We start from the raw sequence: 56,192 nt of genomic DNA on the forward strand, positions 1-56,192 counted from the left end.
GGGTCGGAGAGATCGGCCTTGTTGTGTTCGGCGCCCTGCGGGGACACCCCGACACACACCCGACCCCGACCCAACCGGCCCGGCTGCTACCCCAGCCCCTGCGACCTTGCCGCACCATCCAGCCTCGCCGCACCCTATTCAGCCTCCGCCGCACTACTACAGCCCCTCCGGCGTTTGAGGAGCGGGGTCCGGGGCGGAGCCCCGGTCTTTGGGCCGCACCGTTCGGCCTTGCCGCACCACGGCCTCCGCTACTCCTTCCGGCTTCGCCGCACAAATTCAGCCCCGCCGGCGTTTGAGGCGCGGGGTGCGGGGCGGAGCCCCGGTCTTTGGGCCGCACCGTTCGGCCTTGCCGCACCACGGCCTCCGCTACTCCTTCCAGCCTCGCCGGACTACTTCAGCCCCGCCGGCGTTTGAGGCGCGGGGTCCGGGGCGGAGTCCCGGCAGCGGCGCCGTGGGCGCGTCACGGCCGGGCGAGGCTGAGGGTCACGACGTACTGTTCCTCGACGGTGCCGTCCGGGCAGAGCGGGGTCAGCAGCTCCCGTTCCGCCGCGAAGTACTCCCGGGTGCCGGCTTCGCCGAGGACCAGGAACGCGGAGTGGCTGGCGAGGTTGGCGAGGTGGGCGTCGAGCGTGATGCGGCGGGACCAGCGCAGGGTGCGGGTGGTGAACTCGCCCAGTCCCTGCGGCAGGGTGCGGAAGCCGTTCACCCCCTCGGCGGTCCGGAAGAAGACGCGCAGCCGCTCCTCCTGCGCGGCGATCCACGGCACGCCGGAGTCCGTGTCGTTCCACCAGACGGCGAGCGACCCGCCCGGCCGCAGCGCCCGGCGGGCCTCGGGGACGGAGCGGGCCGGGTCGGTCCAGTGCCAGGCCTGGGCGTAGGTGAGGAGGTCGAACGCGCCGCTCGCCAGCGGCAGCCTGTCGCCGTCCCCGCGCACGAGCGGGATCGAGGGGTTCGCCCGCCGGAACTCGGCGGCCATCCCGTCCCCGGGCTCCACGGCGACGACCTCGGCCCCGCGCTCGTGCAGCAGCGCGGTGGCGATCCCGGTCCCCGCCCCCACGTCGGCCACGCGGGCCCCGGCGAGCGGCCGCCCGGCGAGCTCCTCCAGGGCGTCGAACAGGGCCGGCGGGTAGCCCGGCCGGTTCGCGGCGTACAGAGCTGCTGCGGAATCGAAGGAACGGGCGCGTGTCGTCATGCGTCCATTGTTTTCGATCACGCAAACGAGCAACAAGATCGAGGTACGGAAACATGCGAAGGACGAAGACCGCGATGTCCGCGATGACGCTGTGCGCGGCGGCGGCCCTCCTCACGGGCTGCGGCAGCGACGACCCGAAGCCGGCCGTCGACAGCGGCAAGCCCGCTGCCGCCTCCCCGGCCCCCGCGTCGTCCGCGCCGCCGGCCAAGTCCGGCGGCGCGACGCACGAGGTGACGTTGGAGGTCGGGGGCACCGGCAAGACGGCGGTCATGTACAGCGGCATCGGAAGCGGTTTCGAGCAGCAGACCCTGCCGTGGTCGAAGTCGGGCACCGCCGAACTCACCGCCGCGGAGCGGAAGGTGGGCTACCTGGTGAACGTCGTACCGGGCACGATCACGGGCGCCGACGGCAAGCTCCAGCAGGCCCCGTGCACCATCAAGGTCGACGGCAAGCAGGTCGCGGAGAGCGACGGCGTCAAGAACACGAAGGGCTGCTCCTACACCATCAAGGACTAGGTCGTCCCTTTCGGGTGCGGCGGCAGTTCCCAATCGCACGTACGTGGTCTGCGTTAGTCTCTCGGGGCGCAGAAGCGGAACGCGAATGTAGACGGGGGCCGTGCATTCGGATGTGCTGGCAGGAGCTGTTCGGACCGACCGAAGGCGGGCCCGCGATGAGGCTCGCCTCGGCGGCCCCCGACCGGCCTCACTCACAGCAACGGCCCTTGGACCAGTGCCTCCGGCGCCGCCGGCGACCTGCGCACCGGCACGGAGATGAGCCGGTCGGCGCTCGGCCCCGGCCACGTCTCTCGACGTCACCGAAGCCACGCTGAAGGACGTCTTCCGGGACGCCTCCGCCGTCCGCTCCACCGTCGGCATGTACCTCGGCGAAGGCGTCCCGGAGGACAAGAGCCCCGCCGAGCGCAAGAAATGGTGGGACGGTCTGAGCGACGAGCAGCGCCAGGAGTATCTGGAGATCGCACCGGACCTGATCGGCGGCCTGGACGGCATTCCGGCGGTCTCCCGTGACGAGGCGAACCGCAACCATCTGCCGGTCCTCATCGACGACCTGACGCGCCGGGGCGGCGACGACGCGGAGACGAAGCTCAGCGCCCTCCGCGGGATCCAGGACAAACTGAACGAGCCGAGTCGCCCGCCCGGGCAACGGACGCGCGATCGTCTCGTACGGCAACCCCGACACCTCCAGGAACGTCTCGGCGTACGTCCCCGGTCTGAGTACCAGGCTCAACGACGAGTTCGTCAAGGACACGATGAAGCGGGCCCAGGACACGGGCAAGGGTGCCCAGCGCGTGGACCCGTCCAGTGCCTCGATCGTCTGGCTGGGCTACGACGCCCCGCAGAACGTGGACGTGATGACGAGGGGCGACGCGCAGCGGGGCGCCCCGGCGTACAACCAGTTCTTGGCGGGCCTCTCGGCGACAAACGAGAACCCGGACCCGCACATGACGGCGATCGGGCATTCCTACGGCTCACTCACCGTGGGCACGGCCGCCAAGCAGTCCGGCGGGATCCCGGGCGTCGACGATGTGATCCTGCTCGGCAGCCCCGGCGTGGACGCGCAGAAGGCGACGGAGCTCGGCGTGGGCCAGGACCACGTGTTCGTCGGCGCCGCCGACAACGACCCGGTCACCCACCTCCCCTCGAAGGACGAGGCGGCGCTCGGCTGGGTGCTGGGAGGCCCGGTGGTGGGGGTTGCGGTCGGACGTGACCTCTTCGACATCGGCAACGACGACGTGTACTTCGGATCAAGACGGTGAATCCTGACAAGGACATGCCTGAGATCATCGCCACGTCCCCGGACGGCTTCGGCATCATGGTCATGTTCGGCCACGAGGGGCAGGCCTTCTTCTAAGTCACCAGTCCCTGCGTGAAGGAGTCGAAAGTGGCAGCGCCCACGAAGGTGGCGAACGGCCCCACGTACGAAGGCGACATCCCCACCCCCAACGTCCGCTCCGACTTCTGGTCCGCCGAGATGTGAACACAGGGCCCGGGACCGGCTTGCCGGTCGGGCCGGTTCAGGTGCGGGGGCGGCGCAGGCACAGCACGCCGAGGGTGACGCTCTGGAGCAGGAGCAGCGCCGCGGTGCCGGCCGCCTGCCAGAGGGGGCGGCCGGGGCGCCCGCCGAGGGACCAGGACGGGCCGTCCGGGTCCGTCGTCACGGTCAGGCGGGCCCCGACCCGCAGGTCCAGGGCCACCGGTCCGGGCAGGTCGCGGCCCGCCTCCGTACGCAGCCGCAGGGACGGGGCGTAGCCGGAGCCGTCCTCCACCATCGTGCGCGAGGCGACGACCGCCGTCTCCTCCCGGCCGCGCTCGTGGAGGGTGTGCCGGTCCCAGGTGATCCCGGCGAGCACCACGGTCCCCACGGCGAAGAGGGCGACCGCGGTGCGGGCGACGAACTCCGCGCCGGTGCCGTGGGGGACGGCCGCGCCGAGGACGAAGACGGCCAGCAGGACCGGGACCCAGGCCCACTCGGGACCCCGCAACAGCCAGACCGCACCGAACTCCGCTGCCAGGAGGAGGCCGTTGCGCAGGACCGCCCCGACCAGCCGCCGTATCAGTTCAGCCATGGACACATCATGCCCCGGGAAACTCCGGTGCACTGCGCCCCCGCCCGACCGTAGGATCCGGGGCAAGGCGGGGTCGTAGCACAGAGGTAGTGCGCCTACACAGCATGGAGGAGGACGCCGGTTCGAATCCGGCCGCCCCGCCCCCTGTTCCCCTTGCCGCGTGGTGGCCGCCAGCCAGGCCACCGCCCCCGCGAGGGCGTCCCGCGCGGCCGGCAGCGGCAGCCCCAGGAACCCGTGGAAGACGCCGGGATGGAGCTGGATCGTGCAGTCGACACCGGCCGCCGCGAGCCGGCGGGCGTAGGCGAGGCCCTCGTCGCGCAGCACGTCGCAGTCCGCGAGGACGATCAGCGCGGGCGGGAGCCCCGAGAGGTCGGGGGCGCACAGCGGCGAGACGTGCGGATGCCCCGGGTCTGCGCCGTACTCGTCCCAGTACCAGGCCATGTGGGCGGCGGTGTGGAAGTAGCCCTCCGCGTACGTCTCCACCGAGGCGCGGCCCATCGAGGCGTCCAGGGGCGGATAGAACAGCAGCTGTCCCGCGAGGAGTTCGGGCGCGCGCAGGGCGGTCACCGCGGCGAGGTTGCCGCCGCTGGAGTCCCCCGCCACCACCACCCCGCCCGGATCGCAGCCGAGCGCGGTCGCCTCCTCGCGGGCCCACAGCAGGACGGTGAGCGCGTCGTCCACGGCCGCCGGCCACGGGTGCTCCGGAGCGAGCCGGTAGTCCGCGGAGACGACCACCGCGCCCGAGGCCACCGCGAGCGAGCGGCAGGTCGCGTCGTGGGTGTCCAGGCCGCACATCACCCAGCCGCCGCCGTGGAGGAAGACGACCAGGGGGCGCTCGCGTGCGCCCGGCGCGGGATCGTAGATCCGGACCGGTACGCCGCCCGCGACCGTGTCGGACACCGAGGCCACGGCCGGGCCCTGGCGGTTGGACGCCGCCGCCGCCCGCAGGGCCGCCGTGTCGCCCGGCCCCGGGAAGCCCGCCGTCATCGCGTCGCACAGCAGCCGGGCCGCCGGCGACAGCGGATCGCCCGCGCCGTCGTGACCCGTACCGTCGTGGTGCGCGGGGGAGTCGCTCATGCCGTCGTCATCCCGCCGTCCACGGTGAACTCCGCGCCCGTCACGTACGAGGACGCGTCCGAGCAGAGGAAGAGGACGAGCTCCCCGACCTCCTCCGGGCGGCCCATCCGCCCCAGCGGCAGGTGCGACCAGTCCCGGCCCGCGACCGCCCCGGCCACCATCGGGGTGTCGATGGCCCCCGGGTGCACCGAGTTGACCCGGATCCGGTCCCCGGCCAGGTCGAGCGCCGCCGACCGGGTCAGCCCGCGCAGTCCGAACTTGGTCGACCCGTAGGCCGCGTGGCCCGGTATCCCGACCAGTCCGGCGGTGGAGGAGACGTTGACGACGGAGCCGCCCCCGCCCGCCCGCAGCACCGGGGCCACGGCCTGGATGCCGAGGAACGGCCCCAGCAGGTTGACCCGCAGCAGGGCCTCGAAGTCGTCGAGCCGCTGCCGCTCCACGTGGGCCGTGCGCCACAGGGCCGCGTTGTTGACCAGGGCCGATACGGTACCGAAGGCGCGTACCGCCTCCCTCACCACCGTCGCCCAGCTCGCCGCGTCGGCCACGTCGTGGCGGACGTACAGACCCTGGTCTCCGAGTTCCGCGGCCACCGCCCGCCCCTCGTCCTCCCGTACGTCCGTGACGACCACCCGCGCCCCGGCCTCCGCGAACAGCCGGGCCCCGGCGGCGCCCTGGCCGCGCCCGGCGCCGGTGACCACGACGACCTTCCCTCCGAGGGAGACACCCACGGCTCAGCCCTCCAGCGCGCGGAAGTGCGGGATGACCTTCTCGCCCCGCTGGCGGACGGTCTCCATGCACGCCTCCTGGGGGACCGTGCCCATCTGGATCAGGCACATCACCTCGTCGACTCCGATCTCGCGCAGCTGCTCGACGTAGGCGATGGCGGTCTCGGCGCTGCCGTACGCGTGGTCCGCGTTGTACGTGCCCGTGTCCACCGGGCGGGCCGGGATGTTCGCCTCGTGCAGCCGGGCGACGAGCTCCTCGCGGCCCTTGGCCAGCGCGCCGGCGTCGTCGTCCTCCTCCGCGTACCCGGTGGGCGCGGGGCCGTTGCCGTACCAGTGCGCGATGGACTCGGCGAAGAAGCGCCGGCCGCGGGTGCCGAGCCGCAGGGCCCGCTCGGCGTCGTCGAGGACGATGGTCGGACAGAGGGCGGACAGGTGGTCGTTGACCTCGGACGACACCAGGCGCTCGCCGGTGCGCGTGGCGATGGCCTCGTCGTAGACCTTGCGCATGGCGCGTACGTCGTCGGCTCCGGCAAAGCCCATCAGCAGGGCGCCGATGCCGAGTTCGGCGGCCAGCTTGAGCGTGTCGTGCCGGGAGCAGGCCGTGAAGAGCGGCGGGTGCGGGTCCTGGACCGGGCGGGGCAGGATCGCGCCCGGTCCGATGTCGAGGGAGCCGTGCCATTCGAACTCCGGCTCCCGCCAGGCGGCGGAGAAGATCCGCAGCGCCTCCTCCATCTGCGGGGAGGTGTCCTCGGGCCGGACCCCGTACATGGACATCTCCTGGCGGGTGGCCCCGCGGCCGGCGCCGATGTCGACGCGGCCGCGGAGAGCACGTCGAGCATGGCGGCGCGCTCGGCGACGCGCACCGGGTGCTGGTAGCCGAAGGGCAGGGTGACGACGCCGTGGCCGATGCGGATCCGCCGGGTGCGGGCGGCCACCCAGGTCAGGAAGATCTCGGAGGCGCTCATGTGCGCGTACTGGGTGAGGGAGTGGTGCTCGACCGCCCAGACGCGGTCGAATCCCATCTCCTCGGCGAAGACGGCCTGTTCGACGCAGTCGTGGATGACCTGGCGTTCGCGCTCCGGGGTCGGGTCGACGAGCTGCGCCTCGAAGATCATCGAGAACTTCACGGGGCCTCCGTAGGTTCGGGGGCACGCTGCATTTCTAATAGGAATACTTCTAGCAGTCATGTCTCGTAGGGGGAAGGGCGCCGCAGGACCGGTCGTAGACTGCGCTGCGTGGCAGACGAGACGAACAGGCGCGCGCTCCCCGCGACCAGCTGGGCGGTGCTCGGGCTGCTCTCCTTCGGAGAGGAGCTCTCCGGCTACGACCTGAAGAAGTGGTCGGACTGGTCGCTGCGGTTCTTCTACTGGAGCCCGTCGTTCAGCCAGATCTACAGCGAGCTCAAGCGCCTGGAGAAGGCCGGCTACGCCTCCTCGCGGATGGTCGCCCAGGACACCGGGACCCGCGACAAGCGGGTGTACCGGATCACCGGCGAGGGCATGACGGCCGTACGGGAATGGGCCCGCGAGGCCCCGGTCGACCCGCCCGTCCTCAAGCACGGGCCGATGCTGCGGCTGTGGCTGGGCCACCTGCTGGAGCCGGAGCAGATGCGCGAAGTCCTCGTACGGCAGCAGGAGTTCGCGGAGCAGATGCGCCGGCGCGCGGTGGCCGACGTGGAGGGCGCCAAGGACGAGGCGGCGTGGGCGTACCCGACGCTCACTCTCAAGTGGGCGGAGCGGTACTACGCCTCCGAGCGCGACCTCGCGGCGAAGATGCTCGAGGACATCGACGGGCTCGGCGAGCCCGGCAAGCCCGGCAAGCCCGGCAAGCCCGGCAAGCTGCCGTAGGAGCGCCGGAAGTACAGCAGCGGCGGTGGTGGGCGCGTCGGCCTGGGCCGAGGGCCCTGCGGGCAGCACGGCCGGGAGAACCGGGCCCGGCTCCGTCGCGGGCTCCGGGCCCGCACCCCGGCGGGGCCCCCGAGGCGGCACCCCATGCGGCCTCCGGGCCCCGAGGCAGGCAGCGCGCGACGCGGGCCCCGATGCGGGCCCCGGGGGCGGACCCGGTGCGGCGCCGGGCGCGGGCCCCGACCGTGCGGGGTGCGCCCGGGCGCCGGGCACGGGGGGCGGGAGGCCGCCCATACGGCCACGCGGGCGGTGCCGGACGGCGAGGGCTGGCTGCTCACCGGTGGCAAGCGGTACGTGCTGGCGGGCCCGGCCGAGCCGGCACTCGTCCTGGTCTTCGCCGTCATCGGCACCGACCCCGCGCCCGGCCCCGCGCCCGGCCAGGGCACGGGCCGGCTCGGCCCGTTCGAACTCACCGCCCCGCCCGCGGCCTTCACCGTACGGTCCACCCTGGACCGCACCACTGCACGGCGGCATCGGCATCACCTGGGAGCACCCGGCGCACGCGTTCTTCAAGCGCGCCCACGGCTCCGTCCTCCTCTTCGGCTCACCGGCCGCGCACCGGGCCCGGCTTGCGGCGGATCTGGGTTTCGGCGGACCTGGGTTTCGGCGGGGCGCCCTGACATACCCTCGCCCCATGACGGGCAGTGCGATCAACCTCCGCAAGGTCGAGGAGACGGCTCCCGCCCTCGTGAGCCTCTACAAGAGCGCCGGGGTCTCCCTGCGCAAGTACGGCCTGGAGGGTGGGCGCGCCGCGGTCTACCTGGTGCTGGACTACTCCGGGTCGATGCGCCCGTACTACGCGGACGGCAGCGTGCAGGCCCTCGCCGACCGGGTGCTGGGGCTCTCCGCGCACCTGGACGACGACGGCCGCGTACCGGTGGTCTTCTTCTCCACGGAGGTCGACGCGGTGGAGGAGATCTCCCTGGCCGGGCACGAGGGGAAGGTCACCGAGATCGCCTCCCGTCTCGGCCACATGGGCAAGACCGCCTACGACGCGGCGATGGAAGCGGTGATCGACCACTACCTGGACTCGGGGGCGACGGATCCGGCCTTGGTCGTCTTCCAGACGGACGGCGGTCCGCTCAGCAAGCTCGCGGCGGAGAGGTACCTGTGCAAGGCGGCCCGGCTGCCGCTGTTCTGGCAGTTCGTCGGCTTCGGCAACACGCGCAGCGGCCAGTTCGACTTCTTGCGCCGGCTGGACGAACTGCCCGTCCCGTCCCGGCGCGTGGTGGACAACGCCGGCTACTTCCACGCGGGCCCGGATCCTCGCGCCGTCCCGGACGCGGACCTGTACGACCGCCTGGTCGGGGAGTTCCCGGCCTGGCTGGCGGCGGCGCGCGGCGCGGGCATCGTGCGCGCCTGACCCCGGACCGCCCCGGCCACGCGCTTTCATGGACGTATGACGCACACCAGCTGGGCAGTCTTCGAGAAGGCGGAGCCGGAGTTCGCGGCGGCCGTCCGGGCGCGCTTCGCGCAGTACCCGCACCATGTCCTCGCCACCCTCCGCAAGGACGGCTCCCCCCGGGTGTCCGGGCTGAACGTCGACATCCGCGGCGGTGAGCTGTGGCTCGGCATGATGGCGGGCTCGATGAAGGCCAGGGACCTCCAGCACGACCCGCGCTTCGCCCTGCACACCAATCCGGGCGCGGGCGAGGAGATGCCCGACGGGGACGTACGGATCTCCGGGCGGGCCGTGGAGCTCGTGGACCCGCCCGAGCTGCACCGGTACGCGGAGGAGACCGAGACCCCGCACCCGTTCCACCTCTTCTACGCCGACTTGGCGGAGGTCGTCCACATCGGCGTGGAGGGCGATGACCTGGTGCTGCGGTCGTGGACCCTGGCGCGCGGCGTGCACACCGTACGCCGGGGCAACGACGACGAGCCGCCGCGCGAGGACCCGGAGCCGGGCGGGCCGGAGACCGGCGAGCCGGCGCCGGGCGGCTCGGCCGGCTGAGCGGTTCGGCTAGCTGAGCGGGGGCAGGCCGCCGATCGGGCCGAGGGCGGCCGGGTCCACGTCCACCCAGTTGCGGTCGATGTTGATGGTGACCCCGCCGTAGGTGGCGTTGTGGTCGCCGCGGAACTGGTGGGCCCGGCGCGGGCCGGCCCAGTGGGCCGTGCCCGCCGGCAGGCCCATGTCGGCGTCGCCGACGGAGGCCGAGAGGTTCCAGCGGGCGGCCCACAGCACGTCCGGCATGGCCTGCGGGGCCTGGTGGTAGTGGGCGCTCAGCGCCTTGACCCCGGAGCTCACCGAGACGTAGGCGGCGGAGCGGAAGCCCAGCTCGTGCAGCCGCTCCGTCCAGGCGGTCAGGTAGGCGACGACCGGGGCGTCCCAGGTGGCGCGGTCCGTGTAGTTCTCCAGGTCGTTGTAGAGCACGGTGCCCTCGGGCATTCCGAGGGACCGGGCGGCGTCCACCGCGCCCTCGGCGGCCTCCCTGCCCTGCCCGTCGGCCTCGGAGGGGTCGGTGGACAGGCCGGTGCTGGAGCTGTTCCAGGGCTGCGGTCCGACCCAGATCGGCATCAGGTGCCAGCCCGCGGCGGCCTGCCGCTCGACCCAGCGGGCCGTCAGCCGCGGCTGGGCGCAGGCCCGGGCGCGGCCGCCGATGTAGATGCCGATCGCACGGAAGGGGGAATCGGCCCGCCAGGTGTCCATGGCCTTCTGCGTCGGGGCGGTGCAGGCGTCGAAGCCCTCGCCCTTGAAGGCCTCCTGGACCCCGTGGCGCTCGCCGCCGCCGGGGGCCACGGCGGGCGTCGCGGGACGCGGGGCGGGGGTGGGCGCGCTCAGGGCACGGGCCCGCGTGAGGACCCTGCGTACGGCGTCGGGCGCGGCCCCGTACGAGACGGTGGCCATGACCCCCGGCCGGAGCAGGGCGTAGCGCAGCTCGTTGCTGGCGGAGCGGTGGGGGGCTTCGGGCAGCGCGGTCGCGGTCTCGACGGTGACGGTGGGGACGTCGGCGCGTTCGGCAGCCCCGTCGAGGGGTTCGAGGTGCAGGGTGTCGGCGCGGCTGACGACGGCCCGGCCGGCGCATTCGCCCTGGGTACCGGCGTGGCCGAGGTACAGGGTGGGCAGGTCGAGCCGGACGCAGGCGCCGGGATCGCGGTCGAGGTCGACGACCCGCCAGTCGGCGGGGACGGTGAGGCGCAGCCCGTGGTAGTCGACGGTCTGCCGGTCGGCGGCTACGGAGGACTGGACGGACAGCAGCAGGGCAGCGCCGAGCAGCCCGCTCAGCAGGGTTCGGGTGGGGGCCATGATCCGCATGGTTACCAGACGGCGCGCCCCCCGACTGCTCGGCGGATCCCCCGGATGGTCCGTCCGGCCCAGGCCGGATCGGGCCGGCCCTCGGGGTCGTGCCGGGTCGCCCGCGCGGGCGTCACCCGCACGAGCGAATCGACCTCGGCCCCGTCGTCCGGTACCCCCGTCATCCGATGCGCCGGCCGGACGTCGCCTGTCCGGCCGACACCAACTCCTGGAGCACCTGGTCCAGTTCGGTGGCGCGTACGCCGAGCAGGCGCTCGGTGTCGGAGGCGTCGAGGCGCAGCTCGTCGTCGTACTGGTAGGCCATCTCCGGGATCTCGGCCATCACGGGGTCCGCCGCGGCCGCCGCGGCGAGCTCCTCCCGGGTCGCGGTCCGGAGCCTCGGGCTCGGCGCGCCGGCGGCTTCGGCCAGCCGCACCATCAGTTCCCTCGGGGACAGTTCGGAGGCGGAGGGCACGTGCCAGGCGCGGCCCCAGCCGTCGTCCCGCCCGCCGACGGCGATCAGGGTCCGCGCGACGTCGTCCACGTAGGACCAGGCGTGTGGCGCGTCGAGGCCGACGGGCAGCACGGCCTCCTCACCGGCCAGTACGGCGGGCACGGCCACGAGGGGGAAGAGCCCCAGGACGTTCGCCCCGAGGAAGTCGCCGGCGCGCACCTCGGCGGACCGGACCCGTCCGGCCCGGTGCGCGGCGAGCGCCTCCTCCCACATGGCGGCGCGTACCCGCCCCTTGTCGGAGTTGGGCTTCATGGGCAGGTCCGGCGTGAGGGGCCCTTCGACGGGCCCGTACCCGTACACGTTGCCCAGCATCACGCAGTCGGTGCCGGTCCGCTCGGCGGCGGCGAGCAGGGAGGCCGCGAGGGGCGGGAACGCGGTCCGCCAGTCCTGGTAGGCGGGAGCAGCCGCGTTGTAGAGGGTCCGCGCGTCGTGCAGCAGCTCGGCGAGCCGGTCGGTGTCGGTGATGTCGGCGGCGACCCGCTCGACGAGCGGATGGTCGGGCCCGCCGCCGCTGCGGGTGATGACGCGGACCCGCTCACCGGATGCGGCGAGCAGACGTGCGGTGGCGGTGCCGATCGCACCGGCGCCCGTGATGACGTGCAGGGTCATGGCTGTACTCCTTTGCCGGGATGGCGAGTTGTCGTTGTCGACGGGTCAACCCTCGCCCGGGGCGGGGCCGTACAGTAGTGGCCGGAATGCCAGCCATCCGGAGATTCGAGCCATGACGATCACTCGCCCGCACCAGGTCGCGGTCATCGCGTGTCCGCCGGTCACCAGCTTCGACCTGTCGATCCCGGGGGTGGTGTTCGGCGCGACGAGCCTCGGCGAGCAGCCCGCCTACGAGGTGACGGTCTGCACCCTCGTCCCCGGTGTGGTGGAGGCGCGGTACGGCACGGACGTGGTGGTGCCGCACGGCCTGGAGGCGGTCGAGCGGGCCGACACGGTGATGGTCACGGGGACGGCCGACCGGGACAGCACCGACCCCCGGGTGCTGGACTCCCTGCGGGCCGCGGCCGCGCGGGGCGCTCGCATCGCCTCCATCTGCACGGGTACGTTCGTCCTCGCGCAGGCGGGTCTCCTGGCGGGGCGCCGCGCCACGACCTTCTGGACGGCGTCCGCGGAATTCGGGCGGCTCTTCCCGGACGTCGACCTCGTGCCCGACGTGCTGTTCGTCGACGACGGCAGGGTGCTGACCTCGGCGGGCATGTCGGCCGGGATCGACCTGTGCCTGCACCTGGTGCGCCGCGACCACGGGGCGGCCGTCGCGAACACCACGGCCCGCCTCGTCGTGGCGGCCCCCGTACGGCCGGGCGGCCAGACCCAGTACATCGAGACCCCGCTCCCGCCCGAGCGCGGCACCTCCCTCGCCGCGACCCGCGCCTGGGCGCTGGCCCGCCTGCACGAACCGACGACCTTGGCCGGGCTGGCGCGGCACGCGGGCACGAGCACCCGCACCCTGACCCGCCGCTTCCGCGCCGAAACGGGCCTCAGCCCCCTCCAGTGGCTGCTGCACCAGCGCCTGCACCGGGCCCGCGAGATCCTGGAGACCACCACCCTCCCGATGGACCAGGTGGCCGCCCGCAGCGGCCTGGGCACGGCGGACTCCCTCCGTGCCCACGTGACGCGCCACACAGGCCTGACCCCGAGCACCTATCGCGCCATGGCGCGGGCCCGGCGGCCGTAGAGTCGAGGGGGCGGCCGAAGCCAGTTGCGTTGGCTTCGGCCGCCCCCTTCTCCTCGTACCGGTCAGGCGGTCCGGCGGTCCGGCGGTCCGGCGGCGCAGCCACCAGGAGCAGAAGCCGGCCAGCAGTCCGGAGAGCGCGAGGAAGATCCCCGTCTCGATCCACTGGAAGGCCCAATAGCGGTCGGCGGGCTGGTAGTCGACCGCTATGTGGAGGTTCGACGTGGCGAAGCGCTCGGCAGCGCGAATTGAGGCACGGGAAACAGCAGGGACGGGAACCAACGAACCGGGTGCGGCCGAGGTCAGCTAGCAGTGACGGCCGTCGGGGCACTCGGCGAGCAACACCAGGAGGACCCAGAGCAGGAGGACGATCGCGCCGGACACCGCTCCCATGACGGCGAAGCGCCGCAGAGTCTGCCGACGACCCCCGACGAGGGCCACCACGACTCCCACGGCGGGCGCGGCCACCGCACTGCCCAGAGCGGCCAGCCCGAACACCCTGCCGTACTCGTCCCGCACTTCCGGGACTCCCCACGCGGCGGCGATCAGCGGGGTGAACAGAACGAGGGGAGCGGCCCTCCACCACCACACCAACCCGGTGATCACCCGATCCACCCGGGCCGGCACATCCCCCGAACGGCGGTCGACAGCGCGGCGAGCGGATGGCATGCCCCGATCATAGGCAGCCCCACCCCCCAAAAACGCCACAGCGCCCGCCACCCCTGGTCGGGGACGTGGCGGGCGCTGTGTCGGAGTGCCGCACTCCGTTGTGCGGACCGTATGAGGGGTCCCGCCCCGAAGGGCGGGGGTGCCGCGGGTATTACACGGTCAGCGAGCGGTCCGTCGGCTTGACCGGGTACGGGAGGGCACTGGTGCCGGTCAGGAAGCGGTCCACGCCGCGGGCGGCCGAGCGGCCCTCCGCGATGGCCCACACGATGAGCGACTGGCCGCGGCCCGCGTCGCCGGCGACGAAGACGCCGTCGACGTTGGTCGCGTAGGAGGCGTCGCGCTCGATGTTGCCGCGGGCGTCCAGCTCCAGGCCGAACTGGTCCACCAGACCGTTGGCCTGGTCGGTGCCCGTGAAGCCCATCGCCAGGGTGACCAGTTGGGCCGGGAGGACCCGCTCGGTGCCCGGCTTCTGCTCGAGCTTGCCGTCCTTGAACTCGACCTCGATCAGGTGCAGGGCCTGGACGTTGCCGTCCTCGTCGCCCTCGAAGTGGGTGGTGGAGACGGAGTAGACCCGCTCGCCGCCCTCCTCGTGCGCCGAGGTGACCTTGTACAGCATGGGGAACGTCGGCCAGGGCTGGCCGGTGGGGCGGTCCTCGGACGGCTTCGGCATGATCTCCAGCTGCGTGACCGAGGCCGCGCCCTGGCGGTGGGCGGTGCCCACGCAGTCCGCGCCGGTGTCGCCGCCGCCGATGACGACCACGTGCTTGCCCTCGGCGGTGATGGGGGGCGCCATGAAGTCGCCCTCCTGCACCTTGTTCGCGAGCGGCAGGTACTCCATCGCGAAGTGGATGCCGTTCAGCTCGCGGCCCGGGACCGGGAGGTCGCGGGAGACCGTGGCGCCCGCCGCGATGACCACCGCGTCGAACCGCTTGCGCAGGTCCGTGGCGGTGATGTCGCGGCCGACCTCGATGCCGGTACGGAACTTGGTGCCCTCCGCGCGCATCTGCTCGATGCGGCGGTTGATGTGCACCTTCTCCATCTTGAACTCGGGGATGCCGTAGCGCAGCAGGCCGCCGACGCGGTCGGCGCGCTCGTACACCACCACGGTGTGCCCGGCCCGGGTCAGCTGCTGGGCCGCGGCGAGACCCGCCGGGCCGGAGCCGATGACGGCGGCCGTCTTGCCGGACAGGCGCTCCGGCGGCTGCGGGGTGACGTCGCCGTTGTCCCAGGCCTTGTCGATGATCGAGACTTCGACGTTCTTGATCGTGACGGCCGGCTGGTTGATGCCGAGCACGCACGCCGACTCACACGGAGCGGGGCACAGGCGGCCCGTGAACTCCGGGAAGTTGTTCGTGGCGTGCAGGCGCTCGGACGCCGCCGACCAGTCGTCGCGGTACGCGAAGTCGTTCCACTCGGGGATCAGGTTCCCGAGCGGGCACCCGTTGTGGCAGAACGGGATGCCGCAGTCCATGCAGCGGCCGGCCTGCTTGCTGATGATCGGGAGCAGTGAGCCCGGAACGTAGACCTCGTTCCAGTCCTTCAGCCGGTCGGCCACAGGACGGGTGCAGGCGGTCTCGCGCTGGGTGGTGAGGAAGCCCTTCGGGTCAGCCATGGGTCGCCGCCTCCATCATCTTCTCCGTGGTCTCGGATTCCGAGAGTCCGGCGAGCTCAGCGGCGTCCTTGGCGGCGAGCACTGCCTTGTACGTGGTGGGGATGATCTTGCTGAAGCGGTCCGCCGAGACGGACCAGTCGGCCAGGAGCTTCGCGGCCACGGTCGAGCCGGTCTCCTCCTCGTGGCGGCGCACCACATCGTGCAGCCACTGCTTGTCGGTGTCGGACGGGGCCTCCACGGCGCCCGCGTTGCCGACGTTGACGTTGTCCGGGTCCAGGTCGATGACGTACGCGACGCCGCCCGACATGCCGGCCGCGAAGTTGCGGCCCGTCTCGCCGAGGACGACCGCGGTGCCGCCGGTCATGTACTCGCAGCCGTGGTCGCCCACGCCCTCCGAGACGACCAGGGCGCCGGAGTTGCGGACGCAGAAGCGCTCGCCGGTGCGGCCGCGCAGGAACATCTCGCCGCCGGTGGCTCCGTACCCGATGGTGTTGCCGGCGATGGTGGAGTACTCGGCGAGGTGGTCGGCGCCGCGGTCCGGGCGGACCACGATCCGGCCGCCGGAGAGGCCCTTGCCGACGTAGTCGTTGGCGTCGCCCTCCAGGCGCAGGGTGATGCCCTTCGGCACGAAGGCGCCGAACGACTGGCCGGCCGAACCGGTGAAGGTCAGGTCGATCGTGTTGTCGGGCAGGCCCGCGCCACCGAACTTCTTGGTGACGTGGTGGCCGAGCATGGTGCCGACGGTCCGGTTGATGTTGCGGATCGCGACCTGGGCGCGGACCGGCTGGGCGCTCTCGGCGGACTCGGCGTTCAGCGCGTCGGCGGCGAGCTCGACGAGCTCGTTGTCGAGGGCCTTCTCCAGACCGTGGTCCTGCTCGATCAGGGCGTGGCGGACCGCGCCGTCGGGCAGCTCCGGTACGTAGAAGAGCGGCTCCAGGTCGAGACCCTGCGCCTTCCAGTGCGTGACGGCCTTCGTCGTGTCGAGCAGCTCGGCGTGGCCGACGGCCTCCTCGATCGTACGGAAGCCCAGCTCGGCGAGGAGCTCGCGCACCTCCTCCGCGATGAACTCGAAGAAGTTGACGACGAACTCGGGCTTGCCGGAGAAGCGCTCGCGCAGGACCGGGTTCTGCGTGGCGATGCCCACCGGGCAGGTGTCCAGGTGGCAGACGCGCATCATGACGCAGCCGGAGACGACGAGCGGCGCGGTCGCGAAACCGAACTCCTCGGCGCCGAGGAGCGCGGCGATGACCACGTCGCGGCCGGTCTTGAGCTGGCCGTCCGTCTGGACGACGATGCGGTCGCGCAGCCCGTTGAGCAGCAGGGTCTGCTGGGTCTCGGCGAGCCCGAGCTCCCAGGGGCCGCCCGCGTGCTTGAGCGAGGTGAGCGGGGAGGCGCCCGTACCGCCGTCGTGGCCGGAGATGAGGACGACGTCCGCGTGGGCCTTGGAGACACCCGCGGCGACCGTGCCCACGCCGACCTCGGAGACCAGCTTCACGTGGATGCGGGCGACCGGGTTGGCGTTCTTGAGGTCGTGGATCAGCTGAGCCAGGTCCTCGATGGAGTAGATGTCGTGGTGCGGCGGCGGGGAGATCAGACCGACGCCCGGGGTGGAGTGCCGGGTCTTGGCGACCCACGGGTAGACCTTGTGGCCGGGCAGCTGGCCGCCCTCGCCGGGCTTGGCGCCCTGCGCCATCTTGATCTGGATGTCGTCCGCGTTGACCAGGTACTCGGAGGTGACCCCGAAGCGGCCGGAGGCGACCTGCTTGATCGACGAACGCCGCGCCGGGTCGTACAGGCGGTCCGGGTCCTCACCGCCCTCACCGGTGTTGGACTTGGCGCCCAGCTGGTTCATGGCGATGGCGAGGGTCTCGTGCGCCTCCTTGGAGATGGAGCCGTACGACATGGCGCCGGTGGAGAAGCGCTTGACGATGTCGGAGATCGGCTCGACCTCGTCGATGGAGATCGACGGGCGGTCGCTCTTGAAGCCGAACAGGCCGCGGAGCGTCATCAGGCGCTCGGACTGCTCGTTCACGCGGTCCGTGTACTGCCGGAAGATGTCGTACCGGCGGTTGCGGGTGGCGTGCTGGAGGCGGAAGACCGTCTCCGGGTCGAACAGGTGCGGCTCGCCCTCGCGGCGCCACTGGTACTCGCCGCCGATCTCCAGCGCGCGGTGCGTGGCCGCGATGCCGGAGACGGGGTACGCCTTGGCGTGGCGGGCGGCCACCTCCTTGGCGATGACGTCCAGGCCGGCGCCGCCGATCTTCGTGGCGGTGCCCGCGAAGTAGGTGCCGACGAAGTCCTCGTTGAGGCCGACGGCCTCGAAGACCTGGGCGCCGCGGTAGGAGGCGACGGTGGAGATGCCCATCTTGGACATGACCTTCAGGACGCCCTTGCCGAGCGCGTAGATCAGGTTCTTGATGGCCTGCTCCGGCTCCAGGCCGGTCAGGAAGGTACCGGCGCGCAGGAGGTCCTCGACGGACTCCATCGCCAGGTACGGGTTGACCGCGGCGGCGCCGTAGCCGATCAGCAGCGCGACGTGGTGGACCTCGCGGACGTCACCGGCCTCGACCAGCAGGCCCACCTGGGTGCGCTGCTTGGTGGCGATGAGGTGGTGGTGCACGGCGGAGGTGAGCAGCAGCGACGGGATCGGCGCGTGCTCGGCGTCCGAGTGGCGGTCCGAGAGGACGATGAGGTGCGCGCCGTTCGCGATGGCCGCGTCGACCTCGCCGCGGATCTCCTCGATCCGCGCGGCCAGCGCCTCGCCGCCGCCGGAGACCCGGTAGAGGCCGGAGAGCGTGGCGGCCTTCATGCCCGGCATGTCGCCGTCGGCGTTGATGTGGATGAGCTTGGCCAGCTCGTCGTTGTCGATCACCGGGAAGGGCAGGGTGACGCTGCGGCAGGACGCGGCGGTCGACTCCAGCAGGTTGCCCTGCGGGCCGAGCGAGGACAGCAGCGAGGTGACGAGCTCCTCGCGGATGGCGTCCAGCGGCGGGTTGGTGACCTGCGCGAAGAGCTGGGTGAAGTAGTCGAAGAGCAGCCGGGGGCGCTCGGACAGGGCCGCGATCGGGGAGTCCGTACCCATGGAGCCGAGGGGCTCGCCGGCGGTACGGGCCATCGGCGCGAGGATGACGCGCAGCTCTTCCTCGGTGTAGCCGAAGGTCTGCTGGCGGCGGGTGACCGAGGCGTGGGTGTGCACGATGTGCTCGCGCTCGGGCAGGTCCGACAGCTCGATCTCGCCGGTCTCCAGCCACTCCGCGTACGGGGCGGCGGCGGCCAGCTCGTTCTTGATCTCGTCGTCCTCGATGATCCGCTTCTGGGCGGTGTCGACGAGGAACATCTTGCCGGGCTGCAGGCGGCCCTTGCGGACGACCTTGGCCGGGTCGATGTCGAGCACGCCGACCTCGGAGCCGAGGACGACGAGGCCGTCGTCGGTGACCCAGTAGCGGCCGGGGCGCAGACCGTTGCGGTCGAGGACCGCGCCGACCTGGGTGCCGTCGGTGAAGGTGACGCAGGCCGGGCCGTCCCAGGGCTCCATCTGCGTGGAGTGGTACTTGTAGAACGCGCGGCGGGCCGGGTCCATGGAGGTGTGGTTCTCCCACGCCTCCGGGATCATCATCAGCACGCTGTGCGGGAGGGACCGGCCGCCGAGGTGGAGCAGTTCCAGGACCTCGTCGAAGGAGGCCGAGTCGGAGGCGTCCGGGGTGCAGATCGGGAAGATCCGGTCCAGCACGCCGTCGCCGAAGGCCTCGGAGGCCAGCTGGGACTCGCGGGCCTTCATCCAGTTCCGGTTGCCCTTGACCGTGTTGATCTCGCCGTTGTGCGCGACGAAGCGGTACGGGTGGGCGAGCGGCCAGGACGGGAAGGTGTTCGTGGAGAAGCGCGAGTGGACCAGGGCGAGCGTCGAGGCGAAGCGACGGTCGGAGAGGTCGGGGAAGAAGGGCTCCAGCTGGCCGGTGGTCAGCATGCCCTTGTAGACGATGGTGCGCGCGGAGAGCGACGGGAAGTAGACCCCGGCCTCGCGCTCGGCGCGCTTGCGCAGCACGAAGGCCTTGCGGTCCAGCTCGATGCCCGTGCTGCCGTTGCTGACGAACAGCTGCGAGAAGGCGGGCATGGTGGCGCGGGCGCCGTTGCCGAGCAGGTCCGGGGTGACCGGGACCTCGCGCCAGCCGAGGACCGTGAGGTTCTCCTGGGCGGCGATGGCCTCGATCTGCTCCACGGCGACGGCCTGTGCGGTGCCGTCGGCGGGGAGGAAGGCGATGCCGACGGCGTACGCGCCGGCCTCGGGGAGCTCGAAGCCGGCCACCTCGCGCAGGAACGCGTCCGGCACCTGGCTCAGGATTCCGGCGCCGTCGCCCGAGTCCGGCTCGGAGCCGGTCGCGCCGCGGTGCTCGAGGTTCCGCAATACGGTCAGAGCCTGCTCAACGAGGGTGTGGGTGGCCTCGCCGGTGAGGTTCGCCACGAATCCGACGCCACAGGCGTCCTTCTCGTTGCGCGGGTCGTACATGCCCTGCTGGGCGGGGCGACCGTCCATGGGCGACCAGGCGGTGGTGCTGGGGCCGGTCGCGGAGTGCGTGGATGCGGAACGCATCGGCTCTCCCGTCGTCGTCGTGGCATATGTGCATAGCCGAGGGACGACGTTGGCCCTCTGCGAAATTTCGTGCAGATTACATGATGACGACAATCCCGAGAAGCGGATATGCCATTCCAGCATGCGGACACTGCGCGAGGCAGAAAGAGGAGACTTTCGCGGCGTGCCACGGATGCAGACCGACGCAGCACGAGGCGAAAGGTCCCGGGTGCAGGGCGGGCATCGTTGCCCGGAGCCCTGGACTGATTCCCGGCGGACACGGGATCGAAACCGCCGAGTAACGGACTACTTATGTGGCGCACTGCATAGTGTCTCACTCTGAGGCCGGTCAGCCTATGGCTCCGCCGATCCAGGTTCCCAGGATGTACGTCACACCGGCGGCCGCGCCACCCAGGACGAGCTGGCGCATACCGCTGTACCACCAGGACCGGGCCGTGACCCGGGAGACCACGGCGCCGCAGGCGAAGAGCCCGACCAGCGCGAGCAGCACCGCGGGCCACAGGGCCGTCGCGCCGAGCAGGTACGGCAGCACGGGCAGCAGCGCACCCAGCGCGAACGAGCCGAAGGACGAGACCGCGGCGACGAGCGGCGAGGGCAGGTCGTCGGGGTCGATCCCGAGCTCCTCGCGGGCGTGGATCTCCAGCGCCTGCTCGGGGTCGCGGGACAGCTGCATGGCGACCTCGCGGGCGAGGGCGGGCTCGACGCCCCGGGAGACGTAGAGCTCGGCCAGCTCCTCCATCTCGTCCACCGGGTGCTTGCGCAACTGCTGGCGCTCTATGTCCAGTTCCGCGAGGACCAGTTCGCGCTGCGAGGCGACGGAGGTGTACTCGCCGGCCGCCATCGAGAAGGCGCCGGCCGCGAGGCCCGCCAGTCCGGTGATGACGACGGTCTGCGGGGAGACGGCGCCGCCGGCCACGCCGGTCATGAGGGCGAGGTTGGAGACGAGTCCGTCCATGGCACCGAAGACGGCCGGCCGCAGCCATCCGCCGTTGACGTCGCGGTGGGTGTGGTTGTCCCGGTGCGCGGTGTGCAGCGGTGCTTCGATGTCGATGATGGACATGCTGAGATATCTCCCCATTTGTGCCAACGGGCGCCGCGAGACACCCCGCTCCCCCTGAACACCTCGAAACTACGCACGATTTCTGCCGCCCGCCAGCAAGGAAGGCCGTACTTACCTGCGGTTTTGCGGGTCGGCGACCGGGTGACGACGGGCTTCGCGGGGTGTTTCGCGACGAGCGACAAACCACATGCCGTGGCACAAATCCCCCAAGGGCTCATGATGAGCCCCATCCAATGTGGGAGAGGCGCGCCATGGAGCCGGTGAAGCTGATTGCATGCAATCCGCAGGTCCTCCTCGAACGGGCCAGGGGCGCTCTTCTCGGACTCGCGGTGGGCGACGCGCTGGGCGCCCCCGCGGAGAACATGAAGCCGTCGGAGATCCGGGCGAAATGGGGCCGCATCGAGGGCTTCGTGTCGGAGGACCCGGCGGGCACGGACGACACCGAGTACGCGATCTTCTCCGGGCTGCTGCTCGCCCGCCACGGCTCGGCGCTCACGGTCTCCCACGTGGAGCGGGCCTGGCACCACTGGATCGCGGACCTCGACGAAGGCCCGTTCCGGGGGGCCGGCTTCTCGGAGCGCGGCACACTGGAGAACCTGCGCCGGGGGCTCGCGGCCCCCATCTCCGCCCAGCACCGGCACGCGTGGTCGGACGGTCTCGCCATGCGGGCGGCCCCGTTCGGCGTCTTCGCGGCGGGCCGGCCCCCCGAAGCGGCCCGGCTCGTCGCCATCGACGGCTCGGTCAGCCACGACGGCGAGGGCATCTACGGCGGCCAGGCGGTGGCGGCGGGCGTGGCCGCGGCCATGGCCGGCGGCAGCCCGGCGTCCGTCGTCTCCGCGGCCCTGTCCGTGATTCCGTCCGACTCCTGGACGGCCCGCTCCCTGCGCCGGGCGGTCACCGCCGCCCCGCGCGGGGAACGGGCCGTGCGCTCGGCGGTCGTCATCGGCGGCTACCCGTGGACGGACCTGGCCCCCGAAGCCGTCGGCCTCGCCTTCGGCGCCTTCGCCGCCTGCCGGGGCGACTTCCCCTCCTCGGTCCTGACCGCGGTCAACATGGGCCGGGACGCGGACACCACGGCCGCGGTGGCGGGCGCCCTGTCCGGCGCGATGTCGGGAGCCGCCGCGATCCCCGCCGCCTGGTCCTCGGCCATCGGCCCGGTCCGCGGCAGCTGCCTCCCCTCGATGCGGGGCTACCACGTCCTCGACATCGCGGACCTCCTCACCCCTGAATACGAGGCCCCCCGATGACGCCCCCGGCCCCCACCCCACCGCCGCCGCCCGGGCCCCGGCCCGACGCACCGCACCCCACCCCAGCCCCTCCAGCCGCAGGCCCACGCGCGGCACTGACCGGGGCCGGAGCCGGGGGCGGGCCCCTGGCCGGGGGCGGAGGCGGGTCAGTGGTCGGGGCCGCCGTCGCGGTCGGGTGGGGCGGGAGCGTGGGCTTCGGGGTGGTCGGCGGAGGGCCAGGCCTCCGGATCGCCGGGGTCCGGGTCATCGACCGGATCATCGAGCGGGCCCCCGCGGACGCCCCGCGGACCGTCGAACCGGCTCTGACAGCCGCACCCCGGACCGCCGAACTCACCCCCACAGCCACACCCCGAACCGCCCAGCTCACCCCCGCCGCTGTGGGGGGCTTGGCTGGTGCGGAGGCCGACTCGGCGGTCCGGGGTGTGGCTGTGGCACCCCGGACCTCCGCGCCCGCGGACCCAGCGCCCGCCGAGCCCCCCGCAGGGGCCCGGCGGATCGAGGGGCTCCTCCTCGGCCTCGCCGCAGGCGACGCGGCCGGGTGGCCCGCCGCCCGCCACCGCGCCAGCCGGATGCCCGAGTGGACCCGCCGGCTCACCCGCGAGCTGGACACCTTCGCCGAGCAGAACGCCACCACCACCCTCCCCGTCCCCATCGCCCTCAACCAGCCCCCCGAACCCCTGCGCCTCGGCCCCTCCGACGACGCCGAGTGGGCCGCCTTCGTCGCCGAGTCCGTGCTCACCGCCGCCGGCGTACTGCTCAGCGACCTCTCCCGGTCCCGCCGGATGCGCGCCGCCATCGACCTCGCGTGGAACGCCCTGGCCTCCGAGGTCGCCGCGGCAGCGGAACGCGCGCCCGAGGTCGAGTCCGCCGTCCTCCCCCTCCGCGCCCGGATCTCCGTCCGCGCCGGCCTCGGCAACCTCGCCACGGGCCTGCGCCCGCCCGCCACCGGTCACGACAACCCGCACTACTTCGACGACGCCGCCTGCATCCGCGCCTGCGTGCTCGCCGTCGTCCACCCGGGCGACGCCGCGGCCGCCGCCGACCTCGCCGAGTTCGACGCCCGCTACACCCAGGACGGCGACGGTGTCCACGGCGCCCGCGCCATGGCCGCCGCCATCGCCACCGCCCTCACCACCGCGGACGTCGACGCCGCCGTCGAGGCCGCCCTCGCCCAGCTCCCCGAGGCCACCGAGATCGGCCGCAACGCCCGTCACGCCGTGAACCTCGCCCGTACCCGCACGGACGGCGGCGGCGCCTTCGCCATCGTCCCCATCCTCGAACACGAGATCGTGGACCACGTCTACAGCTACGGGATCGCCGCCGCCGAGACCGTCCCCGTGGCCCTCGCCCTCGCGACCGCCGCCCGCGGCAGGGTGACCGAGGCCGTCCCGGCGGCCGCCTGCCTGTCCCGCGTCGCGGACTCCGCCCCCGCCCTCGCCGGCGCGCTCACCGGTGTGCTCGGCGGCGGCGATTCGATCCCCGCCGCCTGGCGCGAGGCCTGCCGCACCCTCTCCGGCTGTGCCCTCCCCCGCCTCGCCGGCACCGACCTCGTGGAACTCGCCGCGCTCCTCGCGCGCACGGAACTCACCTCACCCAAACCTCAGGGGATGATTCGGACATGACGCTCACGTTGGAGGACCGGGCCCGCGGCGCTCTCGTCGGAGCCGCCGTCGGCGACGCGCTCGGCGGCCCGGTGGAGGGCTGGACCCCGGACCAGATCGTGGAACGGCACGGCGGCCGCGTGCACGGCATCGTCGGCCCGTGGCACGAGAACTGGCGCACGGCCCGCCCCATCGCCCCGTACCACAAGGGCGACGGACACGTCACGGACGACACCTTGATGACGCACGCGCTGGTCCGCGTGTACGAGGCCGTACGCGACCACCTCGACTCCCACGCGATCGCCGAGCACCTGGTCCCCGACCTCATGAACAGCCCGCGCTGGATCCCCGAACTGGAGGCCGAGGCCCTGCCGTTGCAGCGGATCTTCCTCGCCGAGAAGTGGATCGTCACCCGGCTGCACTACGCGCACGTCGACCCCCGCGAGGCCGGCAGCGGGAACATCGTCAATTGCGGGGCGGCGATGTACATGGCGCCGGTGGGCCTCGTCAACGCGGGCAACCCGGCGGGCGCGTACGCGGAGGCGCTGGACATCGCCGGCGCGCACCAGTCCTCGTACGGGCGGGAGGCGGCGGGCGTGTTCGCGGCGGCGGTGGCGGCCGCGTGCGTGCCCGGCGCGACGGCCGCCTCGGTGGTGGACACGGCCCTGTCCCTGGCCAAGGACGGCACGCGCGCCGCGATCGCCGCCGTCCGCGAAGTGACCTCCGGCCACCGGGACATCGAGTCGGCTCTGGCCCCGCTGCGGGCGGCGGTGGCCCCGTACGACTCGGTCGGCCCGGACTACCGCAACCCGTCGCTCGACGCCCGCCGCCCCTCCCGCCTCCACGCCATCGAGGAACTCCCGATCGCGCTGGGCATGCTGCTGGTCGCCGACGGACGGTACGAGAGCGCGGTCCTGGGGGCGGTCAACTACGGCCGCGACTGCGACTCCACCGCCACCATGGCGGGCGCGATCGCCGGGGCCCTGGGCGGCGAGGCCGCGGTCCCGGCCGTCTGGGCCAAGCAGGTCGCCGAGGCCAGCCGCCTCGATCTGCACGCCCCGGCGGCGGCGATGGCCGCCGTGGCCCGGGAGGTCTTCGCCCTCGACCGGGACCGCCGCCGGGCCCACGAGTCGGCCTTCACCGCGATCTCGGCCGCACGGTGACGGCGTCCGCGGCCTGCGCCCCGGACTCCGTCCGGCTCACGTGGGCCCAGCCCGAGGACCTCGTCGGGCACGAGCTGCGCCAGGCGGCCGAGGACGGCCGGAACCCGGAGCCGGTCCGGCGCGCCTGGCTGGCGGCGGGCGGCAGCCCGGCCCCGGACCGTGCCGGCGCCTCCCCGACCCCGGCCGCGCCGGAACTCCGCGCCCTCGCGGTCGGCCTGCTGGACGAACTCGCCGCCCAGAAGTCCCCCCTGGCCGGCGCCGAACCCCAGTCCTGGCAGGCCATCGTCGCCGCCTGCCCGCACTGGCCGCCACCCGGCGGCCCCGCCCCGGCCGCGGAGCAGCACCCCGACAGCCCGGCCGGGCAGGACCCGGACCTGCGGACCCGGCTGGAGGCCGCCTGGTGGGGACGGGCCGTCGGGTGCCTGCTCGGCAAGCCCGTCGAGAAGCTCCCCCTGGAGGGGATCCGGGCGCTGGCCCGCGCCACCGGCAACTGGCCGCTGAACGACTGGTTCAGCGAACGCGGCGTACCGCCGGAGGTCCTGGCCGCGTACCCCTGGAACCGCCGCTCCGCCCCCACCTCGCTCGCCGAGAACATCGACGGCATGCCCGAGGACGACGACCTCAACTACCCGCTGCTCGGCCTGGTCCTCCTCCAGCGGCACGGCAAGGGTTTCACCACCGCCGACGTCGCCCGCCTCTGGCTCGGCGAACTGCCCGCCGGGCGGACCTTCACCGCCGAGCGCATCGCTTACCGCAACCTCCTGCTCGGGCTGGAGCCGCCCGCCACCGCCACCCACCACAACCCCTTCCGCGAATGGATCGGCGCCCTCATCCGCGCCGACGTGCACGGCTGGACCAACCCGGGCGATCCGGCCGCCGCCGCGGCCCAGGCGTACCGGGACGCCGTCCTGACCCACACCGGCAACGGCGTCTACGCCGCCCTCTTCATCGCGGCCGCCACCGCCGAGGCCGCCGCCGGCCGGGCGGACGTCCACACCGCGCTCCGGGCCGGGCTGGCCGTCGTACCGCCCCGCTCCCGCCTCGCCGAGGCCGTCCGCCTCGGGATCCGGGCGGCCGCGGACGAACCGGACTTCGACCTCGTCGTGGACCGGCTGCACGCGCGCTACGGGCACTACCACTGGGTGCACGCCGTCCCCAACACCGCCCTGATCGCCGCCGCCCTCACCCACGCCGACGGGGACTTCACCCGTTCCGTCTGCCGCGCCGTGTCCGGCGGCTGGGACACCGACTCCAACGGGGCCACCGCCGGCGCCCTCGCCGCGCTGGTCGCGGGATCCCCGAACGCCCTCCCGGACCGCTGGACCGCCCCCCTCAAGAACCGACTCGCCACCACCGTCCCCGGCTTCGACGGCATCGGCTTCGACACCCTCGCCCACCTCACCGCACAGGAGGCAGCACGCTCATGACGGCAATCGCCGTGCTCGGCAGTACGAACATGGACCTCGTCGCCTACGTCCCCAAGGCCCCCCGCCTCGGGGAGACCGTCACCGGCCGGGCCTTCCGCACGGTCCCCGGCGGCAAGGGCGCCAACCAGGCCGTCGCCGCCGCCCGTTCCGGCGGGGAGGTGGTGATGATCGGCGCGGTCGGGGCGGACGAGTTCGGCGTACGGCTGCGCTCCGCGCTCTCCGCCGACGGGATCGACACCGCGGGCCTGCGGACCGTCGAGGGCGCGAGCGGCACCGCCCACGTCACCGTGGACGACGAGGGCGGCAACAGCATCATCGTCATCCCCGGCGCCAACGCCCGCGTCACCGGCCTGGAGGCCGGGGACGACGCCCGGATCGCCGCCGCCGGCGCCCTCCTCCTCCAGCTGGAACTCCCCCTCACCACCGTCCTAGCCGGCGCCCTCGCCGCCCGCGCGCACGGGGTCCGTACGGTCCTCACCCCGGCCCCGGCCCAGCCGCTGCCCGCCGAACTCCTCGCCGCCACCGACCTCCTCGTGCCCAACGAGCACGAGGCGGCCGCCCTCACCGGGCTCACCGACCCCGGCCAGGCCGCCGCGGCCCTGCTCCACGACGTGCCCGAGGTCGTGATCACCCTCGGCGCGGCCGGAGTCCTGTACGCCGCCCGCGGCCGGGAACCCCTCTCCGTGCCCGCACCCCGGGTCCGGGCCGTGGACACCACCGCCGCCGGGGACACCTTCGTCGGCGCCCTGGCCGTGGCCCTGGGCGAGGGCCGGCCGATGCCCGACGCGCTGCGCTGGGCCTCGGCGGCGGCCGCGCTCTCGGTGCAGCGCCACGGCGCCCAGGACTCGATGCCGACGCGCGCCGAGACGGACTCCTTCGCCCTGGCCGGGTGGCAGGCGGAGCACGGGCGGCCGGCCCCGGCCGCCGCCTCCGGCCCCGGCGACGCCGAGGCCGGAGCCACCTCGTGACCCCCCACGGGGCCGGGCGTGTGTCGGGGCGGTCCCCGCAGGGCACCGAACGCACCGCCGCAGCGCTGTCCGACCGTGGGCACCCCGGCGAAGCCCCCGGCCCGGGCACCGCACCCGGCCCGGCCGGCGCCCGGCCACGGCAGGGGCACGGACAGGGGCCCCTGCGCGGGCTGCGGGTGCTCGACGTGGCCACCCTCTTCGCCGGGCCGCTCGCCGCCACCCTGCTCGGCGACTTCGGCGCCGAGGTCGTCAAGGTCGAGCACCCCGGCATCCCCGACCCCTCCCGCGGCCACGGCCCCGCCAAGGACGGCATCGGCCTGTGGTGGAAGCTGCTCGGCCGGAACAAGCGCACGATGACCCTCGACCTGTCCACCCCCGGCGGCCGGGAGACCCTGCTGCGCCTGGCCGCCACCGCCGACGTGGTCATCGAGAACTTCCGCCCCGGCACGCTGGAGAAGTGGGGCCTCGGCTGGCCGGAGCTGTCCGCCGCCAACCCGCGGCTCGTCCTGGCCCGCGTGACGGCCTTCGGCCAGCAGGGCCCGTACGCCCACCGCCCCGGCTTCGGCACCCTCGCCGAGGCCATGAGCGGTTTCGCCGCGATCACCGGGGAACCGGACGGGCCGCCGACCCTGCCGCCCTTCGGGCTCGCCGACTCGATCGCGGCGCTGACCACGGCGTACGCGGTGATGACGGCCCTGGCCGGGCGCGACCGCACCGGGCGCGGCCAGGTCGTGGACCTGGCCATCATCGAGCCGATCCTCACGGTGCTCGGCCCGCACCCGCTCTGGTACGACCAGCTCGGCTACGTCCAGCCCCGCACCGGCAACCGCTCCGCGAACAACGCCCCCCGCAACACCTACCGCAGCGCCGACGGCCGCTGGCTGGCGGTGTCCACCTCCGCGCAGTCCATCGCGGAGCGGGTCGTACGGCTGGTCGGCCGGCCGGAGCTGATCGCGGAGCCCTGGTTCGCGACGGGCGCGGGGCGGGCCCGGCACGCGGACGTCCTGGACGACGCCGTCGGCGGCTGGATCGCCCGGCACAAGGCCGAGGAGATCGTCGCCGCCTTCGAGGACGCCGAGGCGGCCGTGGCCCTCGTGTACGACGTCCGGGACGTGATGGCCGACCCCCAGTTCGCGGCCCTCGACACGGTCACCGAGATCGAGGACCCGGAGCTGGGCCCACTGCGGATGCAGAACATCCTCTTCCGGCTGTCCGAGACCCCCGGCGGGATCCGCTGGGCCGGCCGCCCGCACGGCGCGGACACCGACGAGGTCCTGACCGAGCTCGGGCTGACCCGGGCCGAGATCGCCGCGCTGCGAACCGAGGGGGCCTTGTGATCCTGACCTGGCTGTACGCACCCGGCGACCGCCCTGAGGTGGTCGCCAAGGCCCTCGGCTGCGGGGCGGACGCCGTGATCGTCGACCTGGAGGACGCGGTACCGGTCTCCCGCAAGGAGTACGCCCGCGCCGCGACCGCCGAACTGCTCGGCGAGCGGCCCCCGGTCCCGGTGCACGTCCGCGTCAACGCCCTGGACTCCCCCTGGGGCGGCGCCGACCTCAACGCGCTCGGCGGCCTGCGCGGGCTCGCGGGGCTGCGGCTGCCCAAGATCAGCGCCCCGGAGCAGATCGGTGCCGTCGCCGACCGCACCGGCGGGGTCAGCCTCCACGCGCTGTTGGAGTCGGCGCTGGGCGTGGAGCGCGCGTACGAGATCGCCCGCGCGCACCCCGCCCTGCGCGGGCTCTCGCTCGGCGAGGCGGACCTGCGGGCCGATCTGGCCGTCAGCGCGGAGGCGGGACTGGACTGGTGCCGGTCGCGGGTGGTGGTGGCGGCCCGGGCGGCGGGGCTGGCGCCGCCGGCCCAGTCGGTGTTCCCGGACATCCGGGACCTGGAGGCGCTGGCCGTCTCGTGCGTCCGCGGCCGGTCGCTCGGATTCTTCGGCCGGGCGGCGATCCATCCGCGGCAGCTTCCGGTGATCGAGCGGGCCTACCTCCCGGCGCCGGAGGAGGTCGACGCGGCCGTGGAGGTCCTGAGCGCGGCCCGGGCGACCCCCGGGGCGCTGGCCCTGCCGGACGGGCGGTTCGTCGACCCGGCGGTGGTGGCGGGCGCGCACCGCACCCTTGCGCTCGCCGCGCGCATGGCCGCCCGCTGACCGCTGCCCGCCTGCTCCCGGGCTGCGCCCGCACCCCGCTGCGGTGCCCGCCGGGATCGCGTGCGGCGAGGCTGGATGGGCACGGCCGGGTGTGGGGCGGGCAGCGCGAAGGGGGGTGCCGCGGTGTGCGCGGGACCCCCCTTCGGGACCGGTCCGGTCAGAGCTTGCCCGGTTCCGGGGCCTTGGCCTCGGCCTCGGCTTCGGCCTTGGCTTCGGCCTTGGCTTCGTCCTTGGCCGGGGCGTCCTTCGTCAGGACCGGGGCCTTCTTCTCGTCGGCGGCCTTGGCCGGGGCGTCCGCGTCGGCCGGAGCCGCGTCGTCGCCCTTGTCGCCGGAGACGACCGGTTCGACCACCGTCTCCCGGCCCGGCCGCAGCTTCGCCGACAGCACCAGGTAGACCACGGCCAGGACGAAGACCACGATCGAGGTCCAGACGTTCAGCCGCAGGCCCAGGATGTGGTGCGCCTCGTCGACCCGCATGTACTCGATCCAGCCGCGGCCCACGCAGTACGCGGCGACGTACAGGGCGAAGGCCCGCCCGTGCCCGAGCGTGAAGCGGCGGTCGGCCCAGATGACCAGCAGCGCGACGCCGACGCACCACAGCGACTCGTACAGGAAGGTCGGGTGGTAGGTGCCCGCGTCCCGGTTCGGGCCCGCGGTGATCTCCACCGCCCACGGGAGATCGGTGGCCCGGCCGTACAGCTCCTGGTTGAACCAGTTGCCCCAGCGACCGCAGGCCTGGGCCAGCGCGATGCCGGGGGCCAGGGCGTCCGCCCAGGCCGGCAGCGGGATCCCGCGCAGCCGGCAGCCGATCCAGGCACCCACCGCACCCAGCGCGATCGCGCCCCAGATGCCGAGGCCGCCCTCCCAGATCTTGAAGGCGTCGACCCAGTTGCGGCCCTCGCCGAAGTACAGCTGGTAATCGGTGATCACGTGGTAGAGGCGACCGCCCACGAGGCCGAAGGGCACCGCCCACACGGCGATGTCCGCGACCGTGCCCGGCTTGCCGCCGCGCGCGATCCAGCGACGGTTGCCGAGCCAGACGGCGACGAAGACGCCGATGATGATGCAGAACGCGTAGCCGCGGAGCGGGATCGGTCCGAGATGGATCACGCCGGTCGACGGACTGGGGATGTAAGCAAGGTCCATGGCAGACATGACGCTACCCTGCCGGGCGGTGCGGACGGCAACCCGCCCGGCAAGACGAAATCAAATCCAGACATGGACCGGCCGGTGATCAGTGCTCCGTCAGTCCCCCGAGGAGCCGTTCGAGGAGCTGGTGGAGGAGCGGTTCGCGGAACCGGTTCCCGCCGTCCTCGTGGCCGACGGCGAGGCCTTCGCTCCGGCCTTCGTCCCGGATCCGGTCGACGGCGAGGCCTTCCCCGGCCCCGTTTCGGCCCCGGTACCGCCGGAGCCCTTGGCCGCCGCTTCCACCTGTTCCTTCAGCTTCTGCGGGGTCACCGGATTGGCCTCGTCGGCGTAGATGTTCTTGCCGTCCAGCAGCACGGTGGGCGTGCCCCGGAACTTCCCGGCGATGAACGCCTCCTGCGACTTGCCGACCCAGCTGTTGTGGGTGCCGTCCTCGACGCAGGAGCGGAACTCGGGGGTGTCCAGCCCGTTGACCTTGCCCGCCAGTTCCAGCAGCTTGGCGTTCTTGCCGTAGGCGTCGTCGACCTCCTGCGGCTGGTTCTGGAAGAGGACGTCGTGGTACTCGGTGAACTTGCCCGCGTCCTGCGCGCAGGCCGCCGCGTTCGCCCCCTTCAGCGAACCGCTGCCGCCCATGTTCCCGTCGATGAGCGTGACCAGGTGGTAGTCGACCTTGAGCAGGCCCTTGGCCTCCAGCTCGTGGATCGTGTCCCGGTAGTTGTCCTCGAAGGACTTGCAGGCGGGGCAGCGGAAGTCCTCCCACACGGTGAGGGTGGACTTCGCCTCGGGCTTGCCCGTCCGGATGGCGAGGGCGTCCTTGCCGGTGGCCCCGGACGGGGCGACCACCGGGCCCGCCTTGGAGCCGCCGCTCTTGCCGGTGTTGGCCGCGATCACGCCGACGACGGTCGCCAGGCCGAGGACGCCGACCACCGCCGACGCCACGATGAGGGTCCGCCGGCGCTTGTCCCGGGTCTTCTGCCGCTGGCGCTCCTCCTGGAGTCGCTCCCGGGCCGATCGTTTCGTCGCATCGCGGTTGGCACCGTCGTTCTTCTCGCTCACGTTCGGCCAAACGAAGCAGGGAGGCACTCGCGTGCCTCCCTGCCCTCATTTCCACCCGATCGGACTACAGAACCCGGTCACAGGTCCGCGCTTTCGATCGAACGCGCGCCGTCAGCTCCTGCGTACGCCTTCCGCGAGCTCGCCCGCGAGCGCCCGTACGGCGGCCAGCCCGGCGGGCAGGTCCGGGGCGTCCAGCAGGAGCTTCACGAAGGCCGAGCCGACGATCACCCCGTCGGCGAAGCCCGCGACCTCCTTGGCCTGGACGGCGTTGGAGACGCCGAGGCCGACGCAGACCGGCAGGTCGCTGGTGGCGCGGGTGCGGCGCACCAGGTCCGCGGCCTGGTTGCCGACGGACTCGCGGGTGCCCGTGACGCCCATCAGCGAGGCGGCGTAGACGAAGCCGGAGCCGGCCGCCGTGATGGTGGCCAGCCGCTCGTCCTTGCTGCTGGGGGCGACGACGAAGACGGTCGCCAGACCGTGCTTCCCGGCGTGCTCGCGCCACAGCGCGGACTCCTGCACCGGCAGGTCGGGCAGGATGCAGCCGGCGCCGCCCGCCGCCGCGAGCTCGGCCGTGAAGCGCTCGACGCCGTAGCGGTCGATGGGGTTCCAGTACGTCATCACGAGGACCGGGGCCCCGGTGGCCTCGTGCGCCTCGCGGACCGTACGGATCACGTCGGCGATCCTGACTCCGCCGCGCAGGGCGATGTCGTCGGCGGTCTGGATGACCGGCCCGTCGAGGACCGGGTCGCTGTGGGGCAGGCCGATCTCGACGACGTCCGCGCCACCGGCGATGACGGCCTTGACCGCCTCGATGCCGCCGTCGACGGTCGGGAAGCCCGCGGGGAGGTAGGCGACGAGGGCGGCGCGGTCCTCGGACTTCGCCTTGGCGAGGGTGGCGCTCAGCAGCTCGATGTTGCCGCGTCCGTGCGTGGGGCTCACTTGTCGTCCCCCTCGGAGAACTCGTTGTCGGCGACTTCACCGTCGGTGTCGTACAGGTCGAAGTAGCGGGCCGCCGTGTCCATGTCCTTGTCGCCGCGGCCGGAGAGGTTGACGACGATCAGGCCGTCCTTGCCCAGTTCCCTGCCGAGGTCCAGGGCGCCCGCGAGGGCGTGCGCGGACTCGATCGCCGGGATGATCCCCTCGGTGCGCGACAGCAGGCGCAGGGCCTGCATGGCGGCGTCGTCGGTGACCGCGCGGTACTCGCCGCGGCCGGAGTCCTTGAGGTAGGAGTGCTCCGGGCCGATGCCCGGGTAGTCCAGGCCCGCGGAGATGGAGTACGGCTCGGTGATCTGGCCCTCGTCGTCCTGGAGGACGTAGGAGCGGGAGCCGTGCAGGATCCCGGGCTCGCCGGCGGTCAGCGTGGCCGCGTGCTCGCCGGTCTCGACGCCGTGTCCGGCGGGCTCGAAGCCGACCAGGCGGACGCCGGCGTCCGGGATGAAGGCGTGGAAGAGGCCGATGGCGTTCGAGCCGCCGCCGACGCAGGCCGCGACGGCGTCGGGCAGCCGGCCGGCGCGCTCCAGGATCTGGCGGCGGGCCTCGACGCCGATGACCCGGTGGAAGTCGCGGACCATGGCCGGGAAGGGGTGGGGGCCGGCGACCGTACCGAAGAGGTAGTGCGTCCGGTCCACATTGGCGACCCAGTCGCGGAACGCCTCGTTGATCGCGTCCTTCAGCGTCCGGGAGCCGGACTTCACGGCGATGACCTCGGCGCCGAGCATGCGCATGCGGGCGACGTTCAGCGCCTGGCGCTGGGTGTCGATCTCGCCCATGTAGATCACGCACTCGAGGCCGAAGAGCGCGCAGGCGGTGGCGGTGGCCACGCCGTGCTGGCCGGCGCCGGTCTCGGCGATGACCCGGGTCTTGCCCATGCGCTTGGTGAGCAGCGCCTGGCCCAGGACGTTGTTGATCTTGTGCGAGCCGGTGTGGTTCAGGTCCTCGCGCTTGAGGAAGATCCGGGCGCCGCCGGCGTGCTCGGCGAAGCGGGGCACCTCGGTGAGGGCGCTGGGGCGGCCGGTGTAGTTGACCATCAGGTCGTTGAGCTCGGCCGCGAAGGCCGGGTCGCCCTTGGCCTTCTCGTACTCGACGGCGACCTCGTCCACGGCGGCGACGAGCGCCTCCGGGATGAACTTGCCGCCGAAGTCACCGAAGTAACCCTCGGCGTTGGGAACGTGACCCTCCGGGTCCGGGATGAAGAACTCGCTGGACATGTCCAGTGCTCCTACGGGTGCGAGATGCGGCGGGGTGGATTCACCGTATGGCGCCGCCCGCAAGTACCGCGCACACCCCGCTGGGGGGATGTCGCGCGTACGGTGCGGAGCGGCCCGCGTCCGGAGGCCCGGACGGCGGGCCGTACGGAAGCTGCGCGCGGCGCGGTACGTCTCGCGTACCGGGCCGCGGCGGCCCTCGTTACAGCGCGCCTCCGCGGCGCCATCGCATGCCGTTGACCTGACCGGGCTCGGAGCCGATCACGTAGCGGACCCGCCGCCCGTGCACGCGCCGGGCCGGGGCACGGCAGCCGCGGGGGCGGCAGCCGCGCGCCAGGGGCGCGTGCGCCGTCGGCACCGCGGCCAGGCGGGAGCCGGGCCGGGTGCGGACGGAGGGGCGGTCGTGGGCCATGGGGGCGGGTCAGCTCCGCCCGTGGCGCAGGGCGGGGTGGGCGCCGGCGGCGACGAGGTCGGCCACGGCCGCCTTCGGGTCGCGGCCGGTCACCAGGGACTCCCCGACGAGGACGGCGTCGGCGCCCTCGTTGGCGTAGGCGATCAGGTCGTGCGGCCCGCGGATGCCGGATTCGGCGACCTTGACGATGTGGGCCGGGATCTCTCCGACGACGCGCTCGAAGGTGGAGCGGTCGACCTTGAGGTCCTTGAGGTTGCGGGCGTTGACACCGATGATCTTGGCGCCGGCGGCGACCGCGCGCTCCACTTCCTCCTCGTCGTGGACCTCGACGAGCGGGGTGAGACCGATGGACTCGGCCCGCTCGATGAGGGAGACGAGGGCCTCCTGTTCCAGGGCCGCGACGATCAGCAGCGCGAGGTCGGCGCCGTAGGCACGGGCCTCCCAGAGCTGGTACGCCGTGACGATGAAGTCCTTGCGCAGGATCGGGATGTCCACGCGGGCGCGGACGGCCTCCAGGTCGGCCAGCGAGCCGCCGAAACGACGCTGCTCGGTGAGGACGGAGATGACCGCCGCACCGCCCGCCTCGTAGTCGGCGGCGAGCCCGGCCGGATCCGCGATCGCGGCCAGCGCGCCCTTGGAGGGGCTGGAGCGCTTGACCTCGCAGATCACCTTGACGCTGTCGCCGCGCAGGGCAGCGACGCCGTCCTTGGCCTGGGGCGCCTTGGCGGCACGCTCCTTGAGCTCGTCGAGGCTCACGCGGGCCTGCCGTTCGGCAAGGTCTTCGCGGACCCCTTCGATGATCTCGTCGAGCACACTCACGCGAGCGGCCCCCTTCCGGGTCGATGACGGTCGGCCGCCTTGCAGACACGTACAAGTGCAAGGTCAGCAATTCAAATGGTATCCGCAGGAGGCCTGGCCCTCCGCACGTGGTTGACGGCGTCCCAGTACCTGGACATCCGGAACCCGGCCCTCATCGGGGCTGCTCAAGGGGCTCGGGGCGGTCAGGGGGCCAGCATCGAGCCGAAAGAAAGATTTCGGACGACGGCGAAGGCCAGGGCCAGCGCACCGAGCCCCCACCAGTACGGCGACCGCATGACGATCCTGGGGACCGGGCCGCCGCGGAAGGCGCGGACCAGCCACAGGGCCATGAACCCCGCGAAGACGAAGTAGCCGGTGACGGCGAGGGCATTCGCCCCTAGAGCCGTGACCAGATCGCCGTGGGCGAACGCGTGCGCACTGCGCAGGCCGCCGCAGCCCGGGCACAGGACTCCGGTCAGCCGGAACAGCGGGCAGACCGGATAGTGGCCCGGCTCGTTGGGGTCCACGGTGCCCACGTAGGCGAAGGCGGCGACGGCACCGGCCAGGTAGGACGCCGGGACGGCGAGCCTGCGGGCCCGGGACCGCCGGGGCGCGGGCGGAGCAGGGGGCACCGGGTGCGCCGGGTCCGCCGGGGGCGGGGCCGGCGGCAGGACATCGGGGGTGCGAGAGGCGTCCACCAGCTGATTCTCTCCGGTCATGACAAAAGGCGCAGCCCGGCGGGGCCACGCCTTTCGGCCGTGCTGCGTCTCGTCGCGCACCTCGTCGGTCGCGCTCAGACCTTGGCGGGGACCTTGTTGGCGGCGATGACCGCGGCGAGGTCCTTGTGGGCGGCCTTCGGCGCGCCCATGCCCGCGGCCTTCATCGCCATGCCCACGACACCGCCGAGCACGACGACGACGAGACCGGCCCAGAAGCCGAGCGGGTTCGCGATCACCATGAAGGCGCCGGAGATGCAGAAACCGATGAAGGCGATGATGACACCGGTCCAGGCGGCCGGGGTGTGTCCGTGGCTAGTGCCCGCCATGAGTTGCTCCTCGTTGCTCTGTCGCGCTGCTGTGTCGAACGTGCGGTCTGTGTCGAACGCTCGGTGCTCATTGTCCCGCACCGGACGGCCCGGCCGTCCAGGGGGGGTCGGGTCAGTGGGCCCGGTCGGTGCCCGGGTCCGTGGTCGGGTCCTCGCCGCGGTCCAGAGCCTTCCACAGATCTTCGGGCCGGTCCGGATCCACCGCCGCGACAGTCCGCGTACGGGGGCTGCCGTCACGCTCGTAGCGGCCTCCCATCGAGGGCCAGCCCCGGCCGAAGCGCAGCGCCAGCAGCCCGGCGGCCAGGATCAGGACCGCGCCGGCTGCCGTGACGTACGGCCACGTCGTCTGGGTCAGCGCGGCCGCGTGCGCGGCGCTGTCCGCGGTCGTACGGGCGGCCTCCGCGTCCAGGGCGCGGCGGCCGTCCGAGCCGAGGAGCGCGGACAGTGCCGCGCCCAGGCCGCTGAGGGCCAGCAGGCCCGACACCAGCAGGCGGCTCCTGCCGCGTACGGCGAAGACGGCGACCAGCGCGGCCAGGCCCACGATGGCCAGGGCGGCCGGGAGCCCGGTGACGGCCCTGCCGTCGGCGGCCAGCTGGAGCGAGTCACCGCCGATGGCGGTGGTGCCCCGGGCCCAGGTCCGGCCGGAGGCGAGCAGGACGACGGTGGAGCCGAGGGTGCCCAGCAGCAGCGCGGCGGCCACGCTGCGGCGGGCGCTGCGGCCGTCGGGAGCCTCGGGCTCGGACGGCTCGGACGCGGCATCGTTTCGGGGCGGGGGTACGGCACTCACGTACCCCACTATCCCCTACGCCCTCAGGAGCCGTGGAGGCGGTTCGCCGCTGCCACCGCGCGCAGCACGGCGGCCGCCTTGTTGCGGCACTCCCTGTCCTCCAGCTCGGGCACCGAGTCGGCGACGACACCGGCTCCGGCCTGCACGTACGCCGTGCCGTCGCGCAGCAGCGCGGTGCGGATGGCGATGGCCGTGTCGGAGTCACCGGCGAAGTCCAGGTAGCCCACGCAGCCGCCGTAGAGACCGCGGCGGGAGGGCTCCAGCTCCTCGATGATCTGCATGGCGCGGGGCTTGGGCGCCCCGGAGAGGGTGCCGGCCGGGAAGCAGGCGGTGAGCACGTCGAAGGCGCTCTTGCCCTCGGCGACCCGGCCCGTCACCGTCGAGACGATGTGCATGACGTGCGAGTACCGCTCGACGCTCATGAAGTCGACGACCTCGACGGAGCCGGGCTCGCAGACCCGGCCGAGGTCGTTGCGGCCCAGGTCGACGAGCATCAGGTGCTCGGCACGCTCCTTGGGGTCGGCCAGCAGCTCCTCGGCGAGCTCGTGGTCCTCCTGCGGGGTCGCGCCCCGGTGGCGGGTGCCGGCGATGGGGTGGACCATGGCCCGCCCGTCCTCGACCTTGACGAGTGCCTCGGGGCTGGATCCGACGACGTCGAAGCCGTTCTCGAAGCGGAAGAGGTACATGTACGGCGACGGGTTGGTGGCCCGGAGCACGCGGTAGACGTCCAGCGCGGAGGCCCGGCAGGCGGTCTCGAACCGCTGCGAGGGCACCACCTGGAAGGCCTCGCCGGCCCGGATCCGCTCCTTGATGTCCTCGACGGCCGCCTGGTACTTCTCGCCGCCCCACAACGCGGAGACTGTGCCGTCTTCAAAACTCGGCAGCTCGGAGGCGGGCAGCGGGGCCGGGGTGTACGGGGCGGGCCGGGCGAGGTCGGCCTCCATGGCGTCGAGCCGGGCCACGGCGTCCGCGTGGGCCTCGTCCACGCCCGTGTCGAGGTCGTTGTGGTTGATCGCGTTGGCGATGAGCTGGACGGTGCCGTCCCAGTGGTCCAGGACCGCCAGGTCGGAGGTGAGCAGCATGGTCAGCTCGGGCAGTTCGAGGTCGTCGGCCGTGTGCTCGCCGATCCGCTCCAGGCGGCGCACGATGTCGTAGCCGAGGTAGCCGACCATGCCGCCGGTGAAGGGCGGCATGCCCCCGGCGAGGTCCCGGGCGGGGGTACCTTCCACGCCGCCAGGCGTAGGGGGAGTGTGCAGGGCCTCGACGGTGGCGCGCAGGGCGTCCAGGGGGTCGCCGTCGGTGGGTACGCCGACGGGCGGGGTGCCGATCCAGTGCGCGTGGCCGTCCCGGGCGGTCAGGGTCGCGTCGCTGCGTACGCCGATGAAGGAGTACCGGGACCAGGAGCGGCCGTTCTCGGCCGACTCCAGCAGGAAGGTGCCGGGGCGTTCGGCGGCCAGCTTGCGGTAGAGCCCCACCGGGGTGTCTCCGTCGGCCAGCAGCTTGCGGCTCACGGGGATGACGCGGCGGTCGGCCGCGAGCTTGCGGAACGTCTCGAGATCCATTGCGTGGGGACCCTACCTAGTCGGCTGCGCGGAGGAGGACATCGTCGTCGAAGCAGGTGCGGGCGCCGGTGTGACAGGCGGCTCCGACCTGGTCGACCTTGACGAGCACGGTGTCGGCGTCGCAGTCGAGGGCGACGGACTTCACGTGCTGGAAGTGGCCGGAGGTGTCCCCCTTCACCCAGTACTCCTGGCGGCTGCGGGACCAGTAGGTACAGCGGCCGGTGGTCAGGGTGCGGTGCAGGGCCTCGTCGTCCATCCAGCCCAGCATGAGCACCTCACCGGTGTCGTACTGCTGGGCGATGGCCGGGACCAGTCCGTCGGCGGAGCGCTTGAGCCGGGCGGCGATGGCGGGATCGAGGGAACCGGGGCGGGGGGACGTACTCATACGGCCATTGTGCCGGGCCGGGATGGGGGTGATGATCCGCGTCCGCCTGATGGGCGGGCACACGGCCGGTTCCGGCCGTAGGCTGGCCTGCATGTCTACCCATGCGAAGCGTGAACGTCTGTTGCTGGCGGACCTGTTGGAGGCGGCCGGACCGGAGGCCCCCACGCTGTGCGACGGCTGGACCTGCCGGGAGCTGGCCGCGCACGTCGTCATCCGGGAGCGGCGGCCGGACGCGGCGGGCGGGATCCTGCTGAACGTGCTGAAGGCCCGCCTGGACAAGGCCATGGAGGAGTACGCCGCCAAGCCGTACGAGGAACTGATCCAGCTGATCCGGACCGGCCCGCCGAGGATGTCGGTGTACGCGCTGAAGCAGATCGACGAGGCGGCGAACGCGGTGGAGTTCTTCGTCCACGCGGAGGACGTCCGCCGCGCCCAGCCGGACTGGTCCCCGCGGGAACTGGACCCGGTGTTCTCGGACTCGCTGTGGTCCCGCCTGGAGAAGATGGCCCGCCTGACGGGCCGCCGCTCCCCGGTGGGCCTGGTCCTGCGCCGCCCGAACGGCCAGACCGCGGTGGCGCACAAGGGTGCGCCGGTGGTGACGGTGACGGGCGAGCCGGGCGAACTGACCCTGTTCTGCTTCGGCCGTCAGGACTCGGCGGATGTCTCTCTGGACGGGGAGAAGGAGGCGGTCGCCCAGCTGACGGTGGCCAAGCTGGGCATCTGACCTGCGGGCCGTCTCCCGGGGGCCGGCCCCCGGACCCCCGCCCCTCAACCGCCGGAGGAGCTGATTCTCAGCCTCGCCGGCGTTTGAGGCGCGGGTCTGGGGCAGATCCCGGGAGACGGCGCTAGCGGACCGGGTGGCCCGCGTCCCGCAGGGCGGTCTTGACCTCGGAGATCCGCAGGTCGCCGAAGTGGAACACCGACGCCGCGAGCACGGCATCCGCACCCGCCTCGATCGCCGGCGCGAAGTGCGCGAGCGCCCCCGCCCCGCCCGACGCGATCACCGGCACGGTCACGTGCTTGCGTACGGCCGCGATCATCTCCGTGTCGTAGCCGTCCTTCGTCCCGTCCGCGTCCATCGAGTTCAGCAGGATCTCCCCGGCGCCCAGCTCGGCCGCCCGGTGGGCCCACTCGACGGCGTCGATGCCGGTGCCCCGGCGGCCGCCGTGCGTGGTGACCTCGAAGGAGCCCGTCTCGGTGCGGCGGGCGTCCACCGACAGCACGAGGACCTGACGGCCGAAGCGCTCCGCGATCTCCTGGATCAGCTCGGGGCGGGCGATGGCGGCGGTGTTGACGCCGACCTTGTCCGCGCCGGCCCGCAGCAGCTTGTCCACGTCGTCCGCGGTACGGACGCCGCCGCCCACGGTCAGCGGGATGAAGACCTGCTCGGCGGTCCTGCGCACCACGTCGTACGTGGTCTCGCGGTTGCCGGAGGAGGCGGTGATGTCGAGGAAGGTCAGCTCGTCGGCGCCCTCGGCGTCGTACAGCTTGGCCATCTCCACCGGGTCACCGGCGTCGCGCAGGTTCTGGAAGTTGACGCCCTTGACGACCCGGCCGTTGTCCACGTCCAGGCAGGGGATCACGCGTACGGCGAGGGTCATGCGGACGCCTCCTTGTACGCCTCGACCTCCACCTCGACGACCATGCCGGGGTCGACGAAGCCGGAGACGATGAGCATGGTCGCGGCCGGGCGGACCGCGTCGAAGAGTTCCTTGTGCGCGCGGCCCACCTCGTCCACGTCGCGGGCGTGCGTCAGGTACATGCGGGTGCGGACGACGTCTTCGGGGCCGAGGCCGGCCTGGGCGAGGGCCTTGAAGGCGACGCCGAAGGCCGCGACGGTCTGGTCGTACGGACCGCCCGCGTCGGCCGCGGTGCAGCCGGAGACGAGCACGAGCCCGTTCGGCAGCTGCACGGCGCGGGAGTAGCCGATCACGTCCTCGTACGGACCGCCGGAAGAGATACGGCGTACGTCGCTCATGCGGAGACCACCTTCAGGGCTTCTTCCAGGGTGAAGGCCTTGGCGTACAGGGCCTTGCCGACGATCGCGCCTTCGACGCCCAGCGGCACCAGCTCGGCGAGGGCCCGCAGGTCGTCGAGGGAGGAGATGCCGCCGGAGGCGACGACGGGCCGGTCGGTGGCGGCGCAGACGTTCTTCAGCAGCTCCAGGTTGGGGCCGGTGAGCGTGCCGTCCTTGCCGATGTCGGTGACGACGTAGCGGGCGCAGCCCTCGGAGTCCAGGCGCGCGAGGGTCTCGTACAGGTCGCCGCCCTCGCTGGTCCAGCCGCGGCCCTTGAGGGTGGTGCCGCGCACGTCGAGACCGACCGCGATCCGGTCGCCGTGCTCGGCGATGGCCCTGGCGGCCCACTCGGGGGTCTCCAGGGCGGCGGTGCCGAGGTTGACGCGGGTGCAGCCGGTGGCGAGGGCCGCGGCGAGCGAGGCGTCGTCGCGGATGCCGCCGGACAGCTCGACCTTGATGTCCATGGCGCCGGTGATCTCGGCGACCAGGGCGCGGTTGTCACCGGTGCCGAAGGCCGCGTCGAGGTCGACCAGGTGCAGCCATTCGGCGCCGGAGCGCTGCCAGGCGAGGGCGGCCTCCAGCGGGGAGCCGTAGGAGGTCTCGCTGCCGGACACCCCGTGCACGAGGCGAACGGCCTGACCGTCGCGGACGTCGACCGCGGGGAGGAGTTCCAGCTTCGCTGAGGACACGGTCATCACAGGGTCTCGATCCAGTTGGTGAGGAGCTGGGCGCCGGCGTCGCCGGACTTCTCGGGGTGGAACTGGGTGGCCCACAGGGCCCCGTTCTCCACCGCCGCGACGAAGCGCTCGCCGTGGGTGGCCCAGGTGACCTTGGGGGCGCGGATGAGCGGGTTGGTGGTCTCCAGGCTCCACTCGCGCGCCGCGTAGGAGTGCACGAAGTAGAAGCGGGCGTCGGCGTCCAGGCCGGCGAAGGCCTGGGTGTCGGCCGGCGCCTCGACGGTGTTCCAGCCCATGTGGGGGACGATCGGGGCCTTGAGCGGGCCGACCGTGCCGGGCCACTCGTCCAGGCCCTCGGTCTCCACGCCGTGCTCGATGCCGCGCTCGAAGAGGATCTGCATGCCGACGCAGATGCCCATGACCGGGCGGCCGCCGGACAGCCGGCGGCCGATGATCCAGTCGCCGCGGGCGGACCTCAGTCCCTGCATGCAGGCGGAGAAGGCGCCGACGCCGGGGACGAGGAGTCCGTCGGCGTCCATGGCCTTGTCGTAGTCACGGGTGATCTCGACGTCGGCGCCGACGCGGGCGAGGGCGCGCTCGGCGGAGCGGACGTTGCCGAAGCCGTAGTCGAAGACGACGACGTTCTTGGTTGCGGTCATGCCCAGATCCCTTGGATTCGCAGGACTCCGGCGGCCAGGCACATCGCGGAGGCGAGGGCGAGCAGAACGATGACCCCCAGGGGCATCCCCTGCTTCTTGAAGGAGTAGACGCCGCCGGCCAGGAACAGGCCGAGGACGATCAGGATGGTGTTGAGGCCGTTCACGGCTAGAGGGCGCCCTTCGTGGAGGGCAGGATGCCGGCCGCGCGCGGGTCGAACTCGGCGGCGTAGCGCAGGGCCCGGGCGAGGGCCTTGAACTGGCACTCCACGATGTGGTGGGCGTTGCGCCCGTACGGGACGTGGATGTGCAGGGCGATCTGGGCCTGTGCGACGAAGGACTCGAAGATGTGCCGGGTCATCGTCGTGTCGTACTCGCCGATCATCGGCGCCATGTTCTCGGGCTCGGTGTGCACGAGGTAGGGGCGGCCGGACAGGTCGACGGTCACCTGGGCGAGGGACTCGTCGAGCGGCACGGTGCAGTTGCCGAAGCGGTAGATGCCGACCTTGTCGCCGAGGGCCTGCTTGAAGGCGGCGCCGAGCGCGAGGGCGGTGTCCTCGATGGTGTGGTGGCTGTCGATGTGCAGGTCGCCGTCCGTCTTGACCGTGAGGTCGAAGAGGCCGTGGCGGCCGAGCTGGTCGAGCATGTGGTCGTAGAAGCCCACGCCGGTCGAGACGTCGACCTTGCCGGTGCCGTCGAGGTTTATCTCGACGAGGACCGAGGTCTCCTTGGTGGTCCGTTCGACCCGTCCGATGCGGCTCATGCGTGCTGCTCCTTCTTCAGTGCGCGAACCGCTTCCAGGAACGCGTCGTTCTCTGCCGGGGTGCCGGCGGTGACGCGCAGCCACCCCGGTACTCCGTTGTCACGGACCAGGACACCCTGGTCGAGGATCTTCTGCCATGCGGTGTGGGAGTCGTCGAACTTCCCGAACTGGATGAAGTTCGCGTCGGAGTCGGTGACCTCGTAGCCGATGGCCCGCAGTTCGACGACCAGCCGGTCCCGTTCGGCCTTGAGCTGCTCGACGTAGCCCAGGAGGGTGTCGGTGTGCTCCAGGGCGGCCAGCGCGGTGGCCTGGGTCACGGCCGACAGGTGGTACGGCAGGCGCACCAGCTGGACGGCGTCGACGACGGCGGGGTGCGCGGCCAGGTAGCCCAGGCGCAGGCCGGCCGCGCCGAAGGCCTTGGACATGGTCCGGGAGACCACCAGGTTCGGGCGGCCCTCGATGAGGGGCAGCAGCGAGGCGCGGTGGCTGAACTCGACGTACGCCTCGTCCACGATGACCAGCGAGGGCTTGGCCGCCTGTGCCGCCTGGTAGAGGGCGAGGACCGTCTCCGCCTCGACCGCGGTACCCGTGGGGTTGTTGGGCGAGGTGATGAAGACGACGTCGGGGGCGTGCTCGGCGATCGTCCGCTCCGCCGCCGCCACGTCGATGGTGAAGTCCTCCCGGCGCGGGCCGGAGATCCACCCGGTGCCGGTGCCGCGGGAGATCAGCGCGTGCATCGAGTACGAGGGCTCGAAGCCGAGGGCGGTGCGGCCGGGCCCGCCGAAGGTCTGCAGCAGCTGCTGGATGACCTCGTTGGAGCCGTTGGCGGCCCATACGTTCTCCCGCGCGACCGGGTGCCCGGCCGTACGGGTGAGGTAGGCGGCCAGCTGGGTGCGCAGCTCGACCGCGTCCCGGTCGGGGTAGCGGTTGAGGGTGCGGGCGGCCTCGGCCACCCGCTCGGCGATCCGCGCGACGAGCGCGGCGGGGAGCTCGTACGGGTTCTCGTTGGTGTTCAGCTGGACGGGCACGTCCAGCTGGGGGGCGCCGTACGGGGTCTTGCCGCGCAGCTCGTCCCGGATGGGGAGGTCGTCGATGCCGGTCACGCCTGGGGAACCTTCCATCCGAAGCGGGCCTTGAGGGCGGCGCCGTGCGCCGGCAGGTCCTCGGCCTCCGCGAGGGTCACCACGTGGTGGGTGACCTCGGCGAGGGCGTCCCGCGTGTAATCGACGATGTGGATGCCGCGCAGGAAGGACTGCACGGACAGGCCGGAGGAGTGGCAGGCGCAGCCGCCGGTGGGCAGCACGTGGTTCGACCCGGCGCAGTAGTCGCCGAGCGAGACCGGGGCCCACGGGCCGACGAAGATCGCGCCGGCGTTGCGGACGCGGGCGGCCCACGCGGCGGCGTCGGCGGTCTGGATCTCCAGGTGCTCGGCGCCGTACGCGTCGACGATCTTGAGGCCGTCCTCCAGGCTGTCGACCAGCACGATCGCGGACTGCTTGCCGGCGAGCGCGGGCTTGATCCGGTCCTCGACGTGCTTGGTCGCGGCGACCTGCGGCTCCAGCTCCCGCTCGACCGCGTCCGCGAGCTCCGCGGAGTCGGTGACGAGCACGGCGGCGGCCAGCGGGTCGTGCTCGGCCTGGCTGATCAGGTCGGCGGCGACGTGCACCGGGTCGGCCGTGGAGTCCGCGAGGACCGCGATCTCGGTCGGGCCGGCCTCGGTGTCGATGCCGATCTTCCCGGTGAAGTAGCGCTTGGCGGCGGCGACCCAGATGTTGCCGGGGCCGGTCACCATGTTGACCGGGAGGCAGTCCTCGGTGCCGTACGCGAACATCGCGACGGCGACCGCGCCGCCGGCCGCGTACACCTCGTCGACGCCCAGCAGCGCGCACGCGGCGAGGATCGTCGGGTGCGGCAGGCCGCCGAACTCCTTCTGCGGCGGGGACGCGAGCGCGATCGACTCGACGCCCGCCTCCTGGGCCGGTACGACGTTCATGACGACGGAGGAGGGGTACACGGAGCGGCCGCCCGGGGCGTACAGGCCCACGCGCTCCACCGGAACCCACTTCTCGGTCACGGTTCCGCCGGGGACCACCTGGGTGGTGTGCTCGGTGCGGCGCTGGTTGCGGTGCACGATCCGGGCGCGCCGGATCGACTCCTCCAGGGCGGCGCGCACGGCCGGGTCCAGCTCCTCCAGGGCGGCCTTGATGGCCTCCGCGGGTACCCGGACCTGCGAGAGCTCGACTCCGTCGAACTTCCGCGCGTACTCGATCAGCGCCGCCGTGCCCCGATGATGGACGTCCTCGCAGATGGGCCGCACCTTCTCCAGGGCAGCTTCTACGTCGAACTCGGCACGGGGCAGCAGATCGCGCAGGGCGCCACCCTCGGGGAGGGCGTCACCGCGCAGGTCGATACGAGAGATCACCTCCCAATTCTCTCAGACCGCCCGGTGCCACCGTTCGCCCGTATCACTGGCTGATACACGCCCCGGATGTCACAGGCGCCCGATAACTTTGATCTACACGTACATGTCAGCGGAGGGGGGCCGCCGTGACCGAGGCGCGCGCGGGCGAGGAACCGGCGGATCTCACCGCTGCCGAGCACCGCATGTGGGAGGCGTTCCGCACCGGCAGCGTCTGCGACCTCAGCGCCCGTGCCGCCGACGAGGACGATCCGCACGCCGACCGCGTCTGGGGTCCCGGCCGCAGCGTCCGCGCCCAGGTGGTGGCCCTGCTGCTGCTCCACGGGCCGCCGCCGGTGCCGGGGCGGGTGGCCTCCCTCAAGCTGCGCGGGGTGCGGATCGCCGGGCGGCTGGATCTGTCCGGTGGCACGGTGGCCCCGTACGTGGAGCTCCAGTCCTGCCGCTTCGACAGCGAGATCCAGCTGTCCGAGGCCCGCTTCGGCACGCTGCGCCTGATCAACTGCGCGATTCCGCGGCTGGAGGCGGCCCGCCTGCACACCGAGGGCGACCTGCACCTGCCGCGCTGCCGGGTGGCGCGCGGGATCCGGCTGACCGACGCCCAGATCGGCACCGACCTGCTGGTCAGCCAGGCCGTGGTGCAGCGGGACAGCAAGGGCCGGGCGATCGCCGCCGACGGGATGTCGGTCGCGCAGGACTTCCAGGGCGAGCTGCTGGAGACGTACGGGGAGGTGAGCCTGCGCGGCGCCAAGGTCGGCGTGTCGATGAACCTGCGCGGGGCCCGCCTGCGCAACCCGTCCGGGCGGTACGCGCTGAACGCCCCGCAGCTGACCGTCGAGCGGACCCTGTACCTGACCTCGATCGCGCTGGGCTACATGCAGGGCGGGGACGGCTCGTCCACTCCCCCGTACGGGCTGGGGCTGACCCCGACGCGCGGGCAGCGGGCGCAGCGCTTCGAGTGCCGGGGCGGGCTGCGGCTGGACGACGGCCGCTTCGGGGACGCCATCGACTTCTACGGCGCGCAGTTCGGGCTCACGGACGAGCAGGAGATATCCCTGCGCCGGATCCAGACCCCCGAGTTCCGTTTCGTCGGGGAGCGGCCGGAGCGCGGGCGTGTCGTGGTGTCCGGGGCCAAAGTGGTGAAGCTCGTCGACACCTCCACGAGCTGGCCGGGCCCGGGCGGGGTGTCCATAGAGGGATTCGTCTACGAGAACCTCGCGCCGCGCGGCCACTTCCCGCTCGCCCGGCGCCTCGCCTGGGTGGCGGCGGCCACCCCCGAGTACTCGCCGGAGCCGTACGAGCGGCTGGCCGCGGTCCTGCGGGCCAGCGGCGAGGACGCGGACGCCCGCGAGGTGCTGCTGGCCAAGCAGCGGCGGCGCCGGGCCACGCTGCCGCCGGGGCCGAAGGCGTGGGGGTACCTCCAGGACTGGACGGTGGTCTACGGGTACCGGCCGGGCCGGGCCGCGCTGTGGATGGCGGTGCTGTGGGCGGCGGGCGCGCTGCTGTTCTCCCAGCTCGACCCGCCGGCCATCAAGGAGGACGAGCATCCGCAGTGGAGCGCCGCCCTGTACGCGCTGGATCTGCTGCTCCCGGTGATCGACCTCGGCCAGCAGGGCCAGTGGAAGCTGGAGGGCGGCTGGCAGTGGGGGGCGGCGGGCCTCGTCATCATGGGCTGGATCCTGGCCACGACGGTGGCCGCGGGAGCGTCCCGGCTGCTGCGGCGGGGGTGACGGGGGCTGTGCCCGGGCGATTACCCTGTGCCTCGTGACCACCGTTCGCCTGCCCCTCTTTCCGCTGAACTCGGTGCTGTTCCCGGGACTCGTCCTCCCGCTGAACATCTTCGAGGAGCGTTATCGCGCCATGATGCGCGAGCTGCTGAAGACGGCCGAGGAGGAACCGCGCCGGTTCGCGGTCGTCGCGATCCGCGACGGCCGCGAGGTCGCACCGACCGCGCCCGGCCTGCCGGACCAGACGGCCCTGCCCGAGCGCGGGCCCGCGGCGGGCTTCGGCTCCGACCCGATCCAGGCCTTCCACCGGGTGGGCTGCATCGCGGACGCTGCGACGATCCGGGAGCGCGAGGACGGCAGCTTCGAGGTCCTGGCGACCGGCACGACGCGGGTCCGCCTGCTCTCGGTGGACGCGTCCGGCCCCTTCCTGACGGCCGAGCTGGAAGAGCTCCCGGAGGACTCGGGCGACGGCGCCGGGGTCTTGGCGGAGGGGGTGCTGCGGGCGTTCCGCAACTACCAGAAGCGGCTGGCCGGGGCCCGCGAGCGGTCCCTGACGGGCGCGGAACTCCCCGACGAGCCGTCCGTGGTCTCCTACCTGGTGGCAGCGGCGGCGGTGCTGGACATCCCCGCGAAGCAGCGGCTGCTGCAGGCCCCGGACACGGCGACCCGGCTGGCCGAGGAACTGAAACTGCTGCGTGCGGAGACGGCGGTGATCCGCCACCTCCCGTCCCTGCCGGCGGTGGATCTGACCCGCGCCCCGACCAGCCCGAACTGACGGATCGGCGATGGCGAAGAAGACGAAGCCGGCGGCCGGCACCCCGGCGGTCGTCGCCCTCACGGCGGCGGGCGTCCCGTTCACCACGCACGCGTACGAGCACGACCCGGCGCACCCCTCGTACGGTGAGGAGGCGGCGGAGGCGCTCGGCGTCTCGCCCGCGCAGGTGTTCAAGACCCTCGTCGCCGATGTGGACGGGGTCCTGACGGTGGCGGTGGTCCCGGTCTCGGGGTCCCTGGACCTGAAGGCGCTGGCGACGGCGGTCGGCGGCAAGCGGGCCGCGATGGCCGATCCCGCGCTGGCGGAGCGCACCACGGGCTACGTGCGCGGCGGCATCTCGCCGCTGGGGCAGCGCAAGCGGCTGCGCACGGTGCTCGACGCGTCGGCTTCGGGGCACGCCACGATCTGTGTCTCGGCCGGCCGCCGGGGCCTGGAGGTCGAGCTGGCCCCGTCGGACCTGACCGCCCTCACGTCGGCCGTCCTGGCGCCGATCGGCCGTTCCTAAGGCCGTTCGAAGGCCTGGAGCACCCCGCCGAACGAGAAGCACAGGGCGCCGGTGAGCGTCCCCCAGTTGGCGATGCCGGCGTTGACCAGGCCTCCGGTGGCGGGGCGGGTGAAGGCGGCCAGGGCCGAGAGCATGAACAGCACCGACCCGAGCTGGTTCACGGCGACGATCCACCAGCCGAGGCTGCGCGAGCGGAGGCAGGGCCAGGGCCGGTGGCAGATCTCGGCGAACCCCAGGTGCCCCGAGACCAGGAACAGCACGCAGCCGATCACGTCGGGAGTCCAGATCAGCCGGTTGACCTGCTGGACGCTGAGCCCCTGCAGGAACGAGTCCAGCAGGTTGACGCCGAACACGAGCGTTCCGACGAACAGCACGAACGTGCTCAGCCAGTCCACGCGCGTCGGTTCGTACCCCCACCACCTCCAGTCGGCCGTGACCAGCCGGCCGCCTTCCGGGGAGTGGCGGGGCGCGTTCAGCACCTGGAGGAGCGAGACGTATCCCCCGGTGTTGAAGAAGAGACCGCCCGCGAAGTAGATCGCGGCGCTTTCGAGCGCGTCGCCCGAGCCGAACTGGGAGACCGCGGCGCCGAGGGCGAAGAGGGCTCCCCCGATGACGAACGCCCCCGAGGCGAGGGCGTTGAGTTTGCGCAGGCGGCGGAGCGCCTCGGCATCGGCGGAGGTGGTCCGTTCGACGGTCTCCCCCGGGGCGCGGACGGAGAGCACTCCGCGCCTGCGCGCGACCCGCGACTCCCACACCACCGTTTCCCCTTCGGGCCGGTACCAGGTGCGCCGGGTGGTGAACGGTCCTGCGCCTTCGGCGCGCTGCTCGGGCTGTCCCACGGCCCGAGCGTAGTCGTTTCGGCCCCGCCGGCGTTTGAGGCGCGGGGTTCGAGGCGGAGCCGCGAGAGGCGGAGCCGCGAGAGGCGGCGGGTCAGCCGCGCGGGGGCTCGGGGTCGGACTGCGGGGACTGGTGGTAGCCGGACCAGCCGTAGACCGGGACGGGGTCCGGTTCCCGGGGGGCCCACAGGGCCGTGAGGCCCAGGTGGACGAGGACCGCGGCCATCGGCCACGCCAGCAGCGCCCCGTGCGCCAGCAACTGCAGCGGCGCGTCGAACGGCACCCCCTGGCCCGCCTTGGCGGCGGCGGCCGCCAGGTCCGGGGCCGGCCCCAGCCACAGCCCGAACCGCCACCCCACCAGCGCGGCGAAGCAGGAGCCGACGGCGAGCCCGATCACCAGCGGCACGCCGCCGGCCCGGCGCCACAGGAACACGCCGACGGCGCTCAGCACGCCCAGCCCCACCGAGAGCAGGACGAAGGTTCCGTCGGACGCGATCCGCGCCTCGCTCTCGCTGTTGCGCAGGAACACGGACTCCCCGTTGGCGACGTACTGCACGCGCGGCGCCAGCCACACCCACAGCGCGCCGAGGAGCAGGCCGGCCACGCCGATCGCGAGGGCGACGACGGCCGAATCCCGGATGTCCTCGGGGGTGACGGCCCGGACGGTCCCGCCCGGCTTCTCGGGCGGGAGCGAGGGCGGGTCGAAAGGAGACGGCGGGGTCACGGCTTCGGTCACCCCCACATCGTGCCAGGTGCGCCCGGCGGCGGCGTCGGCGGACCGCTTCAGCGGACCGCGGCCCGCCGGTACGCCCAGGTGGCGGCGGCCAGCGAGAGGACTCCGACGGCCGCGCACACACCGAGGTCGAAGGCGACGGCGGCCCAGTCCGGTTCGGGGGCGAAGGTCCGCGCGAACGCCTCCACCCCGTACGTCGACGGCAGCAGGTCCCGCGCCCACACGATCACGTCCGGCATCCGCTCGGGCGGCAGCACTCCCAGCAGCAGCGCCGCCGACATCCCGAGCTGACCGGCGAGCGTGGCCAGCTCCTGCCGCGGCGCCAGCAGTCCCAGTGCCGCGCCGAGCCCGGCCAGCGCGGCCCCGGCCAGCGGCACCACGGCGGCCAGGATCCACAGCCCGCTCATCGGCAGGCCGAAGAGCACGCACCCGAAGACGGCGGTGACCAGCGTCCCGGGCAGCGTGAAGGAGGCGTACGCGGCGGCCGCACCGAGCACCACCGACGCGGGCGGCACCGGCAGGGTGGCGTAGTGGTCGAGCCCGCCGCTCGCCCGCAGCTGCCCGAAGTACTGGGCGAGCAGGTTGAGCGCGACGAAGGCGACGACCAGTACGGAGGAACCCGCGACGACGGCCCGGGCCTCCGAGCCCCCGTCCACCACGCCCCGCATCAGGATCATGATCCCGACGGACTGGAAGGTGGCCACGAAGAGCAGCGGGATCCGTGCCACCCGGGCCCGGGACAGCTGGGCCCGGTACACGGCGGCCAGCGCGGGCAGGAACCGTGCCCGCGGGGCGAGCGGCGCGGGGGCCGGTCCCTCGGCCGGGGCCGGGGCCGGGGCCGGAGTCGGCAGGACGGCGCTTGCCGGACGGTCGCTCACGACTTCACCAGGCCCTTCGTCTTTCCGCCGAGTGCGAGGTACACGTCCTCAAGGCTCGGCGTGGCCAGCGTGAAGTCGTCGAGGGCGGCGAAGGCCGAACCGCCGGTCACCGAGGCGACGGCAGCCCGGGCCTCGTCCGGCGCGAGCCGCAGGACCCAGCGCCGTCCGGATTCGACGGCGTGCTCGCGCAGCGCCGCGACCTCGGGGACGTCCAGGGGAGCGGTCTCCCGCCACACGAGCTCCAGCCGGACCTCGCCCGAGACCTCGGCCTTCAGCCCGGCCGGGGTGTCGCAGGCGATGACCCGGCCCTGGTCGATGACGGCGACCCGGTCGAGGACGGTCTCGGCCTCGATGACGTTGTGGGTGACGAGCAGGACCGTCGCGCCGTGCTGGGCGCGCCGCCGGTCCACGGCGGACCAGACGGCCCGCCGGGCGACGGGGTCCATGCCGGTGGTGGGTTCGTCGAGGACCAGTACGGGCCGCTCCCCCACCAGCGCGGCGGCGAAGCAGGCGAGGCGCCGCTGTCCGCCGGAAAGTTTCTTCAGGGGCCGTCCGGCGATCCCGGTCAGCCCGAGCTCCTCCAGTACGGCGTCGCGGGCGGCCCGCGCCGCCCGTGCGTCGAGCCCGCGCAGCCGCCCGGTGGTCTCGGCGGCCAGCGCCACCGTGAGCTCGTCCAGGGCGGTGGACTCCTGCCCCAGGTAGGCGAGCAGTCGCGAGGCCCGCTCGGGGTGGCGTACGAGGTCGTGGCCGAGCAGGGTGACGGTGCCGGCGTCGGGCCGCATCAGGCCGGTGAGCTGGCGGACCAGGGTGGACTTGCCGGCGCCGTTGGGGCCGAGCAGACCGAAGATCTCGCCGCGCCGCACGTCCAGGGAGATGCCGTCGCTGGCGCGGGTCTCGGGGAGCGCGGGAGCCCCGCGCCGGCCGCGTACGGCGGGATACGTCTTGACCAGGTCACGCACCGCGCAGATCACGTCCGAAGCCGCTCCCACGGCCGCCGTGCCGTTTTCCGCTTTTGCTGTGCCCGTACTCACGAGGGAGCAGCCTACGGGGTTCCCGCCCCTACTCGGCCGCCGGGGTCAGCGGGGCACCGAGCTCACCGGTGCCGGATCCGGGCGCGGCGGCCGGGACGGCGGCCACGTGCTCGGCGGCCGCGCGGACGTCGATCTCGCGCCAGAACCCGGCGCGGATGGCGTAGCGGTCGTGCTCGTCGATCTGGTCGTCCTTGTGCGCGAGCAGCCCGAACCGGGCGGCGTAGCGCAGCAGCTCGCCGTCGATCCGGTGCGGGATGCGCGGGTACATGGTGGCGAGCTTCTGCAGGTGGACGGTCTCGGGGAGCCGTTCCATCCAGCGCCGGGCGAACACCTGCCCCACCTCGAACGGGTCCCCGCCGACGGTGGTGATGTCCTCTTCGCGGTCCGCCCAGCGCTGCTCGGCGCTGGTGAGCTGGGCGAGGGTGGGCAGCGAGGCGGTCTCGGCGGGCTCGCCGAGCGGTCCGGCGCGGTCGATCCAGCCCTTGTCGGAGGACCAGCGCAGGGCGCTGGCGGGGGCCGGTCCGCCGCCGGCCCCGGTCTGCGGTCCGGTTTGCGGGCCGGGGGCGCGCAGGGCTCCGGCGAGGTCCTTGGGCGTGGGTACGGTCTTGCCCCCGGGCGCGGTCGGCGCCGGTACGGGTGCCCCCTCGGTGTCGTCGTCGCCCGTGGCGGCGGCGCCGTTGCGGGCGGCCTCGGCGAGCGCCGCCTCGGGCAGCGGGGCCGAGAGGATGGCGGCGATGTCGGGGCGCGGCGCGGGCGGCGGTGAGCACAGGCCGGTGAGGTCCTTGGCACGGACGGCCCGGGTGATCCAGGCCCGGTCCAGGACGCGGCGTTCGTCGGCTTCGGCGACGAGGTCCTCGGACTGGTTGTAGTCCCCGTCGGCGGCCTGGACGGCCCACAGGTGGACGGCGACCCCGTGTTCCTTGGCGGACATCAGGCCGGGCAGCAGGTCTCCGTCGCCGGTGACCAGGACCACGTCGGAGCAGGCGCGGTTGCGGGCGAGCTCGGTGAGCTCGGCGTGCATGGCGGCGTCGACGCCCTTCTGGGCCCAGCGGCCGTCGCTGCGGGTCAGGGCGCCGAGGCGGACGGTGACGCGGGGCATGACGCGCAGCCGCCGGTGCTCGGGCTGGGGCACCCGGTCGGGCGCGCCGTCGAACCAGTAGATGCGCAGCAGGGGCTGCTCGGTGTCGGCCTCGGCCCGCTCGCGCAGGCCCTGGATGAGGGCGGCATGGTCCACGGTGATCCGGGAGCGGGAGGGCTCCCCGGCGAGAAGGCTGGCGGCGGCGCCCAACAGGTAGCCGGCGTCCACCAGGACGACGCAGCGGTCCACGCGTTCCACCCTCTTCCCTGGGGGTCCTCTGTGTTTCGGCGGGTGCCCCGAGTCTGCCCGACCTCAAGGGTGTTGAAGGCCGGAACTCGATCATCGGCGTGGCGGATCTCACGGAGGGGCCGGGAACCGCACCCGGCTACGCGCAGTAATGATCCAAAATGCGCGGTTTCGGGCGCTGTGTGAGTGTGAAGGCGGTCCTGGCCCCTAGACCCTCACGGAGGTTCCACCATGGCCAAGAACAAGAATCAGAAGCAGCCGTCGAAGCAGCAGCAGGCCCGCTCTTCGCAGGACCCGTCGAAGGGCTCGATGGACAGCCCGGCCGAATCGGTGAACCCGTCGCCGAGTCCGATGGACCTGGCGCACAAGAGCAAGCAGAAGAAGTTCGGCCACAACTGACGCCGCACGACGTGAGGTGACGGAAGGGCCCGCCCGATGCCGGGCGGGCCCTTCCGTGCGTACGGCGCCGGTGGGCGAGGTTGCTATCCGGCCAGGCAGGACGGCCCGAGCAGCACCTTGAGGTCGCCGAAGAGGGCCGGGTCGGGCTGCACGCGGTGCTTGTCGAGGCGCAGCACGGTGGTGGTCCGCGGTCCCTGGAGCTTGATCCGCACCTCCGTGTTGCCCTTGTGGTGGCGCAGGATCTCCCCCAGACGGGTCACCATCGGCGGTGTGACCTTGACCGTGGGGATGGTGAGGACCACCGGGGCGTTGGTGCCGGCCGAGGTGAGGTCGGGGACCATCATCTCCATGGCGACCAGACGGGGGACGTCCTCGCGCTTGTCGAGGCGGCCCTTGACGAAGACGACGGTGTCCTCGACCAGCTGGGTGGAGACGAGCTGGTAGGTCGCGGGGAAGAACATGCATTCGATGGAACCGGCCAGGTCCTCGACGGTGGCGATGGCCCAGGCGTTGCCCTGCTTGGTCATCTTGCGCTGGAGGCCCGAGATGATGCCGCCGATGGTGACGACGGCGCCGTCGGAGTGCTCGCCGCCGGTCAGCTGGGAGATTCCGGCGTCCGTCTTGTCGGAGAGCACGTGCTCCAGGCCGAAGAGCGGGTGGTCGGAGACGTAGAGGCCGAGCATCTCGCGCTCCTGCGCGAGCAGGTAGGACTTCTCCCACTCGACGTCGGAGAACTCCACGTCGAGGCCGAAGCCGGGCTCGTCACCCGCGCCCTCGTCACCCATTGCGCCGAAGAGGTCGAACTGCCCCTCGGCCTCCTTGCGCTTCACCGCGACCACGTTGTCGATCATCGGCTCGTGGTGGGCGACCAGGCCCTTGCGGGTGTGGCCCATCTCGTCGAAGGCGCCGGCCTTGATCAGCGACTCGACGGTCCGCTTGTTGCAGACCACGGCCTCGACCTTGTCCAGGAAGTCGGGGAAGGTGGAGAACTTCCCCTTGGCCTTCCGGGTCTTGATGATCGACTCGACGACGTTCTGGCCGACGTTGCGCACCGCGGTGAGGCCGAAGAGGATCACGTCGTCGCCCTGGGCGGCGAAGTTCGGCTCGGACTCGTTCACGTTCGGCGGGAGCACCTTGATGCCCATGCGCCGGCACTCGTTCAGGTAGATCGCGGACTTGTCCTTGTCGTCCTTGACCGAGGTGAGGAGCCCCGCCATGTACTCGGCCGGGAAGTTCGCCTTGAGGTAGGCGGTCCAGTAGGAGACCAGGCCGTACGCGGCCGAGTGGGCCTTGTTGAAGGCGTAGCCGGCGAAGGGGACCAGGACGTCCCACAGGGCCTGGATGGCCTTGTCGTTGTAGCCGTTCTTCCGGGCGCCCTCCTGGAAGATGGTGAAGTTCTTCGCCAGTTCCTCGGGCTTCTTCTTGCCCATCACGCGGCGCAGGATGTCGGCCTCGCCGAGCGAGTACCCGGCGATGATCTGGGCGGCCTTCTGCACCTGCTCCTGGTACACGATCAGGCCGTAGGTGACCGCGAGCACCTCTTCGAGGGGCTTCTCCAGGTCCGGGTGGATCGGGGTGATCTCCTGCTGCTTGTTCTTGCGCAGGGCGTAGTTCGTGTGCGAGTTCATGCCCATCGGGCCCGGCCGGTACAGGGCCGAGACGGCGGAGATGTCCTCGAAGTTGTCGGGCTTCATCAGGCGCAGCAGGGAGCGCATGGGCCCGCCGTCGAACTGGAAGACGCCGAGGGTGTCACCGCGGCCGAGCAGTTCGAAGGTCTTGGGGTCGTCGAGCGGGAGGGCCAGGAGATCGATGTCGATCCCCTTGTTGGCCTTCACCATCTTGACGGCGTCGTCCATGATCGTGAGGTTGCGAAGGCCGAGGAAGTCCATCTTCAGCAGGCCGAGCGACTCGCAGCTCGGGTAGTCCCACTGGGTGATGGTGACGCCGTCGGTGTGCCGCACCCAGACGGGTACGTGGTCGGTGATCGTCTCGCTGGACATGATCACGCCGGCGGCGTGCACGCCCATCTGGCGGACCAGGCCCTCGACGCCGCGCGCGGTGTCGATGACCTTCTTGACGTCCGGCTCGTTCTCGTACATCCCGCGGATCTCGCCGGCCTCGCCGTAGCGCGGGTGCTGCGGGTCGAGGATGCCGGAGAGGGGGATGCCCTTGCCGAGGACGTCGGCGGGCATGGCCTTGGTGAGCCGGTCGCCCATGGCGTACGGGTAGCCGAGGACGCGGGCGGAGTCCTTGATCGCGTTCTTGGCCTTGATGGTGCCGTAGGTGCCGATCATGGCCACCTTGTCCTGGCCGTACTTCTCGGTCACGTACCGGATCACCTCGACGCGCCTGCGCTCGTCGAAGTCGATGTCGACATCGGGCATGGAGACGCGCTCGGGGTTCAGGAAACGCTCGAAGATCAGACCGTGGGTGAGCGGGTCGAGGTCGGTGATGCCCATGGCGTACGCGACGATCGAGCCGGCCGCGGAGCCTCGGCCGGGGCCCACCGCGATGCCCTGGTTCTTGGCCCACATGATGAAGTCGGCGACCACGAGGAAGTAGCCGGGGAAGCCCATCGAGATGATGGTGTCCATCTCGTACTCGGCCTGCTTCATCCGGTCTTCCGGGATGCCTCCCGGGTAGCGGCGGTGCATGCCGCGCAT

52 protein-coding genes, 1 tRNA gene and 3 pseudogenes (1 of these 56 running past the window's edge) are annotated in these 56,192 nt (G+C 72.8%); 20 read left to right on the forward strand and 36 right to left on the reverse strand.

From position 1 onward, the window contains the following. Nucleotides 1–460: 460 nt before the first annotated feature. The gene (locus ACZ4VT_RS10780) at nt 461–1,192 is read right to left on the reverse strand and encodes a class I SAM-dependent methyltransferase (protein WP_467948419.1); all 732 of its coding nucleotides are present in this window, start codon (nt 1,190–1,192) and stop codon (nt 461–463) included. Between the two features lie 53 nt (nt 1,193–1,245). On the opposite strand from ACZ4VT_RS10780, the gene ACZ4VT_RS10785 reads away from it, so the two are divergent. Next, nucleotides 1,246–1,707 carry a hypothetical protein gene (locus tag ACZ4VT_RS10785; RefSeq protein WP_467948421.1) on the forward strand — a complete coding sequence of 154 codons (462 nt, stop codon included), beginning with the start codon at nt 1,246–1,248 and terminating at the stop codon, nt 1,705–1,707. Nucleotides 1,708–1,996: 289 nt separating this feature from the next. Next, a pseudogene (locus ACZ4VT_RS10790) lies at nt 1,997–2,954 on the forward strand (alpha/beta hydrolase); the annotation flags it as partial. A 270-nt stretch (nt 2,955–3,224) separates the two neighbouring features. On the opposite strand, the gene ACZ4VT_RS10795 reads toward ACZ4VT_RS10790, so the two are convergent. Next, nucleotides 3,225–3,776 (reverse strand): hypothetical protein, encoded by a 552-nt coding sequence (locus tag ACZ4VT_RS10795; protein ID WP_467948423.1) that lies wholly within the window; start codon nt 3,774–3,776, stop codon nt 3,225–3,227. A gap of 67 nt (nt 3,777–3,843) precedes the next feature. Between ACZ4VT_RS10795 and ACZ4VT_RS10800 the strand changes: the two genes are divergently transcribed. Continuing rightward, nucleotides 3,844–3,918, forward strand: a tRNA-Ala gene (locus ACZ4VT_RS10800). A 95-nt stretch (nt 3,919–4,013) separates the two neighbouring features. Here ACZ4VT_RS10800 and ACZ4VT_RS10805 read toward each other — a convergent pair. After that, nucleotides 4,014–4,685: pseudogene (locus ACZ4VT_RS10805) on the reverse strand (alpha/beta hydrolase); the annotation flags it as partial. On the opposite strand from ACZ4VT_RS10805, the gene ACZ4VT_RS10810 reads away from it, so the two are divergent. Further along, complete coding sequence (locus ACZ4VT_RS10810; protein WP_467948424.1) at nt 4,666–4,818, forward strand: hypothetical protein; 153 nt, start codon at nt 4,666–4,668, stop codon at nt 4,816–4,818. The pseudogene ACZ4VT_RS10805 and the gene ACZ4VT_RS10810 overlap by 20 nt on opposite strands. 31 nt (nt 4,819–4,849) lie before the next feature. Here the strand turns inward: ACZ4VT_RS10810 and ACZ4VT_RS10815 are convergent, their stop codons facing one another. Both ACZ4VT_RS10815 and ACZ4VT_RS10820 read right to left on the reverse strand, forming a co-directional pair. Continuing rightward, nucleotides 4,850–5,581, reverse strand: a complete 732-nt coding sequence (locus ACZ4VT_RS10815) for a glucose 1-dehydrogenase (RefSeq protein ID WP_467948426.1) — start codon at nt 5,579–5,581, stop codon at nt 4,850–4,852. Between the two features lie 3 nt (nt 5,582–5,584). Further along, nucleotides 5,585–6,705: pseudogene (locus ACZ4VT_RS10820) on the reverse strand (LLM class flavin-dependent oxidoreductase). 108 nt (nt 6,706–6,813) lie between these two features. Here ACZ4VT_RS10820 and ACZ4VT_RS10825 point away from each other — a divergent pair. From ACZ4VT_RS10825 to ACZ4VT_RS10835, 3 genes are all read left to right on the forward strand, one after another. Next, on the forward strand, nt 6,814–7,425 hold the full coding sequence (locus tag ACZ4VT_RS10825) for a PadR family transcriptional regulator (protein ID WP_467948428.1): 612 nt from the start codon (nt 6,814–6,816) through the stop codon (nt 7,423–7,425). A 691-nt stretch (nt 7,426–8,116) separates the two neighbouring features. Continuing rightward, nucleotides 8,117–8,845, forward strand: a complete 729-nt coding sequence (locus tag ACZ4VT_RS10830; protein ID WP_467948430.1) for a VWA domain-containing protein — start codon at nt 8,117–8,119, stop codon at nt 8,843–8,845. 36 nt (nt 8,846–8,881) lie between these two features. Then, a complete protein-coding gene (locus tag ACZ4VT_RS10835; protein ID WP_467948432.1) occupies nt 8,882–9,436 on the forward strand; it encodes a pyridoxamine 5'-phosphate oxidase family protein in 555 nt (184 codons plus the stop codon). Nucleotides 9,437–9,445: 9 nt separating this feature from the next. On the opposite strand, the gene ACZ4VT_RS10840 is transcribed toward ACZ4VT_RS10835, so the two are convergent. Both ACZ4VT_RS10840 and ACZ4VT_RS10845 read right to left on the reverse strand, forming a co-directional pair. Beyond that, on the reverse strand, nt 9,446–10,729 hold the full coding sequence (locus ACZ4VT_RS10840; protein WP_467948433.1) for a DUF1906 domain-containing protein: 1,284 nt from the start codon (nt 10,727–10,729) through the stop codon (nt 9,446–9,448). Between the two features lie 169 nt (nt 10,730–10,898). After that, nucleotides 10,899–11,840, reverse strand: a complete 942-nt coding sequence (locus ACZ4VT_RS10845) for an NAD-dependent epimerase/dehydratase family protein (RefSeq protein ID WP_467948435.1) — start codon at nt 11,838–11,840, stop codon at nt 10,899–10,901. A 112-nt stretch (nt 11,841–11,952) separates the two neighbouring features. On the opposite strand from ACZ4VT_RS10845, the gene ACZ4VT_RS10850 reads away from it, so the two are divergent. Next, nucleotides 11,953–12,915 carry a GlxA family transcriptional regulator gene (locus tag ACZ4VT_RS10850; RefSeq protein ID WP_467948437.1) on the forward strand — a complete coding sequence of 321 codons (963 nt, stop codon included), beginning with the start codon at nt 11,953–11,955 and terminating at the stop codon, nt 12,913–12,915. 303 nt (nt 12,916–13,218) lie between these two features. Here ACZ4VT_RS10850 and ACZ4VT_RS10855 read toward each other — a convergent pair whose 3' ends face one another. The 4 genes from ACZ4VT_RS10855 to ACZ4VT_RS10870 all read right to left on the reverse strand — a co-directional run bounded on the left by ACZ4VT_RS10855 (nt 13,219) and on the right by ACZ4VT_RS10870 (nt 20,841). Then, nucleotides 13,219–13,581 (reverse strand): hypothetical protein, encoded by a 363-nt coding sequence (locus tag ACZ4VT_RS10855; RefSeq protein WP_467948439.1) that lies wholly within the window; start codon nt 13,579–13,581, stop codon nt 13,219–13,221. A 151-nt stretch (nt 13,582–13,732) separates the two neighbouring features. Continuing rightward, nucleotides 13,733–15,193, reverse strand: coding sequence for a glutamate synthase subunit beta (locus ACZ4VT_RS10860; protein ID WP_467948441.1), 1,461 nt, complete (start codon nt 15,191–15,193; stop codon nt 13,733–13,735). Continuing rightward, nucleotides 15,186–19,724: a glutamate synthase large subunit gene (gltB, locus tag ACZ4VT_RS10865; RefSeq protein ID WP_467948657.1), complete on the reverse strand. Its 4,539-nt coding sequence runs from the start codon at nt 19,722–19,724 to the stop codon at nt 15,186–15,188. The genes ACZ4VT_RS10860 and gltB overlap by 8 nt, the downstream gene beginning before the upstream one ends. A gap of 385 nt (nt 19,725–20,109) precedes the next feature. After that, entirely contained in the window at nt 20,110–20,841 is a 732-nt protein-coding gene (locus ACZ4VT_RS10870; RefSeq protein ID WP_467948442.1) for a VIT1/CCC1 transporter family protein, read from the reverse strand. 260 nt (nt 20,842–21,101) lie between these two features. Here ACZ4VT_RS10870 and ACZ4VT_RS10875 point away from each other — a divergent pair, with 260 nt between their 5' ends. From ACZ4VT_RS10875 to ACZ4VT_RS10905, 7 genes are all read left to right on the forward strand, one after another. Continuing rightward, nucleotides 21,102–22,088, forward strand: coding sequence for an ADP-ribosylglycohydrolase family protein (locus ACZ4VT_RS10875; RefSeq protein WP_467948444.1), 987 nt, complete (start codon nt 21,102–21,104; stop codon nt 22,086–22,088). 428 nt (nt 22,089–22,516) lie between these two features. After that, a complete protein-coding gene (locus ACZ4VT_RS10880) occupies nt 22,517–23,710 on the forward strand; it encodes an ADP-ribosylglycohydrolase family protein (protein ID WP_467948659.1) in 1,194 nt (397 codons plus the stop codon). Continuing rightward, entirely contained in the window at nt 23,707–24,852 is a 1,146-nt protein-coding gene (locus ACZ4VT_RS10885; RefSeq protein WP_467948446.1) for an ADP-ribosylglycohydrolase family protein, read from the forward strand. Before ACZ4VT_RS10880 ends, ACZ4VT_RS10885 begins: the two co-directional genes overlap by 4 nt. Next, entirely contained in the window at nt 24,849–26,279 is a 1,431-nt protein-coding gene (locus ACZ4VT_RS10890) for an ADP-ribosylglycohydrolase family protein (protein ID WP_467948448.1), read from the forward strand. Before ACZ4VT_RS10885 ends, ACZ4VT_RS10890 begins: the two co-directional genes overlap by 4 nt. Next, nucleotides 26,276–27,247 carry a ribokinase gene (rbsK, locus tag ACZ4VT_RS10895; protein WP_467948450.1) on the forward strand — a complete coding sequence of 324 codons (972 nt, stop codon included), beginning with the start codon at nt 26,276–26,278 and terminating at the stop codon, nt 27,245–27,247. Before ACZ4VT_RS10890 ends, rbsK begins: the two co-directional genes overlap by 4 nt. 65 nt (nt 27,248–27,312) lie before the next feature. After that, the gene (locus tag ACZ4VT_RS10900; protein WP_467948660.1) at nt 27,313–28,584 is read left to right on the forward strand and encodes a CaiB/BaiF CoA transferase family protein; all 1,272 of its coding nucleotides are present in this window, start codon (nt 27,313–27,315) and stop codon (nt 28,582–28,584) included. After that, nucleotides 28,581–29,396, forward strand: a complete 816-nt coding sequence (locus tag ACZ4VT_RS10905) for an HpcH/HpaI aldolase/citrate lyase family protein (protein ID WP_467948452.1) — start codon at nt 28,581–28,583, stop codon at nt 29,394–29,396. The genes ACZ4VT_RS10900 and ACZ4VT_RS10905 overlap by 4 nt, the downstream gene beginning before the upstream one ends. A 157-nt stretch (nt 29,397–29,553) precedes the next feature. Here ACZ4VT_RS10905 and lgt read toward each other — a convergent pair whose 3' ends face one another. The 11 genes from lgt to hisI form a co-directional block, all read right to left on the reverse strand. Next, nucleotides 29,554–30,543, reverse strand: coding sequence for a prolipoprotein diacylglyceryl transferase (lgt, locus tag ACZ4VT_RS10910; protein ID WP_467948662.1), 990 nt, complete (start codon nt 30,541–30,543; stop codon nt 29,554–29,556). Between the two features lie 99 nt (nt 30,544–30,642). Beyond that, on the reverse strand, nt 30,643–31,599 hold the full coding sequence (locus ACZ4VT_RS10915) for a DsbA family protein (RefSeq protein WP_467948454.1): 957 nt from the start codon (nt 31,597–31,599) through the stop codon (nt 30,643–30,645). 111 nt (nt 31,600–31,710) lie between these two features. Continuing rightward, entirely contained in the window at nt 31,711–32,538 is an 828-nt protein-coding gene (gene trpA, locus ACZ4VT_RS10920) for a tryptophan synthase subunit alpha (protein WP_467948456.1), read from the reverse strand. Then, a complete protein-coding gene (gene trpB / locus ACZ4VT_RS10925; protein ID WP_467948458.1) occupies nt 32,535–33,806 on the reverse strand; it encodes a tryptophan synthase subunit beta in 1,272 nt (423 codons plus the stop codon). Before trpB ends, trpA begins: the two co-directional genes overlap by 4 nt. A 199-nt stretch (nt 33,807–34,005) precedes the next feature. Continuing rightward, nucleotides 34,006–34,215, reverse strand: a complete 210-nt coding sequence (gene trpM / locus ACZ4VT_RS10930; RefSeq protein WP_362806841.1) for a tryptophan biosynthesis modulator TrpM — start codon at nt 34,213–34,215, stop codon at nt 34,006–34,008. Nucleotides 34,216–34,224: 9 nt separating this feature from the next. Beyond that, nucleotides 34,225–35,034, reverse strand: coding sequence for an indole-3-glycerol phosphate synthase TrpC (gene trpC / locus ACZ4VT_RS10935; RefSeq protein WP_214932893.1), 810 nt, complete (start codon nt 35,032–35,034; stop codon nt 34,225–34,227). A 182-nt stretch (nt 35,035–35,216) separates the two neighbouring features. Continuing rightward, nucleotides 35,217–35,732, reverse strand: coding sequence for a DUF2752 domain-containing protein (locus ACZ4VT_RS10940; RefSeq protein ID WP_467948460.1), 516 nt, complete (start codon nt 35,730–35,732; stop codon nt 35,217–35,219). Between the two features lie 74 nt (nt 35,733–35,806). Further along, nucleotides 35,807–36,058, reverse strand: a complete 252-nt coding sequence (locus ACZ4VT_RS10945) for an HGxxPAAW family protein (RefSeq protein ID WP_467948462.1) — start codon at nt 36,056–36,058, stop codon at nt 35,807–35,809. Nucleotides 36,059–36,170: 112 nt separating this feature from the next. After that, complete coding sequence (locus tag ACZ4VT_RS10950; protein WP_467948464.1) at nt 36,171–36,854, reverse strand: TIGR02234 family membrane protein; 684 nt, start codon at nt 36,852–36,854, stop codon at nt 36,171–36,173. A 14-nt stretch (nt 36,855–36,868) separates the two neighbouring features. Continuing rightward, nucleotides 36,869–38,407 carry an anthranilate synthase component I gene (locus ACZ4VT_RS10955; RefSeq protein WP_467948466.1) on the reverse strand — a complete coding sequence of 513 codons (1,539 nt, stop codon included), beginning with the start codon at nt 38,405–38,407 and terminating at the stop codon, nt 36,869–36,871. 16 nt (nt 38,408–38,423) lie between these two features. Then, nucleotides 38,424–38,792, reverse strand: a complete 369-nt coding sequence (gene hisI / locus ACZ4VT_RS10960) for a phosphoribosyl-AMP cyclohydrolase (protein ID WP_319721786.1) — start codon at nt 38,790–38,792, stop codon at nt 38,424–38,426. A gap of 91 nt (nt 38,793–38,883) precedes the next feature. Here hisI and ACZ4VT_RS10965 point away from each other — a divergent pair, with 91 nt between their 5' ends. Continuing rightward, entirely contained in the window at nt 38,884–39,516 is a 633-nt protein-coding gene (locus tag ACZ4VT_RS10965) for a TIGR03085 family metal-binding protein (RefSeq protein WP_467948468.1), read from the forward strand. A gap of 121 nt (nt 39,517–39,637) precedes the next feature. On the opposite strand, the gene hisF is transcribed toward ACZ4VT_RS10965, so the two are convergent. The 8 genes from hisF to hisD are packed head-to-tail and all read right to left on the reverse strand — an operon-like array spanning nt 39,638 to nt 45,327. Then, on the reverse strand, nt 39,638–40,393 hold the full coding sequence (hisF, locus tag ACZ4VT_RS10970; RefSeq protein ID WP_467948470.1) for an imidazole glycerol phosphate synthase subunit HisF: 756 nt from the start codon (nt 40,391–40,393) through the stop codon (nt 39,638–39,640). Further along, on the reverse strand, nt 40,390–40,770 hold the full coding sequence (locus ACZ4VT_RS10975; protein WP_467948472.1) for a RidA family protein: 381 nt from the start codon (nt 40,768–40,770) through the stop codon (nt 40,390–40,392). Before ACZ4VT_RS10975 ends, hisF begins: the two co-directional genes overlap by 4 nt. After that, complete coding sequence (gene priA, locus ACZ4VT_RS10980) at nt 40,767–41,504, reverse strand: bifunctional 1-(5-phosphoribosyl)-5-((5-phosphoribosylamino)methylideneamino)imidazole-4-carboxamide isomerase/phosphoribosylanthranilate isomerase PriA (protein WP_351292059.1); 738 nt, start codon at nt 41,502–41,504, stop codon at nt 40,767–40,769. Before priA ends, ACZ4VT_RS10975 begins: the two co-directional genes overlap by 4 nt. Further along, nucleotides 41,504–42,145, reverse strand: a complete 642-nt coding sequence (gene hisH, locus ACZ4VT_RS10985; protein WP_362806815.1) for an imidazole glycerol phosphate synthase subunit HisH — start codon at nt 42,143–42,145, stop codon at nt 41,504–41,506. Before hisH ends, priA begins: the two co-directional genes overlap by 1 nt. Continuing rightward, nucleotides 42,142–42,309, reverse strand: a complete 168-nt coding sequence (locus ACZ4VT_RS10990) for a hypothetical protein (RefSeq protein WP_362806812.1) — start codon at nt 42,307–42,309, stop codon at nt 42,142–42,144. Before ACZ4VT_RS10990 ends, hisH begins: the two co-directional genes overlap by 4 nt. Nucleotides 42,310–42,311: 2 nt before the next feature. After that, a complete protein-coding gene (gene hisB, locus ACZ4VT_RS10995; protein WP_030155936.1) occupies nt 42,312–42,905 on the reverse strand; it encodes an imidazoleglycerol-phosphate dehydratase HisB in 594 nt (197 codons plus the stop codon). Next, a complete protein-coding gene (locus ACZ4VT_RS11000; RefSeq protein ID WP_467948474.1) occupies nt 42,902–44,008 on the reverse strand; it encodes a histidinol-phosphate transaminase in 1,107 nt (368 codons plus the stop codon). Before ACZ4VT_RS11000 ends, hisB begins: the two co-directional genes overlap by 4 nt. Continuing rightward, entirely contained in the window at nt 44,005–45,327 is a 1,323-nt protein-coding gene (gene hisD / locus ACZ4VT_RS11005; RefSeq protein WP_362806806.1) for a histidinol dehydrogenase, read from the reverse strand. The genes ACZ4VT_RS11000 and hisD overlap by 4 nt, the downstream gene beginning before the upstream one ends. Before the next feature lie 125 nt (nt 45,328–45,452). Between hisD and ACZ4VT_RS11010 the strand changes: the two genes are divergently transcribed. From ACZ4VT_RS11010 to ybaK, 3 genes are read left to right on the forward strand one after another with little or no spacing between them, the layout of a single operon-like run. Then, a complete protein-coding gene (locus tag ACZ4VT_RS11010) occupies nt 45,453–47,051 on the forward strand; it encodes an oxidoreductase (protein ID WP_467948476.1) in 1,599 nt (532 codons plus the stop codon). Nucleotides 47,052–47,085: 34 nt separating this feature from the next. After that, the gene (locus tag ACZ4VT_RS11015; RefSeq protein WP_467948478.1) at nt 47,086–47,823 is read left to right on the forward strand and encodes an LON peptidase substrate-binding domain-containing protein; all 738 of its coding nucleotides are present in this window, start codon (nt 47,086–47,088) and stop codon (nt 47,821–47,823) included. Between the two features lie 10 nt (nt 47,824–47,833). Beyond that, on the forward strand, nt 47,834–48,328 hold the full coding sequence (gene ybaK, locus ACZ4VT_RS11020; protein ID WP_467948482.1) for a Cys-tRNA(Pro) deacylase: 495 nt from the start codon (nt 47,834–47,836) through the stop codon (nt 48,326–48,328). Here ybaK and ACZ4VT_RS11025 read toward each other — a convergent pair. The 5 genes from ACZ4VT_RS11025 to ACZ4VT_RS11045 form a co-directional block, all read right to left on the reverse strand. Continuing rightward, a complete protein-coding gene (locus ACZ4VT_RS11025; RefSeq protein ID WP_467948484.1) occupies nt 48,325–49,167 on the reverse strand; it encodes a hypothetical protein in 843 nt (280 codons plus the stop codon). The two genes, ybaK and ACZ4VT_RS11025, sit on opposite strands and share 4 nt — an antisense overlap. Nucleotides 49,168–49,258: 91 nt before the next feature. Next, the gene (locus ACZ4VT_RS11030; protein ID WP_467948485.1) at nt 49,259–49,900 is read right to left on the reverse strand and encodes a hypothetical protein; all 642 of its coding nucleotides are present in this window, start codon (nt 49,898–49,900) and stop codon (nt 49,259–49,261) included. Between the two features lie 47 nt (nt 49,901–49,947). Next, complete coding sequence (locus tag ACZ4VT_RS11035; RefSeq protein ID WP_467948487.1) at nt 49,948–50,775, reverse strand: ABC transporter permease; 828 nt, start codon at nt 50,773–50,775, stop codon at nt 49,948–49,950. Continuing rightward, a complete protein-coding gene (locus tag ACZ4VT_RS11040; protein ID WP_467948489.1) occupies nt 50,772–51,806 on the reverse strand; it encodes an ABC transporter ATP-binding protein in 1,035 nt (344 codons plus the stop codon). The genes ACZ4VT_RS11035 and ACZ4VT_RS11040 overlap by 4 nt, the downstream gene beginning before the upstream one ends. 28 nt (nt 51,807–51,834) lie before the next feature. Then, nucleotides 51,835–53,142, reverse strand: coding sequence for an NYN domain-containing protein (locus tag ACZ4VT_RS11045; protein ID WP_467948491.1), 1,308 nt, complete (start codon nt 53,140–53,142; stop codon nt 51,835–51,837). Nucleotides 53,143–53,361: 219 nt separating this feature from the next. On the opposite strand from ACZ4VT_RS11045, the gene ACZ4VT_RS11050 reads away from it, so the two are divergent. Further along, nucleotides 53,362–53,529, forward strand: a complete 168-nt coding sequence (locus ACZ4VT_RS11050; protein WP_467948492.1) for a hypothetical protein — start codon at nt 53,362–53,364, stop codon at nt 53,527–53,529. Between the two features lie 83 nt (nt 53,530–53,612). On the opposite strand, the gene dnaE is transcribed toward ACZ4VT_RS11050, so the two are convergent. Beyond that, a protein-coding gene (dnaE, locus tag ACZ4VT_RS11055; RefSeq protein ID WP_467948493.1) for a DNA polymerase III subunit alpha crosses the window boundary here: on the reverse strand, nt 53,613–56,192 show its 3' portion. 963 nt of this gene lie beyond the right edge of the window; 2,580 of the gene's 3,543 nt are visible here — the last part of the coding sequence; the start codon falls outside the window, past its right edge; the stop codon is at nt 53,613–53,615.

The organism is Streptomyces sp. NPDC029164, assembly GCF_055563995.1.

Excerpts from the sequence above, each read along its gene's own strand:
- ACZ4VT_RS10945 (WP_467948462.1), bottom strand. The coding sequence starts at position 36,058 with ATGGCGGGCACTAGCCACGGACACACCCCGGCCGCCTGGACCGGTGTC.
- gltB (WP_467948657.1), bottom strand. The coding sequence starts at position 19,724 with ATGGACGGTCGCCCCGCCCAGCAGGGCATGTACGACCCGCGCAACGAG.
- ACZ4VT_RS10855 (WP_467948439.1), bottom strand. The coding sequence starts at position 13,581 with ATGCCATCCGCTCGCCGCGCTGTCGACCGCCGTTCGGGGGATGTGCCG.
- ACZ4VT_RS10830 (WP_467948430.1), top strand. The coding sequence starts at position 8,117 with ATGACGGGCAGTGCGATCAACCTCCGCAAGGTCGAGGAGACGGCTCCC.
- hisI (WP_319721786.1), bottom strand. The coding sequence starts at position 38,792 with ATGAGTACGTCCCCCCGCCCCGGTTCCCTCGATCCCGCCATCGCCGCC.
- ACZ4VT_RS10870 (WP_467948442.1), bottom strand. The coding sequence starts at position 20,841 with ATGTCCATCATCGACATCGAAGCACCGCTGCACACCGCGCACCGGGAC.
- hisF (WP_467948470.1), bottom strand. The coding sequence starts at position 40,393 with ATGACCCTCGCCGTACGCGTGATCCCCTGCCTGGACGTGGACAACGGC.
- ybaK (WP_467948482.1), top strand. The coding sequence starts at position 47,834 with ATGGCGAAGAAGACGAAGCCGGCGGCCGGCACCCCGGCGGTCGTCGCC.
- lgt (WP_467948662.1), bottom strand. The coding sequence starts at position 30,543 with ATGGACCTTGCTTACATCCCCAGTCCGTCGACCGGCGTGATCCATCTC.
- ACZ4VT_RS10965 (WP_467948468.1), top strand. The coding sequence starts at position 38,884 with ATGTCTACCCATGCGAAGCGTGAACGTCTGTTGCTGGCGGACCTGTTG.
- rbsK (WP_467948450.1), top strand. The coding sequence starts at position 26,276 with ATGACGGCAATCGCCGTGCTCGGCAGTACGAACATGGACCTCGTCGCC.
- ACZ4VT_RS10785 (WP_467948421.1), top strand. The coding sequence starts at position 1,246 with ATGCGAAGGACGAAGACCGCGATGTCCGCGATGACGCTGTGCGCGGCG.
- priA (WP_351292059.1), bottom strand. The coding sequence starts at position 41,504 with ATGACCGTGTCCTCAGCGAAGCTGGAACTCCTCCCCGCGGTCGACGTC.
- trpM (WP_362806841.1), bottom strand. The coding sequence starts at position 34,215 with ATGGCCCACGACCGCCCCTCCGTCCGCACCCGGCCCGGCTCCCGCCTG.
- ACZ4VT_RS10780 (WP_467948419.1), bottom strand. The coding sequence starts at position 1,192 with ATGACGACACGCGCCCGTTCCTTCGATTCCGCAGCAGCTCTGTACGCC.
- ACZ4VT_RS10860 (WP_467948441.1), bottom strand. The coding sequence starts at position 15,193 with ATGGCTGACCCGAAGGGCTTCCTCACCACCCAGCGCGAGACCGCCTGC.
- ACZ4VT_RS10795 (WP_467948423.1), bottom strand. The coding sequence starts at position 3,776 with ATGGCTGAACTGATACGGCGGCTGGTCGGGGCGGTCCTGCGCAACGGC.
- hisB (WP_030155936.1), bottom strand. The coding sequence starts at position 42,905 with ATGAGCCGCATCGGACGGGTCGAACGGACCACCAAGGAGACCTCGGTC.
- ACZ4VT_RS10940 (WP_467948460.1), bottom strand. The coding sequence starts at position 35,732 with ATGACCGGAGAGAATCAGCTGGTGGACGCCTCTCGCACCCCCGATGTC.
- ACZ4VT_RS10975 (WP_467948472.1), bottom strand. The coding sequence starts at position 40,770 with ATGAGCGACGTACGCCGTATCTCTTCCGGCGGTCCGTACGAGGACGTG.
- ACZ4VT_RS10885 (WP_467948446.1), top strand. The coding sequence starts at position 23,707 with ATGACGCTCACGTTGGAGGACCGGGCCCGCGGCGCTCTCGTCGGAGCC.
- ACZ4VT_RS11050 (WP_467948492.1), top strand. The coding sequence starts at position 53,362 with ATGGCCAAGAACAAGAATCAGAAGCAGCCGTCGAAGCAGCAGCAGGCC.
- ACZ4VT_RS10840 (WP_467948433.1), bottom strand. The coding sequence starts at position 10,729 with ATGGCCCCCACCCGAACCCTGCTGAGCGGGCTGCTCGGCGCTGCCCTG.
- trpB (WP_467948458.1), bottom strand. The coding sequence starts at position 33,806 with ATGTCCAGCGAGTTCTTCATCCCGGACCCGGAGGGTCACGTTCCCAAC.
- ACZ4VT_RS10845 (WP_467948435.1), bottom strand. The coding sequence starts at position 11,840 with ATGACCCTGCACGTCATCACGGGCGCCGGTGCGATCGGCACCGCCACC.
- ACZ4VT_RS10835 (WP_467948432.1), top strand. The coding sequence starts at position 8,882 with ATGACGCACACCAGCTGGGCAGTCTTCGAGAAGGCGGAGCCGGAGTTC.
- hisH (WP_362806815.1), bottom strand. The coding sequence starts at position 42,145 with ATGACCGCAACCAAGAACGTCGTCGTCTTCGACTACGGCTTCGGCAAC.
- ACZ4VT_RS10955 (WP_467948466.1), bottom strand. The coding sequence starts at position 38,407 with ATGGATCTCGAGACGTTCCGCAAGCTCGCGGCCGACCGCCGCGTCATC.
- ACZ4VT_RS10850 (WP_467948437.1), top strand. The coding sequence starts at position 11,953 with ATGACGATCACTCGCCCGCACCAGGTCGCGGTCATCGCGTGTCCGCCG.